The 57671-nt window shown below is 67.3% G+C and carries 40 protein-coding genes and 5 pseudogenes; 25 read left to right on the top strand and 20 right to left on the bottom strand.

The window, feature by feature from the left end; genetic code table 11:
- Nucleotides 1-454 precede the first annotated feature (454 nt).
- The gene (locus ACFOYX_RS29715; RefSeq protein ID WP_322443551.1) at nt 455-4459 is read left to right on the top strand and encodes a CHAT domain-containing tetratricopeptide repeat protein; all 4005 of its coding nucleotides are present in this window, start codon (nt 455-457) and stop codon (nt 4457-4459) included.
- 577 nt (nt 4460-5036) lie between these two features.
- Here ACFOYX_RS29715 and ACFOYX_RS29710 read toward each other — a convergent pair.
- The 5 genes and pseudogenes from ACFOYX_RS29710 to ACFOYX_RS29690 form a co-directional block, all read right to left on the bottom strand.
- Complete coding sequence (locus tag ACFOYX_RS29710) at nt 5037-5498, bottom strand: Pycsar system effector family protein (RefSeq protein WP_322443552.1); 462 nt, start codon at nt 5496-5498, stop codon at nt 5037-5039.
- A gap of 120 nt (nt 5499-5618) precedes the next feature.
- Complete coding sequence (locus ACFOYX_RS29705; RefSeq protein WP_322443553.1) at nt 5619-7247, bottom strand: CATRA conflict system CASPASE/TPR repeat-associated protein; 1629 nt, start codon at nt 7245-7247, stop codon at nt 5619-5621.
- Nucleotides 7248-7257: 10 nt separating this feature from the next.
- The gene (locus ACFOYX_RS29700) at nt 7258-7611 is read right to left on the bottom strand and encodes a CATRA system-associated protein (RefSeq protein WP_322443554.1); all 354 of its coding nucleotides are present in this window, start codon (nt 7609-7611) and stop codon (nt 7258-7260) included.
- A 35-nt stretch (nt 7612-7646) separates the two neighbouring features.
- A complete protein-coding gene (locus tag ACFOYX_RS29695) occupies nt 7647-10619 on the bottom strand; it encodes a CHAT domain-containing protein (RefSeq protein ID WP_322443555.1) in 2973 nt (990 codons plus the stop codon).
- Between the two features lie 171 nt (nt 10620-10790).
- Nucleotides 10791-11084, bottom strand: a pseudogene (locus tag ACFOYX_RS29690) (hypothetical protein); the annotation flags it as partial.
- A gap of 2 nt (nt 11085-11086) precedes the next feature.
- Between ACFOYX_RS29690 and ACFOYX_RS29685 the strand changes: the two are divergent.
- Nucleotides 11087-11425: pseudogene (locus ACFOYX_RS29685) on the top strand (transposase); the annotation flags it as partial.
- A gap of 72 nt (nt 11426-11497) precedes the next feature.
- Here the strand turns inward: ACFOYX_RS29685 and ACFOYX_RS29680 are convergent.
- Both ACFOYX_RS29680 and ACFOYX_RS29675 read right to left on the bottom strand, forming a co-directional pair.
- Nucleotides 11498-11959 carry a hypothetical protein gene (locus ACFOYX_RS29680; protein WP_322443556.1) on the bottom strand — a complete coding sequence of 154 codons (462 nt, stop codon included), beginning with the start codon at nt 11957-11959 and terminating at the stop codon, nt 11498-11500.
- 155 nt (nt 11960-12114) lie between these two features.
- Nucleotides 12115-12444, bottom strand: a complete 330-nt coding sequence (locus ACFOYX_RS29675) for a hypothetical protein (protein ID WP_322443557.1) — start codon at nt 12442-12444, stop codon at nt 12115-12117.
- 1086 nt (nt 12445-13530) lie between these two features.
- Here ACFOYX_RS29675 and ACFOYX_RS29670 point away from each other — a divergent pair.
- The 3 genes from ACFOYX_RS29670 to ACFOYX_RS29660 all read left to right on the top strand — a co-directional run bounded on the left by ACFOYX_RS29670 (nt 13531) and on the right by ACFOYX_RS29660 (nt 19255).
- Nucleotides 13531-14328 (top strand): aminotransferase class IV, encoded by a 798-nt coding sequence (locus ACFOYX_RS29670; protein WP_322443559.1) that lies wholly within the window; start codon nt 13531-13533, stop codon nt 14326-14328.
- Nucleotides 14329-14882: 554 nt separating this feature from the next.
- A complete protein-coding gene (locus ACFOYX_RS29665; protein ID WP_322443560.1) occupies nt 14883-16328 on the top strand; it encodes an AAA family ATPase in 1446 nt (481 codons plus the stop codon).
- Complete coding sequence (locus ACFOYX_RS29660) at nt 16325-19255, top strand: hypothetical protein (RefSeq protein ID WP_322443561.1); 2931 nt, start codon at nt 16325-16327, stop codon at nt 19253-19255. The genes ACFOYX_RS29665 and ACFOYX_RS29660 overlap by 4 nt, the downstream gene beginning before the upstream one ends.
- 1423 nt (nt 19256-20678) lie before the next feature.
- Here ACFOYX_RS29660 and ACFOYX_RS29655 read toward each other — a convergent pair.
- Nucleotides 20679-21386, bottom strand: a complete 708-nt coding sequence (locus ACFOYX_RS29655; RefSeq protein WP_322443562.1) for a hypothetical protein — start codon at nt 21384-21386, stop codon at nt 20679-20681.
- A 351-nt stretch (nt 21387-21737) separates the two neighbouring features.
- Here ACFOYX_RS29655 and ACFOYX_RS29650 point away from each other — a divergent pair, with 351 nt between their 5' ends.
- Nucleotides 21738-22379 (top strand): GNAT family N-acetyltransferase, encoded by a 642-nt coding sequence (locus ACFOYX_RS29650; RefSeq protein ID WP_322475133.1) that lies wholly within the window; start codon nt 21738-21740, stop codon nt 22377-22379.
- 1252 nt (nt 22380-23631) lie between these two features.
- Here the strand turns inward: ACFOYX_RS29650 and ACFOYX_RS29645 are convergent.
- From ACFOYX_RS29645 to ACFOYX_RS29630, 4 genes are all read right to left on the bottom strand, one after another.
- Complete coding sequence (locus ACFOYX_RS29645; protein WP_322443701.1) at nt 23632-26265, bottom strand: glycosyl hydrolase; 2634 nt, start codon at nt 26263-26265, stop codon at nt 23632-23634.
- 867 nt (nt 26266-27132) lie between these two features.
- Entirely contained in the window at nt 27133-30279 is a 3147-nt protein-coding gene (locus tag ACFOYX_RS29640; RefSeq protein ID WP_322443702.1) for a hypothetical protein, read from the bottom strand.
- A gap of 180 nt (nt 30280-30459) precedes the next feature.
- Nucleotides 30460-32832: a glycosyl hydrolase gene (locus ACFOYX_RS29635; protein ID WP_322443703.1), complete on the bottom strand. Its 2373-nt coding sequence runs from the start codon at nt 32830-32832 to the stop codon at nt 30460-30462.
- A gap of 580 nt (nt 32833-33412) precedes the next feature.
- The gene (locus ACFOYX_RS29630; protein WP_322443704.1) at nt 33413-34471 is read right to left on the bottom strand and encodes a hypothetical protein; all 1059 of its coding nucleotides are present in this window, start codon (nt 34469-34471) and stop codon (nt 33413-33415) included.
- Between the two features lie 482 nt (nt 34472-34953).
- On the opposite strand from ACFOYX_RS29630, the gene ACFOYX_RS29625 reads away from it, so the two are divergent.
- Genes ACFOYX_RS29625 through ACFOYX_RS29615 form a run of 3 tightly spaced genes read left to right on the top strand, consistent with a single transcriptional unit; the run spans nt 34954 to nt 35854 of the window.
- Nucleotides 34954-35334 (top strand): hypothetical protein, encoded by a 381-nt coding sequence (locus tag ACFOYX_RS29625; protein WP_322443705.1) that lies wholly within the window; start codon nt 34954-34956, stop codon nt 35332-35334.
- A 34-nt stretch (nt 35335-35368) separates the two neighbouring features.
- A complete protein-coding gene (locus ACFOYX_RS29620; protein WP_322443706.1) occupies nt 35369-35587 on the top strand; it encodes a hypothetical protein in 219 nt (72 codons plus the stop codon).
- Nucleotides 35588-35614: 27 nt separating this feature from the next.
- Complete coding sequence (locus tag ACFOYX_RS29615; protein ID WP_322443707.1) at nt 35615-35854, top strand: hypothetical protein; 240 nt, start codon at nt 35615-35617, stop codon at nt 35852-35854.
- Between the two features lie 151 nt (nt 35855-36005).
- On the opposite strand, the gene ACFOYX_RS29610 is transcribed toward ACFOYX_RS29615, so the two are convergent.
- Nucleotides 36006-36173 carry a hypothetical protein gene (locus ACFOYX_RS29610; RefSeq protein ID WP_322443708.1) on the bottom strand — a complete coding sequence of 56 codons (168 nt, stop codon included), beginning with the start codon at nt 36171-36173 and terminating at the stop codon, nt 36006-36008.
- Nucleotides 36174-36741: 568 nt separating this feature from the next.
- On the opposite strand from ACFOYX_RS29610, the gene ACFOYX_RS29605 reads away from it, so the two are divergent.
- Nucleotides 36742-37083 (top strand): VOC family protein, encoded by a 342-nt coding sequence (locus ACFOYX_RS29605; RefSeq protein WP_322443709.1) that lies wholly within the window; start codon nt 36742-36744, stop codon nt 37081-37083.
- A gap of 390 nt (nt 37084-37473) precedes the next feature.
- Here the strand turns inward: ACFOYX_RS29605 and ACFOYX_RS29600 are convergent, their stop codons facing one another.
- Nucleotides 37474-38010, bottom strand: coding sequence for a hypothetical protein (locus ACFOYX_RS29600; RefSeq protein ID WP_322443711.1), 537 nt, complete (start codon nt 38008-38010; stop codon nt 37474-37476).
- A gap of 367 nt (nt 38011-38377) precedes the next feature.
- Here ACFOYX_RS29600 and ACFOYX_RS29595 point away from each other — a divergent pair, with 367 nt between their 5' ends.
- Complete coding sequence (locus ACFOYX_RS29595; RefSeq protein ID WP_322443712.1) at nt 38378-38521, top strand: hypothetical protein; 144 nt, start codon at nt 38378-38380, stop codon at nt 38519-38521.
- 103 nt (nt 38522-38624) lie between these two features.
- A pseudogene (locus tag ACFOYX_RS29590) lies at nt 38625-39074 on the top strand (Tn3 family transposase); the annotation flags it as partial.
- A 169-nt stretch (nt 39075-39243) separates the two neighbouring features.
- On the opposite strand, the gene ACFOYX_RS29585 reads toward ACFOYX_RS29590, so the two are convergent.
- Nucleotides 39244-39618 carry a hypothetical protein gene (locus ACFOYX_RS29585; RefSeq protein WP_322443713.1) on the bottom strand — a complete coding sequence of 125 codons (375 nt, stop codon included), beginning with the start codon at nt 39616-39618 and terminating at the stop codon, nt 39244-39246.
- A gap of 592 nt (nt 39619-40210) precedes the next feature.
- On the opposite strand from ACFOYX_RS29585, the gene ACFOYX_RS29580 reads away from it, so the two are divergent.
- The 5 genes and pseudogenes from ACFOYX_RS29580 (at nt 40211) to ACFOYX_RS29560 (ending at nt 45160) form a co-directional block, all read left to right on the top strand.
- Complete coding sequence (locus tag ACFOYX_RS29580; RefSeq protein WP_322443714.1) at nt 40211-41428, top strand: low temperature requirement protein A; 1218 nt, start codon at nt 40211-40213, stop codon at nt 41426-41428.
- A 250-nt stretch (nt 41429-41678) separates the two neighbouring features.
- Nucleotides 41679-41876, top strand: coding sequence for a hypothetical protein (locus tag ACFOYX_RS29575; protein ID WP_322443715.1), 198 nt, complete (start codon nt 41679-41681; stop codon nt 41874-41876).
- Nucleotides 41877-42096: 220 nt separating this feature from the next.
- Nucleotides 42097-42855 (top strand): transposase family protein, encoded by a 759-nt coding sequence (locus ACFOYX_RS29570; RefSeq protein ID WP_322443716.1) that lies wholly within the window; start codon nt 42097-42099, stop codon nt 42853-42855.
- 101 nt (nt 42856-42956) lie between these two features.
- Nucleotides 42957-44218: pseudogene (locus ACFOYX_RS29565) on the top strand (IS256 family transposase).
- 480 nt (nt 44219-44698) lie between these two features.
- Nucleotides 44699-45160, top strand: a complete 462-nt coding sequence (locus ACFOYX_RS29560; RefSeq protein ID WP_322443717.1) for a YcxB family protein — start codon at nt 44699-44701, stop codon at nt 45158-45160.
- 214 nt (nt 45161-45374) lie between these two features.
- Here ACFOYX_RS29560 and ACFOYX_RS29555 read toward each other — a convergent pair whose 3' ends face one another.
- Complete coding sequence (locus tag ACFOYX_RS29555) at nt 45375-47060, bottom strand: MFS transporter (protein WP_322443718.1); 1686 nt, start codon at nt 47058-47060, stop codon at nt 45375-45377.
- A 410-nt stretch (nt 47061-47470) separates the two neighbouring features.
- On the opposite strand from ACFOYX_RS29555, the pseudogene ACFOYX_RS29550 reads away from it, so the two are divergent.
- The 5 genes and pseudogenes from ACFOYX_RS29550 to ACFOYX_RS29530 all read left to right on the top strand — a co-directional run.
- Nucleotides 47471-47722 (top strand): annotated as a pseudogene (locus ACFOYX_RS29550) (transposase); the annotation flags it as partial.
- Between the two features lie 296 nt (nt 47723-48018).
- The gene (locus tag ACFOYX_RS29545; RefSeq protein WP_322443720.1) at nt 48019-48372 is read left to right on the top strand and encodes a transposase; all 354 of its coding nucleotides are present in this window, start codon (nt 48019-48021) and stop codon (nt 48370-48372) included.
- 61 nt (nt 48373-48433) lie between these two features.
- The gene (locus tag ACFOYX_RS29540) at nt 48434-48745 is read left to right on the top strand and encodes a transposase (RefSeq protein WP_322443721.1); all 312 of its coding nucleotides are present in this window, start codon (nt 48434-48436) and stop codon (nt 48743-48745) included.
- Nucleotides 48742-49668 (top strand): IS3 family transposase, encoded by a 927-nt coding sequence (locus tag ACFOYX_RS29535; protein ID WP_322443722.1) that lies wholly within the window; start codon nt 48742-48744, stop codon nt 49666-49668. Before ACFOYX_RS29540 ends, ACFOYX_RS29535 begins: the two co-directional genes overlap by 4 nt.
- A 71-nt stretch (nt 49669-49739) precedes the next feature.
- Entirely contained in the window at nt 49740-50366 is a 627-nt protein-coding gene (locus tag ACFOYX_RS29530; protein WP_322443723.1) for a hypothetical protein, read from the top strand.
- 481 nt (nt 50367-50847) lie between these two features.
- On the opposite strand, the gene ACFOYX_RS29525 is transcribed toward ACFOYX_RS29530, so the two are convergent.
- On the bottom strand, nt 50848-52839 hold the full coding sequence (locus ACFOYX_RS29525) for an AAA family ATPase (protein ID WP_322443724.1): 1992 nt from the start codon (nt 52837-52839) through the stop codon (nt 50848-50850).
- A 113-nt stretch (nt 52840-52952) separates the two neighbouring features.
- Here ACFOYX_RS29525 and ACFOYX_RS29520 point away from each other — a divergent pair, with 113 nt between their 5' ends.
- Nucleotides 52953-53879: a hypothetical protein gene (locus ACFOYX_RS29520; protein ID WP_322443725.1), complete on the top strand. Its 927-nt coding sequence runs from the start codon at nt 52953-52955 to the stop codon at nt 53877-53879.
- 439 nt (nt 53880-54318) lie between these two features.
- Nucleotides 54319-54471: a hypothetical protein gene (locus ACFOYX_RS29515; RefSeq protein ID WP_322475135.1), complete on the top strand. Its 153-nt coding sequence runs from the start codon at nt 54319-54321 to the stop codon at nt 54469-54471.
- Between the two features lie 194 nt (nt 54472-54665).
- Here the strand turns inward: ACFOYX_RS29515 and ACFOYX_RS29510 are convergent, their stop codons facing one another.
- On the bottom strand, nt 54666-55802 hold the full coding sequence (locus tag ACFOYX_RS29510; RefSeq protein WP_322443726.1) for a site-specific integrase: 1137 nt from the start codon (nt 55800-55802) through the stop codon (nt 54666-54668).
- Nucleotides 55803-55864: 62 nt separating this feature from the next.
- Nucleotides 55865-56173: a helix-turn-helix domain-containing protein gene (locus tag ACFOYX_RS29505; RefSeq protein WP_322443727.1), complete on the bottom strand. Its 309-nt coding sequence runs from the start codon at nt 56171-56173 to the stop codon at nt 55865-55867.
- 30 nt (nt 56174-56203) lie between these two features.
- On the opposite strand from ACFOYX_RS29505, the gene ACFOYX_RS29500 reads away from it, so the two are divergent.
- Nucleotides 56204-56407, top strand: a complete 204-nt coding sequence (locus ACFOYX_RS29500; protein WP_322443728.1) for a hypothetical protein — start codon at nt 56204-56206, stop codon at nt 56405-56407.
- Nucleotides 56408-56921: 514 nt separating this feature from the next.
- Here the strand turns inward: ACFOYX_RS29500 and ACFOYX_RS29495 are convergent.
- Nucleotides 56922-57467, bottom strand: coding sequence for a DNA cytosine methyltransferase (locus ACFOYX_RS29495; RefSeq protein ID WP_322443730.1), 546 nt, complete (start codon nt 57465-57467; stop codon nt 56922-56924).
- Nucleotides 57468-57671 lie beyond the last annotated feature (204 nt).

The raw sequence follows: 57671 nt of genomic DNA, 5'->3' as shown, positions 1-57671 counted from the left end.
CGCCTGTGGACAGCCCCTTCCCCTCACGGGCATAGCAGCGACGGAACACCGCGCGGCGCCACAGCCGTCTTGATCAGGCCTGCGCCTTGTTCGCGACGTGGAACTCCAGCCGCGCGCTTGGTAGGTGGAGCGCGGCGTGGCCGTCGAGGATCTTTCCCACCCGGGTCCTGGAACGGGAGGATCCAGGGCGATTCCGTGCCGGCTCGGAGGACGCCGTAGATCCAGTAACGCCCCGGTAGCTACAGGGTGTTCGGCCGCCACTGAACTCGGGCTAGATCACGGGACGGAACGCGGGCCGAGGCAAGAGTCTGCGATGACTGTTGCGACGTCTACCCATCTGATTTCCGCACCTCTGTTACCGGGGACCGCCGGAGAAACCACAGAGGTGGCCGACCACGATGGCGGCTGTGCGCCCCCCATTCGCCTCCCTTTGGGGGGTGGGCATCATGGAGCGGTGGATGCCGGCCTGCGCGACGATCTTGTGAGGGCGTCGCTGGTGATGGCGACCGGCGACGATGCCGGGCAGCGACGCGCGGCACTGGAGTGGTTCACCGCGGCCCGTCCTGCCTTGATGGAGCTGGTCAAGGCTGGCGCACCGGATTCAGCGGAGCTGTTGAATTGGATGATTCCCTTTCTGGTGGTGCTAAGGGACTGGCCGGCGCTTGCTGAGCAGAGCGAACGAGGCCGCCGCATTGCCGTACTCGCCGATGATTTCCTGATCTTCACGCAGAATCTTGGCATAGCCATGCAGCACCTTGAGCGTGACGCGGCGGCGGAGCGGTTGTTTCGCGAGGTCGTCGACGGGGCCGAGCGCATCGGTGAGGAGGGCTTGCGCGCCCGGGCCCTCGCCCACCTCGGTCAGCTGCGGCGACAAGCGCGCGTCCATGACGAAGCGGCGGATCTGTATCACCGGTCGGCCCTCGCCTATCGCGCGTGCGGTGACCGGGCCGGCGAAGCGCGTGCTCTCGGCGACGTCTCGCAGATGGTCAGCGCGATGGGGCACCACGAGGCAGCGATCCGGTACGCCGAGCAGTCGCGGGAGCTGTTCCGGGGCGCTGGCGATCTCGAGGGTGAGGCACGTGCCGTCCGGGCGCTCGCTGGAGCGCGCATGGTCCAAGACCGCGTCGACGCCGCCCTGGAGCTCTTAGACGAGGGGGTCGCCCTGTTCGACGCCGTGCCGTCGCCGTCCGCCGCTGCCGAAGCGGCCTTCGCCGCGAGTGATTTCTTGGCACGGAGGTGCGGTGATCTTCCCGGTGCCATCCGCTACGCGGAGCTGGCCGAGGCACGCCTTCCAGAGGACCCGCAGGTTGTTGCGTGGCGGACGCGACTGGAGACGGAGGCGGACCTTTGCCAACTGTGCGCGGCTCCCAGCAGGGCTGCAGGTGAGCGGCTGGTGGCGGCGCGGCCGTTGCTCCGTACCGAACTCGCCCTTGATCTTGCTCTTCAGCTTCGCCGCGACTGCTCTGCTCGGGAACGCCGCCGGTTGGACGTGTTGGTGGCGCATCCGGACTCGGCCCTGGCCGCACGGCTAGAGGCGCAGTGGCGGTTATTGCAGGATCTGTCGGCTGGGACCGAGCTGCCGGACCGGTTGCGTGGTCTGCTCCGCCAGTCGCTGCTGGACGACGGGGAGCAGAGCGGGAGGTTGCTAGAGTCAATGGTCGCGGCAGTGCCCGCGGATCGATATCCCGCCGTACACGGCTTGCTGCTCTTCCAGCGGGCGCTGGCGGTCGAGGCCGGCGCGGAAGGCCGCCGGCGCGAAGCCATCGATCTGGCTTCCGCGGCGGCGGATCTGCTGGAACGGGCGGGCGCGGAAGAACTGTCCGCCGCTGCACTGGCGATGGTGGGAAGTTGGTGGCGTCGGCTGGGCGGCCCCGATCCGCGCGGTGAGGCCGACGAAGCGATCCGAGCGCTGCGGCGTGTTCTGCGGACCTACCGCCGCCGGACTCATCCCGCCGAATGGGCGAGCACGATGTTGTCGCTCGGCAACGCCTACCTTGAGTACCCTGTGGACCGGCGCGCGTCCGCACTCCGGGCGCAGGACCGGATCACCGCGGCGCTGACGGTCCTGACCCTCGAGCACGACCCGCAGGCCCATGCGACCGCGCTGATGGATCTAGGCCTCGCCTGGTCGGCGGAGGAGCTGGCAGAGATTCCCGGTAGCCTCGCCCGCGCAGAGGAGAACCTGGCTCGGGCGCTACCGCTGCTGCGGGACCCCGGCACGGTGGCCGCGTGCCACACGAATCTCAGCCTCGTCCTCCGCGCCCACATCGAGGGCGATCGAGACGCAAACCTCGACCGGGCGTTGCACCACGCCCGCGCCGCCCAGGCCTACTACGACGCCGAAGGAGGCCCGGCGGACCGCGCGGACGCCGCGAATGCCGTCGGCACTGTCCTCGCGATGCGAGCCACCGCGGAAGGCAGACCCGCTCCGGCCGAGGCGATCGAAAGCTTTCGCGGCGCTCTGGCGCTCGTGCCGGTCGACCGAGCGCCGCTGACCCACGCCGGCATCGCAGGGAACCTGGCCAACGCTCTGGAGTCATGGATGACGCAGGACGCCGCGCACCTCGCCGAGGCGCTGCGCCTTTACGAGACGGCGGTGCGGCTGTTCCGGCGCCACGGCGCCGGCCGCGAGGAAAGCAAGGCCAGTCGCAATTTCGCGTACGCGCTGAGTCGGCTACCCGACCCGGACCACGACCGCATCGTCGCGCTCCTTGACCGAAGCCTCGCCGGTCGGCCGGTCGCCGAGGTCCCCGGGCAGTGGGTGGAGTCGGCCGTCGACCTCGCGGAGGCCCTGACCGCACGCGGTCGAGCCAGCGATGCGCAATTGGCAACGGAACTGCTCGAACGCTGTCGTCAACTGGTGACCGTGGGCAGGGCCTCCCACCAAGCCGGCAGGGTTTACGCGACCCTCGGGCATCGGTGCGGGGCCGCGGAGGACTGGCTGCGGGCGGCACAGTTCTTCCGCGAGGCCGTTGCAGAGGTTGAAAACAGCTACGGCACAGTCGTGGCCGGTTCCGGCCGCGAGGCGGAACTGTCCCGCGCGGCCGGCCTGCACCAGGACACCGCGTACGCCCTCGCCCGGTGTGGCCGGTTCGAGGAGGCAGTGACGGTGCTCGAAGACGGCAGGGCACGCGAACTCGGCCGGTTGCTCGACCGCGACCGCAGCGACATCGACCGGCTGCGCGCACGGGCCTCACGACAGGCAGAGGAGTACGAGGCCGCCGTCACTCTGCTCGCGGACGCGGAGCGCCAGCAACGCATCCTGATGCCCGAGGACGAGGCCCAGCGCTGGCAGGTACGCGGCATGCTGGCCGATGCGCAGGCCCGGCTGAGAGCGGTACTGGAGGCGATCCGGGCGCTACCCGGCTTTGCGGACTTCGCAAAGCGACCGGTTGACGCGCCGTTTCGCGCATCGGCGCCCGAGGCGCCGCTCTGCTACCTGCTCACCGCCCGGCTCGGCAGCGCCGCCCTGCTCGTCACCGCCTCCCGTGAAATCATCCCCCGCTTCGCCCCGCTGACCGTCAACGTCCTCTTCGATACGTTGGTCTCCGCCGAGGCCGCCTACGACGACGCGGTGCTCGATCTAATCGGGAGCAGCTTCCTCGGTACGGTCGGCGAGTTGCTGGCCGAGCAGGGCGCGCCAGCCGTGGTCCTAGTGCCGACGGGACTGCTCGGCGCCCTGCCATTGCACGCCGCGCGCTACCGCAGAGCCGGCCGGACCCGTCACCTCATCGACGACGCCGACGTCTCGTACACGCCGTCCGCTCGGGCACTGCTCGCCGCGCAAGACGTGGCGCCGTCCGAGCGGCCCCGGCTGCTCACGGCGTGCCCCGAGGACGCGTTACCCCATACCGTGCAAGAGGTCACTGCGGTGCAGAGGCTCTTCACCGGTCCGGTGCACAACCTCTTCGGAGCGGAGGCCACCCGGGAGGCGGTCCTCGCCGGGGTCCGCGACGCCACCCACGTTCATCTCGCCTGCCACGGCAGCTACGACCCGGTGCAGCCATTGCGGTCGTGCCTGTACCTCGCGGGACTCGACCAGCTGAGCGCACTCGACCTTTTCGACCACGGTCTCCTGCGCGATGTGCAACTGGTCGTCGCCTCCGCCTGCGAGAGCGCGGTCACCGACATCGCTCGCACCCCGGATGAGGCGTTCGGACTTCCGGGGCTGCTCGGCTACTGCGGAGCGGCGACTGTGGTCGGCTCGCTGTGGAACGTGAACGACAAGTTCGCGGCCCTGCTGATCAGCCGCTTCTACTCACACTACCGGGACGGCGACACTCCCGCCCGGGCTCTGGCCAGGGCCCAGCGATGGCTGCGCGACGCCGGTCCCACGGACCTAACAAAGTTCGCGGCCGAGACCGGAGTGTCTTCCGGGCCGCGCCTTGTGGCCGCGCTGCCTCAGATGTGGGCCGCCTTCGTGGTGGTCGGGAGTTCCGGCAGGCCAGTGGAGTCCTGACGCTGCCCGAAGGCGGCCTATGCGATTCTCGGTGCCCGGCGTGGGCGTGCATGCCCACGCCGCCGCTCGGTCAGGATGCGCAGAGGTGTGCCGCGGGGTGCAATGCGTACGGCATCTCGTCTGCGCCGCCCCGTGCACGGCCTGGGCAACTCTCGCAGCCACCGCGTCCATAGGGCGCCGACGACGTGGCGGTATCCGGCCAGTTGAAAGGCGGAGGACGGTTGAACCACCTTGTCGGTGAGCGCCCGCCCCGGTTTTGCCGTGGAACAGACTGACAGGAACGCCGGCTCTCCGTCGGCTCGCAGCCCCACGACGTCCCGGACGGTTAGCATCGGCTAGCCGGGCTCGCCAAGGACGAAACCGCCCTTCGGCGGTCGTGTAGGCAAAGTGACAGCGTGGCAGGCGCAATGGGCGCTCCGATACCGGCGGAAGCGCGGCGAGCACGCCTGCCGGGATGACCTGTCACGGCGGCAACACCGCCGACGGGGCACCCGCGACCCTCCTGGCCGTGCCCAGCAGCGCATCTGGTCCCGGCGTTGCCAGCTCGGCCGGTACCCAATCCTGGACGTTCGCGCTGTCAGGGGCCGAACAACCTGAGCACCGCAGCCACGGCCAGCAGAACCAGCGCCAGCATCAGCGTGGTGATCGCGGTGTTCACCGCGCGATACTTCCGGCTCGCTACGGTCGCATTGCCCCAGATTTGTCCGGACAATTCCATGAGCATGGCCGGGCGATCTGCGATCAGCTCTGTAAAGGCTCGGGCGTACGCGTCGGTGTCGCGTGGGAAGCGGTGCGTGATGCCGCGGTAGTAGAGCAGGCTCAACGGCGCCGGCCCGACGGACAGGCGCGGACGCAGTGCGGCTCCCGCGCTGACGGCGGCCACCACCACTGCGGCTGCGGTAGCCGATGCCACGACGGCGAAGGCAACGCCCGGCTTCTTCGCCTGGCTGACGAGGGCGTAAAGCAGTCCCGCAACCACCCCGGTAGACGCCAGAGTGGCGGCCGCCTTGGTTTCCGCATGCTTGACCCACTCGACCACGAGCATCAGGGTGCGCCAGGCGTCGTCCGCCGCCGGAGGTTCAGGCGGTGGCGGCGGTGAAGAGACAGGCCGTCGTTGACCGGGCGAGCGTCGTAGAAGTGCCATCGGATCCCCTTACTCTCACGGTCGTGCCGAGCCGATCCACACCCAGGCCAACCCGGTGTACTCCTTCAATTCGACGAGATGGCGCTCGAACCGCTCGGGTGCGAGCCGCACCCAACCGGGGCGAATCACGAACCGGTGCAGCGTGTCCGACACCATGGCGACCAGATCTACCCCGGGATTGCCGTTGACGGCTTCGCGCAGCGGGGAACTGTTGAGCAGGCGGGAGATCTCGAGTATGGCTTCGCCGGAAAAACCCAGGTCGCCTATGCCGGCAAGGCCGACCGAGGTGGCCACCCGGAGGCGGATCCGGTCCTGGTAGCGCGCGTTGTCGTCGGCCAGTTCGCGGTCGAAGCCGTCTAGGAGTCGCGGCAGAGCTTTGTGCAGCTGAATCTGCGACGGCAGGAACACGTTCATGCCGTCGCCGGTGTGCTGACGATCGGTGTCGGTCAGGCGGAGGCCGAGGCCCCACAGTACGCGGCGGCACGTCTCGGCGAGCCGTTTCTGCGCGTCCGCCTGGGCCGGCCCGGAGCGGCCGCTGTACCCGACGATGTCCACGCCGAAGCCCAACCGCAGCTCGAGCCTTGGGCCGTCCTTGTCGTCATCGGTGGCCGGGTCAGCTGGTGGGGCGTCCATGACAGAAGGCACCGCGTTGCCACGCACGGGTCCGGGGTCGACGAGTACGCCGCGTACGGCCTTAACCTGCTCCAATACCGTCTCCAGGTAGGAGATGTCGTCCGGAAGTTGCCGGCACAGCCATTCGCCGAGGGACCGGTCGCCTCCGAACGGACGGTCGTACGCCGAGTGCATATTGTCCAGCGCGATGTCGACCGTGCGGAGCATCGCCCGCAAGGCGGACAGTGTGCTGATCAACCGCAGCTCGTCGGCGCGTGGCACGGTGCCCCGGTCCGGGCCGGATGCCGGGTTCAGCCGGGCGGTGATCTCAGCCTCGAGTTGGCGCAACGGGCGGCCGTCGCCGCGCACCCGGTCCTGGTAGCGCAGCTTGCTGGCGTGCAGCAAGTACCGGCCCAGGGACGGAAGCACAGAGGTGCCGTCGCTCCACGTGAAGCCGCTGAGCGCATCGTCGTCCTGCCCAGTGGCGAGCACGACGAACCGGCGGTGGGAGCCGTTGCCGGCCGCGGAGGTCTCCCAGACAGCCAGACCGTGCGGGGTGCGGTGCCCGTCGGTCCACCAGTCGGGTCTGTCGGCCGGATCTGCCGGCAGGGCGGCACGGACCGCATCGGTGAGCGTCGCGAGTTCTGAACTGGGGGTCGGTGCCTTCGCCTGGAAGATCACCGCGAGCCCGAGGAAGGCACTGGTGCCGTCCGACGCCAGCCTCCGCCACCACCGATCGAAATCGATCCATCCTGGAGCGCCGCCTTCGCCGCCGCGCGGACCGGCGAAGGCGACTGAAAGGTTCAGGACGTCGTGTTCGCGGCGCACGATGGCCTGATAATTGACGCCCGGATCCTGCCGGCCCGCCAGCGCCTGGTCCGCGCCGACCTCCAACACTGTGTCGGGCAGCTCCGCGGGCACGCGCGGAATCGGCTCGGTCATCACCCGCCGACACCGGCGCCAGATGTGATCCAGCTGGCGCCGGGCCGCACCGGCGTTCGGGCCGTCCAGCGGCGCGAACAGGTGCGCCACGAACTCCTGTTCAACGAGCGTTGGAGACACGCTCACCGTCCGGCCGGTCGTCCGCCGTCACGTCTGTCCGCAGCGCGATGCCGTCGAGGGCGTGCACGAGCCGGTTCTGGCGATCCCGAACCGGCTCGCTCGGCTGGCTCGCCGGTTTTGTCCCGATGCCGCGCAGCCGGACGGGACCGTGCACTTCGAGATCAGCTGTCGCCGCTCGCAGCCCGGCCGGATCACCGGCCGCGAACGCCTCTTCCATGGACCGCAGGATGTCCTCGACACGCTCCCATCGTTCAGGGGCGAGTCGCCAGTCCGCCACGTCTCGCAGGACGTTGAGTGCGTCGGTGACAGTCTCCGGATCCCACCGAGTGTCCATAGTTGCTCACTGTATCCGGCCACGACAGCTGGGGATCATCCGAAGCGGGCGGAATGGTCGGCGCCCAGGTGCAGGTGGGCCGCCCAGGCCGTGGGCCGCTCCGGGTATCTGTCATAAAGCTCCGAGACGGTCGCCTGCAGCGCCCGGGCCGGGGTCGTGTCCCGCATGTGCGCATACGCACGGTCGGCGGCGCGGACCGCAACGGCGTCCGGCATCGGCCAGAACGTCGCTATGACGTCCGAGAATCCGGCCCACTGCAGTGCCGAGGCGAGATGGATGTTCTCGTCGGGGAGGCCAGGGCCGCCTCGAGCGGTCGAGCAGGCAGATAGGTAGGCGAGCGCCCTTGTTCGCGTCGTCGCGTTCCGGAGAGCGAAGAGGTCACGGACGCGCAGTGGGCCGTCGTGCAGCGAGAGATGACTGTCCGACGGGCGGGCCAGATCCGTGGTCGCGTGGCAGGCGAAGTGCGCCCAGTCCGCTTCGGCGAGCAGGTCGAGAACCCGGCGCCGGGTCGCTTCGTCCGCGGCGACCGCGACGGTGGCGTCGCCGAGGTGCCGGGCGACGATGTCGGCCTCCCGTCGCGCCCCTGGCAATGCGAGATCATCGTCGCTCTGCGGGACGGCCACGGTCAGCGGACTGCGCACCAGGCGCGGGGCGCCGGGCTCGAGGCTGCGTAGCGTCGTGGCGTACGAGCTGATCACCTGATGTACGGCGGACCTGGACGTGCCCTCCCCAGCGCGGTGGTGCCCGGCAGCGTGCACGGGGAGGAAGGACAGCGGGCCGGTCGGCATCCACCAGAGCCGCACCGGCACACCAATCTGCGCGCACCGGGCGAGCACAGGTCCGGTTACGGCGTCCCAGAGCCAGGCCAGCGTCTCCAGCAGACCCTCGTCGGTGATCTCAGCCAGGTCCGACGCGTGCCGGGTCACGTCACCCACGGTGAGACCCGGCAGCGGAACGAGGCAGGTGGTGGCCGTGGACGTCAGGACCAACGCGTCACACCGCTGCGGGGCAACGTTGACGATCACCACCGTCCGGTCACCGAGCCCCGCGCGCAGCGCCGCCACCCGCGGCGCACGCAGGAAATCACTCAGCTGGTCAGTAGCGCGGATCTCAGCGAGGACGGCGTCGCGCTCTAGCACGATGCTTTGCCGGCTCCAGGCAGTGGCGGAGCCTTCACGCTCGCCCGATTCCAGCAGCCTGTGTAGCGCGTCGAGACGATCCGCCAGTTCGGGCACGCGCCGGCGCACGTGGTCGGTGCCGGCTGTGGCACCCAGCGCTTGGGCGACCATGACGCCGCGGCCGCGTTCCAGCACCTCGACCGCGGTGTCCAGGTCCCCCAGCTCAATCGCGCAGGCAGCTGCGGTCGTGGCGAGGGCCGGGAACCGCCCGAGCAGGCGTTCTTGGTCGTCCCGGCGCAGGCCGAGCCAGGCGACCAGGTCCAGCAGGTCGATCGCCCGGGTAAACCCGTCAAGTGCCTCGCGGCTGTCGCCCGCACGTAACCGCAGGTGCCCGAGGGCCTGCGCGGCGAGGGCACGCGACTGGGCTGGCGCCGCTCGGGTGGAAACCAGCCGTTCGTACGCGCGGGCGGCTTCCTCCTGTGCGTCGCGTTCTCCGGTGCGCTGGTGCCCCAGTTCGTGGGCCCGGCCGAGGTTCAGCAGCGCCTCAGCGAGCTCCGGGTCCTCGGGTCCCGCCGCGCCAACCGCCTCGCTCAGCACGGCGATCGCACGGGACAGCCCAGCCGCCGCAGGTGTCAACGTCGCCGCGCTGAGCAGCACCGAACCCAGGTTCGCGAGGTGCATGAGGCGCTCCGGACGACCCAGCACGGTCGTGCCAGCGGCGGTTCTCAGCAGCTCGGCCGCCTCGTCCAACACGTCCGGGTCTGCCGTGCTGACTCCCCTGCGGTGCAGCGCGTTGGCAAGATCCGCCTGATGACGAGAATGCTCCGGATCGTCGGGTGCGGACTGCGCGACCACGTCCCGCAGCAGCCGCACAGACTCATCGAGCGCTGCAGTGTCCGCGAGCGCGTCGTAGCGGTTCCGCAGGGCGATCGCCAGATTTCCCCGGTACGCCGGAACGTCCGGATGGTCGTCGGGGAGCAGCCAGGCCGCCTCCCGCCGGGCCCCGATTGCCTCGTCGAGCGCGGCCACGTCGCCTGTCCGGGTGAACAACACCCGGCAGGCGGTGGCAAACCAGCTGAGCCAGAGCGGCCTGTCCGGGTCGTTCGACGGCACGTCCCGCAGGCAGGAGTGCAGCCGGTGGACCGCCTCGAGCAGCGGCTTCTGATCGCCGGTCACCTGCGCCAGGGCGGTGAGCACACGGCCGAGCGCTGCGAGGCAGCCCGGCACGGCCGGGTGGTCGGGCGGCACGAGTGCGACGGCTGCCCGCGCCGCTTCGAGCGCCTCGGTGAGGTGCTTTCGCCCGCCGGTGTGGTCCCATGCGTACATCAGAGTGTTGGCCAGATTGCTGAGGATCTGTGCTGCGGCGTCCGGCCTGCCTGGGACGGCGTCGGCAGCGGCGCGATGCGCCGCAACAGCGCCCGGCAGCAGGTCTAGCCGGCTCGTGTGTTCCATCGTGCGCAGCAGGCCGAGGCCCAGGTTGGCCTGGGCCTCGAAATAGCCGGGCGCATCCGCGCCGAGGTCGCCGGCGGCCGATCGCAGCAGCTGCAGCGCCTCCTCGAGCACGCCGCGGCGTCCCATCCGTTCGCTCACCCGAAGCAGGCACATTCCGAGATGGGAGCGCCATATGGGGGGAGCCGAACCGGCCGCGCGGTCGAGCGCCTTCCGGTACGCGTGCTCGGCCGCCCGCATCGGCGCCGGATCGCCGGTCGCCTCGAAGAGCCAGTACCACGCCGTCCCCACCGTGGCGACGTGGGCGGGGGGAGCGGCGCCGAGATCGACTAGGGCGGCCAGCGCATGTACGGCCCGGCGGAGGCCGTCCACGTCGCCTTCCTGACGGGCTTGCTGGACCAGCTGACGAGTCAGCACATACGAGGCTTCGGAATCCCTCACGGTTCATGTCTCGAAATAGACGAAGGCCGCCCGAGCGCCGGCTGATCCCCGAACTTGTGCCCGAACCTCCGACTCAGCCCGCCCGCGGCCACCAAGGTGGAGTCATTCACCCGTACCTCGGGCAGGCGCAGAGTCGCTCGTTGCCCCAAGGCAGAGGGCCGCCTCCAAAGATCACCCGCAGAGCCGACGCGATCCACAGTCGTAGATTACGGTGTGCACTCCCAACTTCGGGAGTGTGGATCTAACGGCACCTCTTTGCTGCCGGCAGGTTGACAAGAGAGGTGCCGTTAGCGAGACAGCCCCGGGCCGATCGGGCAGGCCGAAGATGGCTTCCTGGGCCGCACGGGCGAGGGTGGCCTGGGTGGAGGCGGGTAGGCCGAGCCTGTTCCAGTGGAAGATCACGTGCAAGGCGATTACTGCCCGCAGGCCACGTGTTAGGGCGCCCGTGTCCCTTTGGCGGTGTAGGGCTGGTGACCCGTCTCGGAGTGGGCCGCCCCCGCACCTGCCCCGACCTGGTCCTGGCCGACAAGGCCTACACCAGCCGCGGTAACCGTGCCTACCTGCGCAAGCGTGGCATCAAGGCGTGCATCCCCAGCAAGAAGGACCAGGACGCCCACCGCAAAGCCAAGGGCAGCCGCGGTGGACGCCCGCCGACGTTCGACCGAGATCTCTACCGGATGCGACATGCCGTCGAGAACGGCATCAACAGGCTCAAGCGCCACGGCGGCGTGGCCACCCGCTACGACAAGTTGGCCGTCAGGTTCCAGGCCATCCTGAGCATCACCATCATCTGCGAATGGCTCTGACCGGGCTTATGAAACACGCCTTAGTTGCCCGGGCACGGCCAGGGATAGATGGTGGCTCCCGCCATCGCGGCCTCAAACGACTGTAAGCCCGCCATCCTCGTACGCGCTGCGCGCGGGAGGTGGAGCCTCCAACAGCTCAACCCAAGACTGCTCACCCAACCCGATCTCGATCCGAAGCCGGATAGGGGTGTCGTGGTAGTCCTTCCGCCACGCGGCATCGCCACCCGAATACCAGCTCGGTGCTGTCGACCGCTCGAGGGTGAACAGCCACGAGTCCGTCACAGCCCGGCCTTCCTGCGTGGCGGTCCGCCCTCCCCGGTCCGCACCGTCGGTTCCGGGACGCAGCCGGAACGGTCCCCACACCTGCCGCTGCCATTCCTCCTCTGAGTAGCCGCGGTGGGTGCCGGGGAAGACGCGGCCTTTATCGTTGCGGACCTCCACGCGAATCCACTCGTACCGCTCCACCTCGCGCGGCCCGAGCAGCTTCACGCTCAACAGTCCCGTGTCGGGGCTGAACCGCAGATCGGCGGTCACGTCCAAGACGGGCCGCATCTCCCGGTGCCGACGCCGTGCCTCAGCGTGGGCTTGGTCCCTTCGAGTGCCGGCGGAGGTGCGCCACGCCAACGTGGCGACGGCCGCCCCCACGGCAGCGAACGGCACCCCCACCAGGGCGGCAACGTCTGCGGCGTTCACTTTTCGCCCGTCCACTGCTTGGCGGACGGCCGAGACAGCGCCACACCAATCCCAACAGCGAGCGGCACCACCAGCAGTGCCACAGTCGGGTTAGACAGCGACACCAAGCCCAGCAGAATCGCTAGCAGATATCCGAGCAGCACGGCCGGACCCCAACGGCGTTGCAGACCGAGGGCGGCCACGAGACATGCGGCACCGACCGTTCCGAGAAACAGAACCGCAGCCAACCGGTCCGAGCCGGCGGCGGCGTTGAGGGCTGCGCCCACCACCATCGTCGCGCCGACGATCCAGTACAGGCCGACGGGGATGAGGACGCTGTTGGGCATCGGCCCGTGGTATCGAGCACTATTCACGGGCGCATGGTCGCCGACGACGCCACCACGAACACGGGTCGTGTCAGGTAGGCGACAACACTTCGTGATCGTTCTCCCGCGTCAAGGCCCCTTGACCTGCTTAGACCGTGAAGATGGCTGATCAGCGCCGCAGATCGGCCTCGCCGACCGCCAGGAGCCACTCGATCAGCAACTCCAGAGCGCCCTGACCGACGGCGAGCAGAGCGCGGAGGGGCTTCTTCGGGGACGCCGAAGAGGTCACCAGCCTGAAGGGGCTGGTCAGGGCGCTGCCCGTGGGATCGGTGTCTTAGATGACGGAACCGCCGCGGACTCCAGCACGCCCACCCGTAACGCTGCACACCGATTTGCAGCACATCCACAGACGTGGCCTTAAGCGAACTGAAACGCCGGTCGGCGCCAGCCATCCCAAAGCAGCAACCTGTGACCACTTCGACCTCTACTGGGAGGTCATGCCGCACCGCTCGACCGCATCGCCACAGGTCAAAGCGCTCGTCTCTGTCCGGCGCCGGTGAGCACTTCGGGCGCGGTGACCTCTTCGCCAACCTGCCCCCAATCTGCTCCCAGTTGCAAGGCAAGGTCAACCATCGGCTCCTTACTGCCGTGACCTGCGCACACTCCCCCAGCAGGCAACATAGAGACTTGTCGACCGCTGTGCAGAACCGCGGAGCGCTCCGCGGTGAAACAGGACGCCCCACCGACTCTGACCTGCGGCAACGTGGAGCCGCCGGCAGGGGTGGGTGCAGTTGAGCGCCGTTCGATGCCGTTGGACGCAGTTCAAGGCCGTTCAGGGCACCCCGCTGCTCCCAACCTGCTCCCCCAACCCGGCTCGCACCGGCTCGCCGACCGCCGGCCGTCGACCGCTCGTAAGCTGCCGGCCCAGTGCTTTGGCTGGCACCAGCGCTGGCCCCCAACAGCCGCATCGGTTGATCGGGAAGTACGCTCACGATCGCCGCGCATTGTCAGCGGCAGATGTGGATACTTGATCAGCGTGAGCGCCGGGCGCCGGATGCGCCGCTCCGCCGTCGGCGTGGCGAGAGCATCGGCTGGCAGTATGGCCCGGTGACGCATGTGGAGATCAACGGCGGCCCGGCGGATGTCGGTGCGGTGTATCGGGCAGCAACCTGGAACTACGGCCATTTCACGTCTATGCAGGTACGTCGCCGTGCAGTGGCCGGCCTGGCCCTTCATCTTCGCCGCCTGCGCGGGGGTTCGGCCGCGCTCTTTCCCGATGCCACGTCGCCCTCGGACGACGAGATCAGGGCGTTCATCGACCACGCGCTGCGGAATGAGCAGGACGCCTCCGTGCGGGTCACTGTTCTTCCGAGTCTGACGAACGGTGCCAGTACGGACGTCATGGTGTCCGTTTCCGAGCCGGCCCGGGAGGCTCCACGCCCACCGCTGCGGGTTCGAACCATTCGGTACGAGCGGGAGTTGCCCCATCTCAAGCACATGGCGACGATGGGTCTGACCTATCACTACCTGCAGGCTCGCCGCGCCGGATTCGACGACGTGCTTTTCGCCGGGCAGGACGGCTTCCTGCGTGAGGGCTCGGTGTGGAATATCGCCTTCTGGGACGGCGACCGGGCCATCTGGCCTGAAGCCCCGATGCTGGCCGGCATCACCATGCAGGTGCTTCGGCTGGGCATGCGAAGGCTTGGCATTCCTGACGAGACGCGGCGCTTGACGCGGGAATCACTGAACGGCATGAGAGCCGCCGCCGCAACCAACTCGCACTGCCCAGCGCAGCCGATCGCCGCCGTGGACGAGACAGCCTTCCCCGGCGACGAAGCACTTGCCACCCTGCTGCAGCGCGCCTGGCAGGAGGCTCTCTGGGAGCCGGTCCGCACAGCTCATTAGGAGCCGTTGTCCCAGGTGTGGAGACGCGCCGTCATCGACATGAGCGGACGCTGCCCTACCGCCTCCGAGGGACAACCCTGACGGCTTCGAGCCCGCCGAAGCGGTCTCCCAGCAAGGAGCCCTGGTCAGGACGTTGCCCGTGGGATCGATGTCCCAGATGACGGACCCTCAGCGGACCTCAGCCCGCCGACCCGCAACGCTCTACATCGATTTGCAGCGCACCTGCAGAAGCGGCGTTAGCCGCCGTCGGCGCCGGCCGGCGCCAGCCATCCTGGGAGCAGCCCTACATGACCACTTCGCCCTTTACTGGGAGGTCACACCGCACCGCTTGACCGCCTCACCGCAGGTCAAAGCCATCGTTCCTGTCTGGTGTCGGTGAGCACTTCGGGCGCGGGGACCTCGTCGCAGATGGGCCGGTCATCGCCGAGAGTGCGTGGGCGACATCGTGGAGGTCGGGTTTGATGTAGTGGTGGCAACGGCTTGGCGCAGCAGGCCCGCCCGCGCGGCAGATACACTCCGTGCTTGGCCGTTCTGTCCGTGCGGAGGGGTGGTTGATGACGACCTCGAAGGTCGCTCTGCACGGCGGCGGAGCTTCCAAGGTCAGTGGGATCTACGAAGATCACTGGACCATGTACGTGTTGATCGACCTGCTGATTGGCCTGGCCGAGTCGATCACGCTGGAGCCGCCGGGCACGGCCGGAGTCGGCTTCGAGTTCTTCGTCGACCGGGCAGGCACGCGCGAGTGGCACCAGGTGAAGTACCAAAACTCTCAACTGGGCAAGTGGACTCTGGCCGCGCTACAGGGCGAGGACGTGCTCAAAAACTTCCGCAGCAAGCTCGCAGGCGACGAGCGCTCCACCTGCGTCTTCGTGTCGGCGCACGCCGCGCACCCGCTGGGCAAGCTATGTGACCACGCCACTGAGAGCACCTCGCTCGCGTACTTCATCGCGCACTTCCTGTCGAGCAAGGAGCTGACGGACGCGTTCAACGACCTGCAGCACAAGCACTGGAACGTCACCGACCAGGAAGCGTGGACCTGGCTTCGCAGCCGCATCAGGACGCGAACCCTCGACGCCTGGACCCTGGAGGAGCGGCTACGCGAGCGCGCCGGCGCCTTCCTCCACGGCGACCCGAAAGACGCGGTGGCCGCTCTCCTCGGCGTTGTCCGCGGAGCTCTGTACCGGCCGCTTGACCGGGATGAGCTGATCCGGCGCCTGGCTGAGGACGGCACCACCCTGCGCGGGACGGGCGCCTCGGCCACTGAGGTACACGCGGCAACGGAGCGCTTTCGCACCGGGGTTGAGGAGAGTCTTGTCAACGCCTCGTTCCTTGCTCGCGAGGAGGTCCCACGAATAACCCGGTGTTTGAGATCCTCCCATTCTGCGCTGGTCACCGGCGGGAAGGGCTGTGGCAAGAGCGCTGTGCTTGCTGGGGTCGTGCGCGAGCTCCTGCTCTCTGACGTCGAGGTCCTCACCATCGACGTGACCCGGCTTGTGCGCGAAACGTCCAGCGCCGAGGTCGGGCGGACCTTGGGGTTGGCGACTCCTCCGGCGGCGGCGCTCGCCGCGGTGGCACGGAACAAGCCGGCTGTCCTGGCGATCGACTCATTGGACTCCGTCGGCGTCAATCGCGACAAGCCAATCGAACTGTTCCGCGCGGTGAGCGAGGTGATGCGCGAGGCCACCGCGTATCCCAATATGGCCGTCCTGGTTTCGTGCCGCACCGAGGATCTGGACACCGACACCAGGCTCCGCAGCCTGGTGCGGGAGCCTGATCCCGCCGCCCAGTTCGACGTAGCCCTTCTGTCGCGGGAACAGGCTGCGGGCGCGCTCGTCACCGCTGGACACGACCTGTCGAAGTTCGACGAGGATCAGATCACCATCCTGCGCAATCCGGGGAACCTTCGGATCCTTACCAAGGTGCCTCCAGCGGAGCTCTTTGACTTCGCCACCGAGCAGGAGCTCATCAACGGATACCTCGATTGGGCGGTGCGAACGTGACCGTCAAGTGGACCGCGTTGAAGCTGATTGCGGAGCGGGCCAAAGAGACCGGGGCTCGCGGGGTAGACGTGCGGGAAATCGAGGCGTTGTCGGCAGTCGTGGAGGATCTCGTACGGGACGGGGTGCTGATCCAGGACCGGCGGGAGATTAGGTTCTCGCACGAGGCATTGTTCGATCAGGTCATCGCGCGGTCGTGGGCCGAGTCAGATCTGCCGCTGGTGTCGGTACTTTTGGCTACCGACCAGGACCTCTCACACCGCTCGCTTGTGCGGCAGGTGCTCACGTACCAGCGGGGCACGGACCATGCGGCGTACGAGCGTTCTATCAGCGGCATCCTCGGCAGCCCGGACATCCGATATCACCTCAAGGACGTCGCGCTGTCAGTACTGGCGTCAGACCAGGCGCCGTCGCAGGCGCTCTGGGAGATTGTCAGCGCCGATCCAGTCGTGGAGGTACTCACGACGCCTGCCTGGTTCGCATATGCAGAATCCACTGGAGCGGTGTTGCGATGGGCCGTCGGTGGCCAGCCCGACCTAGCGGCGACCATGCTCGACGCTGCCCTCGACTGGGACAGCGACCGGGTCGCAGAAATCCTGACTGCCCTCCTCCCCATGCATGCATGGCGAGACAAGCTGCGCCTGCTCATCGACCGGGGACCCACAGGTTCATCGCCGACCTTCTGCCGACTCGTCGCGGCGGCGCTGACCCGTGGCCTGTTCGACGATGACGGCGTGATGGTGGACGGCTTGTTCCTCTACTCCCTGACCGAAGGCGAGGGCAACGCCGAGGGAAGGCTCGCAGTGCTGGACGCATTCGTCGCTCGATGGCTTCTGCTCTCCCACGAACGCGGGTCAACACTCGAAGCCGTCACCGGCCGCCACCATGCGATCGTGGGGTTTCTTCGTGCGATGGCATCACGCGAACCCGCCGCGTTCGTGTCGGTCGTTCTTCCCCACGTGACGGCATACCTGGCGTCGGCCGAAATCTCCTGGCCGCCTCTCGTTGCGAACAAGGTCGAGGACCCAGCGCACGCGCTGCTTGGTGCCCTCACCGACGCCCTGACAACTCTCGACTTCCTGCCGTTTGAGGCCGGCCTACTCTCGTTGCCAGACTCCGCGATCGCCCGCTTCCTGCTTTACCGAGCCTGGGCCGGCAACGCGGACCGGTACGCGGGCCGGGCCCTCGAGTTCCTCGTGGCCGACCCAACTCGTTACCGCTGCGGATATCTCGACAGCCAATATTGGGTCACGCGTGATCTAATCGCGGCGATCCATCCTCACCTGGCGCCCGCGCAGAGGCTCGCCCTCGAGCAATCGATCCTCGGCTTCTACCCCGACTGGGAACGGACGGCACGCGGACGTGCAGCCCAAGGATCAGCCCAGTTCGTTCTGCTCGACGGCCTGAACGCAACCCTCATGTCGCCGGACACCCTCCGGCGTCGCTCCGAACTCCAGCGGAAGTTCGGCGATCGGCCCTCGCCTCCGCAGGGCGTCGAGTTCGGCTTCGTTCCGTCGCCGATCGCGCCGGCCTCCGCTGCACGGATGACTAACGATCAGTGGCTCGGCGCCATGCGGCGGTACCACTCTGACGATAGGGAAGGGTGGCTAAAAGGTGGCCCTCACGAGCTGTCCACCGTGTTGCAGGAGGAGGCACGAAAAGATCCCGGTCGCTTCCTCAACCTGGTGCGCGAGATGCCAGGCGACGTGCACGAGGCGTATCCGTCCGCGATCCTGATCGGCGCCGGTGACTCCGTGAGCGCTACCGAGGCCGAAGCCTTGTACTCGGCGCTGCGACGACTCCACGAGCTACCCAGTCGCCCAGGCGGTCGCTGGATCGGAAAGCCGCTCGCTCGCTTGGCCGACCTGGAAATCCCGGACGACGTGCTGGAGATGGTGCGTTGGTATGCCACCGAGGACGCTGACCCTGAGGAGGACTCGTGGCTGTCCCGGGACAAGCACGGCGCTCCCTATGACGGAGACCCACTCACGGCCGGCATCAACAGCGTCCGAGGCGCTGCGGCTGAGACAATCAGTGCTCTTCTCTGGCCTCGTCCCGAACGCTTGCCGTTCTTCGCGGACACACTGCGAAGCATATCTAGCGATCGGCTCGGAGCTGTACGAGCGTGCGCCGCCATCGCGGTACTCACCGTGGCGAAACACGACGAGAACTTCGCACGGGCGCTCCTGGGCGTGCTCGTGCGAGGCGCTCACCCTAGTGTGCTGGCCACGCCGTACGTCGAGCAGTGCATCGCGAGGTTCAAGGCGCAGCCGGGGCCACGCCTGTGGTCCTTGGTGCGCCGGATGTCCCAGTCGCGGGTCCCGGGCGCTCGCGAGGCGGGGGGTCGCCTTGCCGCCCAGATGGCCTTGGAGTCGGGATCGGCGGCTCTACTGAACGGAACGGTCAGGCGCTGGCCAGAGTCACGGAAAGGCGTGGCGCAAGTCGCCGCAGCTCTTCTTGAGTCGGATGACCTTCGCGTACGAGGACGGTGCGCGGAGTGGTTGGGCCAGCTCTTCCACGACGAGGACCCGACGGTGCGTCATGCAGCTGCTGAATGGGTCCATTCCTTCACCGAGGCAGACCCAGCCAGCCGAACCCTCCTGGCGGCGTTCCTGGCGAGCCCTGCCTACCTCGACGACCCGTGGCCCCTTCTCAAGGCCTTGGACGATTCAGACCACATCGGGTCAGCTGTCGTCATCGACGCGATCCGCCTTCTGATGACCCACGAGCCGCGCCCCGGTCCTCGCCGAGTCACACGCCATGCCCACCAGGGACTTGTATCCGACATGGCAATTCGCGCCTACGCCTCCGCCAATACTCCCAGCGTGCGTACGGCGGCCTTGGATTTGATCGACGACCTGTTGTCCCAGCGAGACCCTCACATCCGCCGCCTGCTGACCCGCCACGAGGCGGCTCCCGGCCTCAGTTGACCTGCCGAAGCCAAAATGTTCAGCACATAGAGAACCTGGGAGCTCGCATGAACCGGTGGACCGCTTCGACGCTGCTGTCCGATTGCACTGGTGCCCTCAGCCTCTGGGGTTGACCCGAAGACGCGAAGGGCTGTGGTGATGTGGTGCCAGAGGCTGGAGTGAGGTCCGGAGATGCCGACGCGTGTCGATCATCGCAGTCAGTCACCGGCCTACGTGCTCTACGTATCCGCCAACATCGGCATGAGCGAAGGTGACCCTTCGAACAAGCGGAACGCACCCGTGTTGACACGTTCGGACGCGCCGAAGAGGTCTCCAGCCTGAAGGGCTAGGTCAGAGCACTGCACGTGGGATCGGTGTCTCGAATGACGGAACAGCGGCGGACTCCAGCAAGCTCACCCGCAACGCTCCACATCGATCTGCAGCACGCCCACCGACGCGACCTTAGGCGAACCGGGACGCCGGCCGACGCCAGCCATGCCGGGAACAACAACGCCTGACCACTTCGACCTCTACTGGGAGGTCACACCGCACCGCTCGACCACATCACCGCAGGTCAAAGCTCTCGTCCCTATCCGGCGGCGGTGAACACTTCGGGCGCGGTGACCCCTTCGCCAACCTGCGCCCAATCTGCTCCCACTTTCAAGGCCAGGCCCAGCCAACGGATCCTTACCGCCTTGACCTGCGCCCACTCCCCTATCAGGCAGCATAGAGCGCCGTCGACTGCTGCCCAGAACCGGGGAGCACTCCGCGGGAACCAGAACGCCGCACAGACTTGACCTGCGGCAACGTAGAGCCGCAGGCAAAGGTGCGTGCAGCTGAGCGCCGTTCAATGCTGTTGGACGCAGTTCAAGGCCGTTCAAGGCACCCCGCTGCTCCCAAGCTGCTCCCCGAACCACGCTCGCACCGGGCCGCCGACCGCCGACCTATCGTGAGCTGCTGGCCCAGTGCCTTGGCTGGCACCAGCACTGGCCCTGCAGCCGCGTCGGTCGATCGGGGAGCACGCTCACGAACTCCGCGCCTTGTAAGCGCCAGATGAGAGCAGCGGACGGATGCGTAGCGTTGTCATGAAGGTCAGCGGCTGCTGCGGTGCGCTTGCCTGCCGGTTGGTTGACGGTCCAGTCCGACCGGCGAGCGGGCCAGCGCCGATCTGGACCCGTCGGCAGCGATGAGCGATGCGATAGCCCCGTGACTCCAATCCGCACTAATCTGCCGCCGTCCGTACGCGCCCTGACCATCGCCGTCCGTTACACGGGTGGCGGGTGCTCCGGGCGGCCGGGCCTGCCGAGAAATGCAAGTGTCGCCGTGATTGCTCTCAACCGGCTATTACGTAGCAGCGGTCACCCACGCAGGGCTTGGAGGTCGACCAGCAGGTACGACAGCAGCCCCATCCTCGGGTCGGAGGATGGGGCCGCTCCTTGTGCCATCAGTCCTCGAACGCTCCGGGTGACGCGTAGGCGACGCAGGACGAAGGCTTGCCGGTGATCAAGAGGTCCATCTCAGCAACGGCCTTGCCCGAGGGCGGAACCAGGTCGGGGAACGTGAAGCCGCCGCCGACGATCCTCTTCTCGGTGCTGTAGCAGACGACACCTACCCGAGGGCTCTTGAGGGGCTCGGTCTTCGGGTTGGTCACCTCGACCTTGGCCTCGAATCCTTCGCCGTATTCGGACTTGACCAGCTTAACCGGCCCGGTCTTGACCTCTGGGAAAGGCTCGGAGGAGAAGCTGCCCTTGTCCTCGACGAGCAGCGTCGCGTCGACCTTAGCGGCCTTTTTGCCCTTCGGCAGCTCCGCCTGTGTCTGGACCAGGAGCTTTTGTCCGGCACCAGAGAAGTACTCGACCTGCGACTCGCTGGCGAGCAGCTCGTCGTTGGCGTCCTTGATGTTGAACTGGACCGTTACCGTTTGCCCGACCTTGTCAGAGGTGTTCTGAACGATAGCGATGAGCGCCACGTAGATGTCGCTCTGGCCGAAGCCGGTTTCCATGAGCGAGCCAGCGGGCTTCTCCACGGTCGCCTCGGCGGTGTTGCTCGCCGCACCCGTGGAAGTGCCCTGCTCGACCTTGTCGGCCTCACCGCACGCGGCTAGGGACAGCATGGAACAGGCGACGAGGGTCGCGATGCGCAGGTTAGTCAAACTCGGTCCCCGATCAGGAGGTTGTTAGGCACGGAGAAGGTAGCGCACCTTACCGACACGTAGATCATCTGATCGGGCTGCGCTTGCGGCACCAACTACGTGTCCTCGTGATGCGTTCGGTGTAGTGACTTACTAAGCCGAGCTGCCGTTTGCGCGCTGTTACACCTCGCCGCAGTTAGCGTCCGCGACCTCCCAAAGAGACACACCTGCCCGACCTCCTCAACCCCCGTGTTGGAAACGGCACCCAGACCGATCGAGTCGAAGGTGAAAGCCGCCGGTCGGCGCTGGCGGACAGCCCACCGTCATCACCCCGGCGGTGCTGTGGCTGATCGACGAGCTGTGGTTAACGGCGTGGCCGCGCCGGACGACAGCTCCGGCCGGAGCCCCGGACGGCCTCGCCAGTTGCCTCCGCAGTCCCCCGGCGGCATGTTCGATCGATACCCGACGCACCAGCGGTTGCAGTGGCGGCAGAACGGTTTGGGTACGTCGGGCGCTGGCGGCGATGCGAGGATGGCAGCCGTGCTGACCATTGACTCATTGACCCAACTTGACCACGACGAGTGGGAAGGGCTGACCCGGAGCTTCCACGCCCACTGGGCCGGCCGGCCGGGTCGGCCCGCGACTGAGGTTGACGACGACGGCTACGAACGCACCTGGCAGCGGCTGGTCAACGAAGAGGAGGTCCGTGGCATCTGTGCACGGCTCGACGGCAAGATGGTTGGCATCGCGCATTACCTGTTCCACGCCAGCGTCTGGGGTACCGGGAGATGCTACCTGGCAGAACTGTTCGTAGACCCGCAGGCACGACGCCGAGGTATCGCCACGGCAATGATCGAGCGGGTGGCCAAGGATGGCGTTGAGCATGGTGCCCCGCGCCTGTACTGGAACACCGAGATCGACGCCGACGCTCGCGCTCTGTACGACAAGCTCGCCGTCTACAGGGGCTATATCGTGTACAACTACTCGTGGCCTGCCACCACCGCCGTAACGTAAAACAGACCACCCACCCGTTACGCAGACACCTCTGCTCAGCAAGTCCAGGATGCCCGCATAGGCATCATGTGCGTTCCATTGAAGCGTGGCTCGTGCCCACAGCATCGGGTAGTGCTGGGAACGGCGCGCCCTGGCAGCGATCCGTGACCCCTTCGGGTTCGCCGAAGAGCTCACCAACCAGAAAGCGCTGATCAGGGCGTTGCCCGTGGGATCGGTGTCTCAGATGACGGACCCGCAGTGAACTCCAGCATGCCCACCCGCAACGCTCCACATCGATCTGCAGCACACCCACCGACGTGGCCTTAGGCGAACCGAGACGCCGGCTGGCACCAGCCATCCCGGGAGCAGCAACGCCTGACCACTTCGACCTCTACTGGGAGGTCACACCGCACCGCCCGACCGCATCGCCACAGGTCAAAGCCCTCGTCTCTGTCCGGCGCCGATGAGCACTTCGGCAGGGAGACCACTTCGCCAACCTGCACCCAATCTGCGCCCAGTTGCAAGGCCGGGCCAACCAACGGCTCCTTACCGCCTTGACCTGCGCACACCGCCCCGCCAGCACACATGGATGATCGTCGACTGCTGCGCAGAACAGCAGAGCACTCCGCGGGAAACAGGACGCCACACCGACTCTGACCTGCGGAAACGTGAAGCCGCAGGCAGGGGTGGGTGCAGTTGAGAGCCGTTCGATGCCGTTGGACGCAGTTGAGGGCCGTTCAGGGCACCCTGCTGCTCCCGACCTGCTCCCCCGAACCGGGCTTGCACCGAGCCGCCGACCGCCGACGGATCGTGAGCTGCCGGCCCCAGCGCCTCGACTGGCACCAGCACTGGCTCCCGACAAAAAATCACTTCCCGACATCAGACCTATGGTGTATCCGATCCAGGATCTGTCGCCGTGCACGGTTCCAACGCAGGGCGACCGGCCTCCGAATCGACGTCCGCGACGCCCACCCGCTCGCGGGGCTAAATAGCACCGAGGAGCCGATCCCGCCGAACGGGTCGATCTCGTTCCTCATCACAGGAAGCATGGGACGTCCGGCCCCGACGGAACTCTGGCTGAGGTGGGACGGCCAGGATGAGCCGATGGCGGTTTCCGGTCCCATGACTTGGCGCGAAGGCCACCAGTGCGGCACCGCGGCTCAGATCGCCGCCGCACCCGGCCAGGGGGCACCGCACGCACCGCAGATCCAGATTGGCAGTGTCGGTCCGTGGGCCGGCCGGGTCCTCAGGACCCGGCCGGCCCGTCAGACGGTCAGAGCTGGGCTAGTTTGAACGCCCAGATGCCGCGGCCGTGGGTGGCCACGTAGACCGAGTTGTCGATCGGGTTGTACTCGACGTCCATGCCGACGGTCAGCGGCAGGCCGGCGCCGAGCCGCTGCCAGGTGGTGGCACCGGGCGCGCGGTAGAAGGTGGCCAGGTCGGTGGCGAGCACCAGCGCGCCGTTGGACAGTTCCTTGGTCGAGCTGGCCGGCACGTCCGGCAGGTTCGTCGAGACGTCCTTCCAGGTCGCACCCGCGTCGGTGGTCTCATAGACGTGACCGAACCCGGCGCCTGGGCCCTCGGTGAAGCGGCGTGAGAACCCGTTGATGGCGGCGAAGGCGTGCGACGGGTTGGCCGGGTCGACCCCGACGCCCTGCACGAACCGGTTCGGGAAGTCACCCGGCAGCGCCAGCTGGTGCCAGCTCGCCGGGTCGTTCACCTTGCCGACCGCGACGCCGCGGCCGAAGCCGACCTCGTTGCACGGCCCGCACCAGCCGACGTACGCCATGCCGCCGGAGACGGCGACCGACGTGGCGGTCCGGCCGGCGCCCAGGTCGAACACGTTCGTCCAGCCCTTGCCGTCCTTGATCGAGTAGCCCTTGGTGTTGACCCAGACATGCTGGCCGCCGGCCACCCAGACGTTCGCGTCGTGGTCGTCCGGCGCGAACGGCGCGATGAACCGGGCCAGCTCGTCGCCCGGCGAGGAGGTGTACGGCTGGATGTCTCGCGAGGTGGAGGTCGACGCGGTACCCGGGCCGGGGTTGGCGTTGCAGTTCTCGGTGACCCGCATGGCCAGGTTGGTGTATTCCTGGACTTGTCGGCAGCCGTTGGCCGGGTCGGCCTGCGCGTCGCCGCCGTCGCCGCCGAAGTGGGAGCCCATCACCGTGTCGCCCGGGCGCAGGATGGACGTGCCGTTGTCCTGAAGACCGCCGGAGACGATCGTGCCGGCCTTCTGCGGGTCCTTGCCCAAGGCCACCGAGTAGTACTGCAGCGCGTCGATGGTGCCGTCGTTGAGGCTCTGCCAGTCGGTGGCGTGACCGGCCTTGTCGGTCTGGCCGTTGATCGGCCGCCGGTAGACGCCGCCGTCGTTGCCGACGTAGACGAATCCGTTGCCGACCGCCACCGAGTGCTGGTCGGAGTGAGTGGTCTTGCTGCAGGTGTTCTGCGCGTCGGAGATGTTCCAGCAGGGGAAGTTGAAGTTCCAGTACGGACCGACGGTCTTCCAGTTGGCGCCGGCGTCGGTCGACTCGTAGACCTCCTCCAGGCCGGCCCAGACGTGATTCGGGTCGGCTGGGTCCACCGCGAGGAACTGGTTGTACCAGGCCTGGATGCCCGGGCCGTAGCCCTTGCCGCCAACCGACTGCTTCAGTGCCGAACCCGAGTTGCCGAGCTTGGCCGAGTCGGCAATCTTGTTCCACGGGCCGGCGGGGTTACCGGTGTGGGAGACGTAGACGCCGTCCAGGTAGCTGTTCACGTTGCCGGCCGGCTTGTTGAGCAGCCGTGGCGACTGGTTGATCGCGTACAGCTTGCCGCCGTCGGCGGAGAACGCGAACGTCACGTACCCGATGTCGTCGGCCGGCATGGCGCCGGTCGGGTTGACCTTCATCCAGCCGCCCGCAGTGTAGTCGGCGGTCTCGTAGAAGCCGTTGTACGTGTCGCCGGAGCGCCACGCCGCGGTGACGATCACGTGCTTCGGGTTGCGCGGGTCGGCCGCCACGTCGTTGACGATGTTTTTGTAGGCGGCGTCGGCGTCGCCGGCGTTCGCGCCGCCCGGCAGGTAGCTCGGGTTTGGCGTGAACTCCTGCTTCCAGGCGCCGGAGGTGCTGCCCATCGAGTGGGAGAACAGGCCACGGTTGGTGGCGACCCAGACCTTGCCGTCGAAGAATCGCAGCTTGTTGATGACCGTGCTCTCCGGCTCGGTCCCGCCGACGCGGTCGGTGGTTGCGAAGGTGCTGGTCTTCGGGTTGGCCAGCCGGTAGACGCCAGCACCGACGTACGAGGTGCCACCGGTGTTGCCTTCCCCCGTCGCGTACCAGAGCGAACCGTCGGCGGCAAGGACGACGTCGCCGCTGGACAGGGTGGGCAGGGCGTCGGTGATCGGCGTCCAGCTCCCGCCGCCGATCGAGGAACGCCACACGCCACCGTCGGCGCCGGCCGCGTACACGTAGCCGCTGTTGTCCGCCGCGAGTCCGGTGATCCGGCCGGTGACCAGGCCGGCGCCTCCGGACGAGTTGGATGCGTAGTCGCGGTAGCGTGGGTCGTCACCGTCGTACTTGATGTTGGTGACCTCGCGCCAGCTGCCCTTCGTTACAGGAAGCGCCTTCAGCTGGCTCAACGCGCTGGAATATGCACTCGGCGAAACGATGCCCGGGGCGTAGCGGGCCTGCGCGAACTGCTCGGCGATGACGCGGGCCTCGAAGGCCTCCTCGCCCGCTTCCTCAGACGACTCGCCGGCCGCCATCTCCATGAACTCTCTGGGGTGCCATGGCATGTTGGCGCCCGGCTCGTCGGCCAGGCCGAGGGCTTCCTGCACCTCGTGGTTGGTGGCGATGACGCCACCGAGCGCGGCGGTCAGCACCAGCGCGCTCGCGATTGTCGCCGGCTTGTGCCAGCGGGACTTGGACATACGAATCCGCCCGGATTCAAAGGGATCCCGGGCCGGGTGGCCCGGAGTGGAAGACAGGGCAAGGATGGCCGCCACTGCGCTTACAAATCGGACGACGACATCCATATTGGATCTTCATTCCCGCACCTCATGACGACAGGCTGCTTACTCGTGGCGGGGCGGCGTGAAGAGGATCAGGCGCGGGTTGGCGGGGCCCGAGTGGGCAGGGTGCCGCGCGGTGGCAGCGGTACGGCTGGCTGCCGGTAGTGAGTCGGGGCGACGGCCGTGTCGGGCGTGCTTCCGATGTCAACGGGCGCGGCACGGAAGAGATCGTCGGGTCCGTCACTGGCAACGACGCAGACGCGGTGGCCGCCACGGTTTCTACCGCAGAGGTCCGCACGCGCGTCGGACGCAGTGGCGGGGTGCACAAAGTGCGCCACGACGGCTCGAAGGTCGCCGGAGGGCGGGGCGGCGGGACGGTCCGACGTGGTAACCGGAGCGGAGACGGGACGTCCGTCCGGAGGCGGAGGAGGATCGGACGGCGTGCCGTGGATGGTCGACCGGTGCGCGGAGGTGACCACCGCGCCGGCCTCAGGGGTCTCCCCGGGAACAGGCGCGCCCAAACCGGCCAGGACGAACACTAGCGCGACGACGGCAGTCAGCCGGTCGAGCACGCGCATGGGCAAGCCTGTCAGTTTGAGGACGAGCCGCTCGGGCGGGCGGCACAAGGCCGCGGGCCGGAGACGGCTCCAAGGAATACGGGGAGGGTCCATCTGCCATGCCTTCCTCGCTTGTGCGCCGAGCCGAAGGAAGGAACGTTTGCCGTGAAGTGTCAGAGGAGTCCCGGCTGCGCCGAGACTCCTCTGACATCTTTTACTGACAGGGGTGTCAGGCCGCGCAGGTGATCGGCTGGGCACCCTTCGATTGGAGTACCTGGTTGAAGGCGGGCACGTCGGTCGCAACGATCTCGTCGAGCCGGTCGAGCTGCTTCTGAAGCTGGCCGGACAGCTCCGCCAGGACCTCGTAGCTCTGGTCCGTCGGCGGGCTCTGCGTGCTCTCGATGACGCCGCGTAACCCGGCGATCTTGTTGTTCAACTTGATCGGGAAGTTGAGCGGGTCCTGTCCGCTGCGAAGCCGGGTCTGGTACAGCTCGTTCTCTACAACGGACAGGCCGTCCTGGAGCCGGTGCCCGGCGGCCGTGACGGCGTCGTCGCCCGCCTGCTCGATCCGGTCGGCGATCTGGCCGGAGCAGTCACGAATCACGATGACGCCGTTGTTCGCCTCGCTGGTGCGGTCGACGGCTTCCTTCGCCAGTTTGAACTGTGCGACCAGGTCGGCGTCGCTGACCTGAGTGAGCCTGGAGTCCCGCAGGATTTCGAAACTTTGGTCCAGAGACTGCTCGTTCACGGTGAGCCGGACACCGTGCGTGCCGACTGGTGCTTGAGCGCCGGTCGAGTTCGCCGACCAGTAGATGAGACCGGGGAAGCTTGTCGAGCCCGGGTACCGAAGATTCCAGTTCTGGGTCCGGGTGCCCGCGGTAGTCGGCAGGCTGACGGTCTGGATCACCTCTCCCTGCACGTCGAGGAACGACATTGTGGCCGATGCGGCCGGTTGTTTGATCGTGTAACTGACCGTGGCGTTGCTGCTCACCCCGCGGACCGGGTTGTTCGGGTCCTTGAGGATCGCCAGGTTGTTCTCCTGGTCTGGCGCGGTGTTCGTCGGCGGGATCACCGCGGGTGGCGGGCTCACCGACGGCAGCGGCGTCACTGGTGGCACCGTTTGCTCGAAGTCGGCGATGTCGTTCGGCGTCGTCTTCGGGGTCAGCTGACGCAGCAGTGTGGCGCCGTCGTCGAGCACCCAGAAGCTGCGGCCGTGGGTGGCGATCACCAGGTCGCCGTTCTTCACCGTGAGGTCGGTCACGGGGATGTCCGGCAGGTTGAGCGACAGGGGCTGCCAGTTGTCGCCGTCATTGAACGACACGTACACGCCGTGCTCGGCCGCGGCGTAGAGCAGCCCCTTGCGCTCGGGGTCCTCCCGCACGGCGTAGATCCAGTCGTTGTCGGCGATGCCGTTCGTGATCTTCTCCCAGGAGGCTCCCCAGGAATGCGTCCGGTAGATGTACGGCCGGAAGTCGTCCAGCCGGTACCGGTGGGCGGACACGTACGCCGTGTTGTTGTTGTGGTGCCCGGCGTCGATCATGCTGACGGTGCTGTACTTCTCCAGCCCTGGAGGCGTGACATTGCGCCACGCCTCCGGCCGTGGCCCGGGCGCACCGCCCTGCCGGGTGACGTGCACCAGGCCATCGTCCGAGCCGGTCCAGATGACGTTGGGGTCACGGGTGGACGGCGCGATCGAGAAGACCGTCGCGAAGTACTCGACGCTGGTCTGGTCCTTGGTGATCGGTCCGCCGGAGTCGCCGAGGGTGTCCGGGTCGGCGTAGGTGAGGTCAGGGCTGATCCGCTGCCAACTCTGCCCGCCGTTGGTGCTCTTGTAGACGTACTGGGAACCCACGAACACCGCGTCCGGCTCCGCCGGGTTGGTCATGATCGGGTACGTCCACTGGAACCGCTCCTTGATGTCCTTGGCCGGCGAGCCCATGGGGTTGTCCGGCCAGACGTCGATGCGGCGCGAGCCGATCCCGCTGAGGCCGCTGCGGTCGAGGCGGGTGAGGTTACCGCCGTAATTGCCGGCGTAGAAAACGTTGGAGTCCCGGGGATCCACGGCGACGTAGCTGCTCTCACCGCCGCCCACGGTGAAGTTGTCGGTGCCTCCGGTGCTGGACACGCAGACGGTCGACCGGTCCTGCTGGGCGCCGCACACCTGGTAGGGGTCGTTGTTCGTCGTAGCGACGTGGTACATCTGGGCCGTCTGGTAGTCCTGGGCGGTCCAGTTGGCGCCGCCGTTGGTCGAGACGTTCGCGCCGCCGTCGTTGGCCTCGATCATCCTGCTGTTGTTGTTCGGGTCGATCCACAAATCGTGGTTGTCGCCGTGCGGTGTGGAGATCGTCCGCCAGGCCGCTCCGGCGTTGTCGGAGCGGTAGAAGGAGGTGTTGAGGACGTAAACCCGGTCACGGTTCACCGGGTCGGCGTAGATGCGGGTGTAGTAGAACGCTCGCTGGCGTAGGTTCGCGCTGTCGTCGACCAGCTGCCAGGTGGCGCCGGCGTCGTCGGACCGGAACATCCCGCCGTCGGCCGCCTCGATGACGGCATAGATCCGGTTGGAGTCGGCACCGGAGACGCTGACGCCGATCTTGCCCAGCGGACCGTCCGGCAAGCCCGGGTTGTTGGTCAGCTCGGCCCAGGTGCCTCCGCCGTCGGTAGACTTGAACAGGCCACTCGAATCCCCACCGCTGTTGAGCAGCCACGGCTTGCGGTAGGCGTGCCACAGCGCGGCGTACATCACCCGCGGGTTTGACGGGTCGATCGACAGGTCCACCGCGCCGGTGAGGTCGTCGCGGTAGAGGGTCCGCTGCCAGGTCTCGCCACCATCGGTGGAGCGGAACACGCCGCGCTCGGTATTGGGGCCGAACCCGTGGCCAAGCGCAGCGACGAACACCCGATCACAGTTGGTCGGATCCACCCGGACGCGGCCGATCATCTGGGTGTCGGAGAGGCCCATGTGTTTCCACGTCGCGCCGCCGTCGGTGCTCTTGTAGACACCGTCACCAGGCAGCACGTCGCCGCGGAATTCCACTTCGCCCATCCCGATGTAGACGATGTCGGGATTGGTGGGGCAGACTTCTATCGCGCCGACCGAGGCACTCGTGATCTGGCCATCCGTGACCGGCGACCAGTTCGCACCGCCGTCGGTGGTCTTCCACAAGCCACCACCCGTGGCGCCGAAGTAGTACTCGTTCGGGCGGGCGGTGCTGCCCGCCACGGCAATCGACCGGCCGCCCGTCGTCGGGCCGATGTTGCGCCACTGCAGCGACTCGTAGAGGCCGGGGTCGACGAGTTTCTTACCCGACGCGGCGGCCGGGCCGGTCGCGGTTCCGAGCCCGGCGACGGCCAGCAGTAGCGCGAGGAACGCGGTCATGGCTCGCCGTGTCCACCCGGGCCGCAGCTTTCCATCGGCGCGTAATAGTTCGGCTGGTTTTCCCGCTCGCTGATCTGCGAATTCAGTCATGAGGTAGTCCTTTAGGGTGTGACGCGGATGTCGATGGCGATGCTTTGCCCTGGTCGTGTGGTAGTCGCCGGGTGGTCGCACATCCGGACGTCAGTCATTCCGATCGAGCTGCAGCTTCCACATGCTGCGCCCGTAGGTCGCCGCGTAGAGCGTGTTAGTCGACGCCTGGTATTCGAGGTCGTTGACCGGAACCCGGGGCAGGCCCCGCCCGAGGTGGTACCACCGCACGTTTGGGTTTTGGCTGTTCGCCTTGGCCACGTTCGCGGTGAAGACGCCGAGGTCGGTGGCGACGAAAACCCGGTTGCGGTTGAGCGGGTCAATGACGATGTCCTGGGTGGGCGCCATCGACAGGTTGCCGCTGACATCGACCCAGTTGGCGCCGCCGTCCGTGGTTCGTAGGACGTGGGCGTCGTTGTCGGCGTTTCGCAGCCCGGAGTACGTCACGTACGCCACGTTCGCGTCCCTCGGGTCGATGGCCACCCGGGTGACCCAGCGATCCGGCAGGTCAGGGTCGGTGAAGCGGGTCCAGGTCCGGCCGAGGTCCTTGCTGCCCCACAGCCAACCATCGTCCGTGCCGGCGTAGATGACGTTCGGGTTCGACGGGGCCGCGGCCACCGTGGTGCTCGTGCCGAACGGGTACGACGGGTCGGTGCTCGAATCCGGGTTGCTGAGGCTCGGGCTGATCACCGACCAGGACCCTGTCTGTGCCCGGTTGGTCGACCGGTTGAGGATGTTGCCGCCGTAGTAGACGACCGCCGGGTTGTTCGGGTCCAGCTGGACCGGCGTCTGCCAGTTGCGGCGCTGCGAGACGGTCTGGTTGGTGAAACTCGAGCTGTTGTTCCCCGCGTTCACCGAGCGCGAGCAGTTGCCGAACTGCGAGCACGCGTACACGAAGTTGTGGTCGCTCGGGTCGATCAGCGTGTAGAGACCGTCGCCGCACCCGCCGTACGACCCCCAGTCTCCCGTGACGACGCCGGCCGAGTTCCACGAGCGGAGGCAGCCGTTGTCCTGGGCGCCCCCGACGATCCGCTCGGGGTCCTGTTCGCTGACGTCAGTGGTGTAGAACTGGGTCCAGGGCTCGTTCAACGCCTCGGTCCAGGTTCCGCTGGCGCCGTTTCCGACCGACCAGTAGAAACCGCCGTCGTTGCCCTCATAGGCTCGGTTCGGCGTTGTCGGGTCCCAGGCCATCGCATGGTGGTCGGCGTGAAGGTTGCCGACGTTAGCCCAGGTGGACCCGCCGTTCTGGGACAGTCGCAGGCTGACGCCGGCGATGAACACCCGGTCAGGGTTAGCCGGGTCGACCCAGGTCTTCGACGTCCACACCGTGTCGCCGCCCGGGCTGGCGTTCGTCATCGTGCGGAACGTCGCCCCGCCGTCGTCGGAACGGTAGAACCCACGGAAGCCGCGTTGCGTCTGTCCCCCACCGCTTGCGGTCTGGTTCCAGTTGCCGGTCGTGATGTAGACGCGGTTCGGGTCGCTCGGCGCGATCGCGACCGCCATCCGGGCCTGCGCTGTCGTCGTCTGGTTGTTAGTCGGCGCGAACCCGATCGTGTCGCCGGGGGTGAACGAGGTGATGCGGTCGTTCTCCAACCGGGTCCAGGTGGCGCCACCATCGGTGGAGAGATAGATGCCAGTGCCCGGTCCGGCGTAGCAGCGGCACAGCGACTCGCGGTGGTGGTCCCACATCGACACGAAGAGCTTGTCCGGGTTAGTCGGATCCATGGCGATGTCGGTAGCGCCCGTGAAATCGTTGAGGCCTTGCAGGACCCGGGTCCAGGTCGCGCCGTAGTCCGTCGACTTGTACAGCCCACGTACACCGCCAGGCGCGAACAGCGAGCCGCCGGCCGCGACGTACACGATGTTCGGGTTCTGCGGGTTGAAGCGGATCGCGCCGATGGTGCTGGACCCCTGCAGCCCGATGCGGGTCCAGGTGGCACCGTGGTCGGTCGACCGGTAGAGCCCGTCGCCGCCGTAGCTCAGGCTGCCGCCGCCGGGATTGACCTCGCCCGTCCCGACCCAGACGTCGCCGTTCGGCGCGACTGTCACCGCGCCGATCGAATGCGGAAAATCGTCCGGCCACGCATTGGTCATGTTGACGCCGGCGTCGTCGCTGCGCCAGACACCTGCAGTGGACACGCCCACGTAGACGCGGCCGGGCTGCGTCGGGTCAGGCGCGATATCGGTCACCCGGCCGCCGACGTTCGACGGTCCAACGAGGGACCAGTTCGGATCGGCGAGCCCGTGCAGCTCCGGTGGAATCGCCGCGGCCTGCTGCGCGGCCAGTTCGAGGTCGCCGGTCGTGATGACGTCGCCCGGTACCTGCCGGGAGTCGAGATAGACGTCGCGCAGCTCCGTTTCGTCCTCCTCCTCCCCCGCCTCCTCGCAATTTGTCCCGAAGTCCGGGTCGTCCGCGTCGCATGCGACGATGTTGTTCGGATCGTCCGCGTTGGCTGCGGCTGCCAACGTGGACGGTGCTGCAGCCCCGACGGCAGCTAGCACAACAGCCGCCACGAGGACCGCGATCCTTTGTCTCATCTCCCTCACCCCGCTCCTCCGTCTCGGAAATGCACCTCGCAGGCCCACGCGCAGTTCCCAATCGAGGGCCTAGTGGCCCAGCAGAGGCTGGGCCTGTTGGGGCATCGACCGCATTGATCAACTGCCGGGCGGGCCAATCGATCAAGCCAAATGAAACGTTACGCGCGGGGTGGTGACATCACCGTCACTCGATTTCCTGAGGTGCTCGGAAGTCTGACCGGCGACATCGGCCGTTCGACCGATGAGGCCTCCCCTGTACGGGGTAATCGTCAGCCGCGCGAGGGTTGGAAGGCGGTGTTGGATGACCGCGCGGTCGCCCCCCGAGGTCGAACGGGGTTGGGGCGCACGGGCCCCGTCAGCGGGGGCGCGACCGCCTCGGTGGCGACGATGGTCGGAGGGTGGGTGGCGTCGATGGAGGCCGGGCTATGGATTCGTTCGCTGCGCTCAACTCTGAAGAAGCGCGCCCCCGGAGCTGCCGCCGCTCGCTCCGGGGGTGACGCTGCCTTCGCTAATCGTCGGCGTTCAGATCGTCGTGCTGTGGACTAACCACCGACAACGCGCGGGAGGCTGCCTCAACTCGGGGCACGGCGTTCTGCGGGAGGTGTCGGTAGCTGGCGACGACGACGACTTCGGCCCGGCCGTGCACCATCATCCTCTGCACCTCCTGCCAGCTAGTCTGGTCGCGGTTGTCCCGGACCAGACCGACGAGCTGGTAGTCGTGGCTGCTGCACCAGTTCAAGCACATGCGCTCCCAGCGCCGCATGTCCGGCCCCTCAGGGAGGTAGATGACTGCTTTCAGCATGTCGATCTCCTGATCATCTCGATGGGACTGACGGTGATCAGGAGCGCAGCGCGGTGGTGGGGGCGCACGTTGGACCGAGCGTCCGGTGGCCCGCTCGTTTCTTGGCGGTGTAGCCCGTCCACAGGTTTCAGGACCAGGCCCGGCGTAGTCGAGGACCGCGCTCGCCCGAATGTGCGCGGTGAGCTCGCTTCCGGTCGTGGCGGTAGCGACGGTGACGGTGACGATCTGTCGCACCGAGGGCTGGGAAGCCTCCGAAGGCTGGCAACCCGGCCGAGAGGATCCGGTGACGCGGCGTGACTTCGAACGGGCCCCAGGCTCCGCATGGGACATGCCCGGCGACGCCCGCGCAGCAGGCGTTCCGTCGCCCGCCGCCGGCACCGCGATGGGCGCCCAGCCCGAGCCGCCATTGGAAGACGCTGGCAGTACCGCGACCGGCGCTACGAGGAGCTTGGCGTGCTGGTCGTCGTGGCGGCGTTGCGTCCCTGTTGCCCGCGACCTGACGACCTTCGGTGGCTTTGGCCGCTTGCCCTTTGGCGGCTTGGGCGGCTTGCCCTTCAACGGCTTGAGCATCGGTGCCCCGATACTCGGCGGCCTGGCCGACATTTCGTCCAGGTTCACACCCAGGTCCGTGCCTGTCTGGCCGCCGTGCCCCTTGCGACCCTGCGCGTCGGCGCGGCCGTCCTGCCCGGAGCGATCCACGGCCGCCCCGACGGCTGCCGACGACGGATCCGCATGCGCGCCCTCGGCATTAAGCAGCAGCCACAAGCCACACCCAGCGGCAGCGGCAGCGGCAGCGGACAGGACCAGGAGGGGGAGCCGTGTCATCCCGCCAGCCCGTCCCGGCCAATGCGGTCCATACGGGCGCGGAACCTCTGCAAGTTTGGCTCGGGCGGGCGACCAGTCACTGTCACTATTCCCCTTCGCTAGTCAGGCAGGCGGACCAGACAACGGGGCGGGTTTGGGAGCGGGGAATCCACTATTTACAACGGCGTCCGGGTTCCCGAGTACCGTTACGCCTTGTGCCGCAGGTCACAGACCTGCACTCGCAAATGTTCCGTTGCGCGCGCAACTGTCACGTTTACCTGCGACCAGTTCTGCCTGAGCCCAGTCCGGGATTGGGCGCTAACGGCGAGATGGCCACGAAGGATGGACGTGTGGGGCTCGAATACTCGGTTCGGCCGTCTGAAATGCGGTTCTGTGCGAGCTCGAGCCCTGCCCAACCGTCATGGTCGTCGGTATGAGCGTCGTTGCTGTACCTGCTGCTCCGCCAGATCCTGCAGATGTTGTCCCAGCTCGCCCGCGATGGCGGGGCCAAGGATGTGGAGATCCTGGTGCTCCGCCATCAGGTGGCGGTGCTGCGTCGTCAGGTGGCCCGGCCCGATCTCGAGCCGGCCGACCGGGTGGTGCTGGCGGTGTTGTCGCGGCTGCTGCCCCGCCCGCGCTGGTCGGTGTTCTTCGTGACCCCGGCAACGCTGTTGCGGTGGCATCCTGAACTGGTTGCCCGCGGTGGACGTACCCGCATGCCCGGCCAGGCCGGCCACCGGTCGACAAGCAGGTCCGCGAGTTGGTGCTGCGACTCGCGGCGGAGAACCCGTCGTGGGGGCACCGCCGGATCCAGGGTGAACTGATCGGCCTGGGCTACCCGGTCGCGGCAGCACGGTATTGAAGATCCTGCACAACGCTGGAGTCGACCCGGCACCCCGGCGGTCCGGACCGACCTGGCGGCAGTTCCTGACCGCCCAGGCCCACACGATCCTGGCCTGTGACTTCTTCACCGTCGACACCGTGTTGCTCAAGCGGATCTACGTGCTGTTCTTCGTCGAGATCGCCACCCGCCAAGTTCACGTGGTTGGGGTGACCGCGCATCCGACCGACGCCTAGGTGGCCCAGCAGGCACGGAATTTGCTGATGGACCTCGACCAACGCACAGCGGGGCTGCGGTTCCTGCTCCGCGATCGCGACAAGAAGTTCACGAACACCTTCGACGCCGTGTTCACCGCCGAAGGCATCGACGTGATCAAGACTCCGCCGCAGGCACCCCGGGCGAACGCGTTTGCCGAACGATGGGTGGGCACCGTACGCCGGGAGTGCACCGACCGGATGCTCATCGTCGGCAGGCGCCACCTCGCGGCCGTCCTTGCCGGGTAGACGGCCCCCACCGACCACATCGGTCGCTCGGCCAGCAGCCGTTCAACCGGCCGTCGGGAGTCACTGACTTGACCGCCGCCAGAGTCCGACGACGCCCGATCCTCGGCGGGTTGATCAACGAGTATTCGCAGGCAGCGTAGCCGAACGGGCTTTACGAGCCCCACAAGCTCATCGTCTTCCCCACGTCGGAGTGCGCCGCGGTTTCGGTCAGCGCGGCGACCTCCTCGGCGGTGATCACGTCGGCGCCGACCAGATCCCGGGCGACGTGCGCCACGTGCGCCACGAACCCGCCGTGGTTGGCCCAGGCGATCACCAACACCGCCCCTGAGCTGCAAGATCAGCTTGGAAAAGGCTCCTTGGTTAGGCAGCGCATGGGCCGGCAAGGAGACCGGGATCTGACGGCGCAAGGGAGTGCTGTGGAGGTTGGGGGCGATCATATTGGTAGCCGGAAGCGCATTGGGCTGCATCGTGGCTGCGATCGTCTTCCTTGAATAGCAGTGCGGTCACACAGCAGTCACCGATCGAACTCGTTCATCTCGGCAGTTCAGGATGCCAAGTGCCACGGAACGCCGAACACCGAGCGTGACGACTCGTCGTGTGCCTGCGCGCGCTGTCTGCGGCAAATGAGTACACACCGACGATCCGACGAGGTTTGCTACTTATGGGCTTCAAGGCCCGGCTGAGCGTCAGTGTTGGCTCCGCAAATTAGCGAAAGGCTCTCTGACCTGCGGTGTTTCGTCCGAAGCGGTACGACCGGCGTGTGACGGGCGCTGCCGCGTCAAGAGGTTCCCGAAGAAAATGTTGCAAGGATGCCGAGAATGGCTTGGCGGCTCCGTGTCAAAAGTGGATGCTGCCACCGTGGCCGTACAACGCCAAGGAAGCCCGGCATGACGAGTCAGCGGATGGACAACGTCCTCATCGTTGTCGACGACCTTGACGCTGTTATCTCGTTTTTCGTCGTCGAACTTGGCATGAAGCTGGAGGGCAAGGGGCCAATCGAGGGACGTTGGGCGGAGCGCGTCATCATTGGGATTGACGACGTCCGGCAGGACGTCGCGACGCTGCGGACCCCGGACGGTCACGGCCGCATCGATCTGGCATTGTTCCACACCCCGAAGGCGATCAGCGCCGAGCCGAAGGATGCCCCGGCAAACACCTGGCAACCAGCTGTTTGGCGAAGACCTGGGCCTAGTATTGCGTATGAGGTAGCTTTCCGGGCCGGAGGATAGTTGACTGACCTGACCCAGCCAAAGATCGAGGAAAAATTGTCGCTGGGTTCGCCGCCGACCGGGCGCCGGTGGTCGCCCCGACGCTGGTCCTCGGGATATACCGCCCGCCGATGGAGCACGAGCAGCCAGCACCCAATCCGTCGAGTCGGACAAAGTCCATAATTCAGCGGGCAATTCGGCATCAACGTACGCCCATAGCTCTACCGATCGTCGAGTCGAAGCGGTTTGTGTACAGCTATTGCTGCCCCAACCGCAATAACTGTTCACAAACACACCTGCCCCAAGTAAACAATCTCAAGGTGGGGTCGTCCGGGTCAGGTCGATGATTCGCGCCCGTGTCGGGCCGGGTGCCTCGGCCGGCTCTCAGCCGCAGGTGCTGGAACGGTAAGGTCACGGAGTCCAAGTGATTGGTTCGGGAGCCCCTGCTGGCGTATATTCCACCGCAGTCGGCTTTCCGTCCTTGGGTACCTCGAACTCAAGCCAACCACGAACGCAGGTCCCGACCTTGATTTCCTTCCGGTCGGGATACTCGGGCTTCATGCCGTTGCCGCCAGCGTGGCCAGTGCTCTTGATTGAAGCGTCCCCGAATTTCAATACCCAGTTTGAGTTGCCAATCGAGACAGCGGAGTATCCCTTGGGCAGTTTTTTGAGGCAGTATTTGAGGTCGATCGCGCCATAGACATAGGCACTGTCTGATGGCTTTCCGAATTGCGTGGCGTTGTGCTTGTAACCGTAGAACGTGATGGTCGAGGTGTTCTTGTCAAAGGGAATCGCATCGCCAAGCCTGTTCCCTGCGGGTGCCGAGGGCGGCGGGGTCGATGGGACCGCGCTGGCGCTTTGGCTCGGAGCGCTCGCCGCGCCGGACTCGGTGGCTCCTCCGCATCCCGCCACTGTCATGGCCACCGCGACCGCGATGGAGGGGATCATGGTCTGCCTCAAGTGCACCCTTTTTGCTCCTATGCTCAGCTTGACGATCTATGTACTGCCGATCGGCCGCGCCTCGACGCCCAGCCAAGGACGACCTTCGGGGACATCTACCGACGGCCGGGAGTCCTGTTATGGCGCAGCAGGCCCGAACCGACGCCGCCGGCGGATTGCGGCTAGCTAGGGAAGATAGCCCATCGACTATGTTCCCTGGGGGTCGAGGCAGGCGGTCAGGGTCTTGCGAGGCGGACCAGGAAGACCGTGGCGGCGATGAGGATTAACAGGGTCGGCCGCGTATGTCGCATGTAGAACCTCGCCGATGCTGGTCAAAGGCGGAGGGCCCGGAAGTATACAAGTTGTCCGCCATAGGTTGATCCTGTCACTGCCGGTATCGACGAACCATCCGCTCATCGGCACGTCCGGACGCCGGCGACCGGCGCCCGACCTCACCTTCGGTGACGAGCGCTTCGCGGCAGATGCGGATACCGGCGCGACCGCCAACGCGTCGCTGTGACGGCCACCCGGTGTGGGTGGCGCACCGGTTCAGGCGGATGGAGGGTCGGCCATGATTTGCGTCTGAGAGTGCGTTGACCTATCCGACTCATGGAGCGTGGCGCCACGGCCGCCCCACCCTGCTCGGCGACGCGATCGCCCACTACGGGCGGATCGCGAAGACCCTGCACATCCTGCGCCTGGCCGACGAGCCCGGCTACCGGCGGCAGATCAAGAGCCAGGCCAACCTCCAAGAAGGCCGCCACGCGTTGGCCCGGAAGATCTTCCACGGCCGGGCCGGGCAGCTCTACCAGCGCTACCAGGACGGCATGGAAGACCAGATCGGCGCACTCGGCCTGGTCCTCAACGCCCTCGTGCTGTTCACGACGCGCTACACGGACGCCGCGGTGAACCAGCTGCGCGCGGACGGCTTCGACGTCCGTGACGAGGACGTGGCCCGTCTCTCGCCGTTCGTGCGGCACCACATCAACATGCTGGGTCGCTACTCCTTCCGGCTGCCCGATCTGCCCGGCGGTATGAGGCCCCTGCGTGACCCAGACGCGGCCGATGAGTAGACCGGGAGGAAGGAGATAGCCGCCGGCCTTGATCCCGTACAGAAAGTTTGCGCCAACCGGCCGGTGGGACTATGTCCGGTCTCAGGACGTGCGTGACAGATCGGTACCAGGACCTGTGTGACACTCCACGCCGACGCAGCAGCTCCCTTCGCTGCCTTCGCGGCAGAGTTCAGCCTCGGGATCCGCAACGTTCGTAACGGCCGACCATGTCGCTGAGCCGGGCGGCCTGCTCGGCCGTGATCGTGCCTTCCTGCTCGGCGCCGACTAGCGAGTCGACGACGACCTCGTGTTCGGCGCCGTTGTTGATACGCCCGCGGGCCAGCACGTCGGCGAGCACGTTACGGCGGGTGAAGGGCAGGCTCTCGACGGCGACTAGCTCCCAAAACTGATCGACGTGCCGCCCCGTGGCCTCGTTCCAGTAGGTGAGGAACGCCGACTCCAGGTACCGCAGGCTGGCGACCGTCTGCGGCGGGCGCTTCATCAGCTCCTTTAGCTCTTCACCGAAATCCACCATGCTGCGATCCTGCCGCCGGTCGGCCAGCACTCGGGCTCCGATATCGATTGCGCGGGTGAGCTGCCCTGCCCGCTCCACGTACCTGGCGCTGGGTCCCGCCATCTCGTCTCCCGTCCAGCACCGGCCGGTCGCCGCCTGTCCCCACCTTATTCGTGATTCGTGCCGGTCTGTGGGCCAGCGCCGCGCCTGCCCAGCCGCCATCGAAGCCCGCGCCAGAGTCAGCCTGCAGCACAGTCTTCTAGCCGGACGTGTCACGAAGGTCATGAGACTGCTCTGTCACGGACGTCCTGAGACCCGGCACGGCCGGTGGGACTAGACAGGCCGGCGGCCGGCCGGCAGCAGGCACGTGGGCTTCGTCGCCTGCGCGACAAGGCGTGCCTGCAGGACCAGGCATGCCGGCGGCCAGGCAGACCCGGCACCGGCACTAGGCCAAACTAGGCACGGTTCGTAGGCACGGATGCAGGCATGCAGGTCGGCAGTCGGCCGGCAGCCGGGACGTCATGCGAGACCAGGCAACGAGATCAGATAGCGAGGGCAGATAGCGGCGATCCTTCGTGTTGAGCCCATCGGAACGGATCGCCGATCCTGCACCTTGTGTGTGGTGGGCGAAGAAGATGTGCCTATGAGGCTTATCTTGCGGTCCCGGCCGGTGCTGACCGAAGAGACGCACCGGGCGACCTCGTTCGAGATCTTCTTCGACCTGGTGTTCATCTTCGCCCTGACCCGGGTCATCGCGTTCATGGGGCATCCGCCGACACCACTCACCGTGGCGCAGGGGCTCATCATGCTGCTGCTGCTCTGGAACTCCTGGACGTCCTACACCTGGCTGGGTAACCAGGCCCGCGCCGACCTCGGCCTGATCAGTGCCGGCACGACCGTGGCGATGGGCGCGATCTTCGTGGCCGCCCTGGTCATACCCGACGCCTGGCGACGCGGCGCCGCAACGGTGGACGCGCCGCTGACCCTGGCTCTGGCCTACATCGTCCTCACGGCACTGCACCTCACCCTCTACTTCTTCGCGGCGATGGGGGACCGGCGGCTGCGCACCACACTGAGGCTTTACGGGAGCGTGACGGCTCTGGCCTGGATACCGCTGATCCTCGGCGCGGTGCTCGGCGGCACCGCGCAGACCCTGCTGTGGTCGGCGGCGATCGTCATCAACTTCGGCGGCGGCCTCTTGACCTCCGCCGTCAGCGGGTGGCAACTGCGCAGCCCCAGCCACTTCACCGAACGGCACGGCCTGGTATTGATCATCGCGCTCGGCGAGTCCCTGTTCTCGGTGGGAGCCGGTGCCGGAGCGGTGGTGACCCATTGGCCGGTCCGGGTGGCGGCGCTGCTCGCGTTCACCGCGACGGTGTGCCTGTGGTGGTGCTACTTCAAAAGTTCCGCGCTGGCTGCCGCCGAAGCACTGGGCAGGGCACCCACCGAACGGCGCAACCAAGTAGCCGTCAACGCGTACAGCCTGGCGCACTTCGCGCTGATCGCCGGGGTTATCTACCTTGCGCTGGGCATCGAGCAGGTCCTCGAGCACCTGGCCCACGACCAGCCCCGGCACGTCGCCGGAACGCCCCTGGACTGGACCTCCACCCTCGCGCTGTACGGCGGGGCGATCCTCTACCACACCGGCCGGGTGCTCTTCCTCCGATTCACCATCAGGTCCACCCCGCCAGCACAGCTCGTCGCCCTCGGCGTGGCGGTGCTGCTGTTACCCGTCGCCCGGATCCTGCCCGCCCTGGCCGCGCTCGGCCTGCTCACCGCCTTCCTCGTCGCCCTGGTCTGCTACGAGCGCCTCAGCAGAGGCGAACAAGGCCCGACCGCGGACGAAGCGGCAGACGTCTGAGCCGCGTTCAATGACTACCCGCAGCAACATCGTGAGTTGTGATCGAGGGTCTTGACCGAGGTTGGCCAGTGGCGTGACCTCACCGAAGCGCTGCGGCGCGAATCGGACCTCAGGCGCGGGAGGTAAGAGTCACTCGGGGGGCCGCATGTGTGATTCTCGTAGTCAGGTGTGGGATTGTGGATGCATGGTGTCGGGGTCGATCCACGGCCCCGGCGTTGTTCGGGAGTGTCTGCTTTGATCACGGTGCCCGGTGCATGAGACTGAGGCAGAGCTCCGCCTGGAAGTCAGCGAGCTCACTGAATTGCTGCGTGAGGACTCCGATTTCGCTGATCTCCGCAACTTGCTGGCGGCCCGTGGCCTGCATGCGTCGGAGGTCCTCCTCGCCGGGCTGATCGGAGGGGAGGACAACAGCCAGTACGGCGTGTTCATCACTGCCGACCCGCAGTGAGGTGATCTCAGCAAGGATCCGGGCGCGGTTCGGCATGACACGGGCATAGCGTCCATAGCGGACAGCGTGGGATAAGGACGTGGAGCCATCGGTAGACAGGTTCTTGCGACGGAATCAGTCTCCGAGAGGGCTCCACGTGATCACCTATTCTGCCAGGCTTGACGTGCCCAGGGAACTCGTGCGACACGTGGCGCGTCTGCTTCGCGCTGAGCGTCGGGCGGTGGGAACCCGCCCAAAATCCCGGGCGCTGACGTGCTTCTACCAGGCGCTTCTGGTGCTGGTGTGGTTCCGCAAGGGCGAGGACAAGACCACCCTCGGGAGCGGCTTCGGCGTGTCGAGGGCAACCGCTTACCGGTACGTCGCCGAGGCCGTACGCGTCCTGGCGGCGCAGACACCCACCCTGCACGACGCCCTGCAACGGGTCGCCGCCGACGGCTGGTCGAACGTGATCCTCGACGGGAAACTCTTCGACACCGACCGGCTGGCCGAGACGACCACCAGCGTGAAAGGCGAAACGATCGACGCTTGGTACTCCGGGAAACACCGCGACTTCGGTGCGAACATCCAAGCGATCATGCGCCCGCACGGGCTACCGATCTGGACCTCGCAGGCGATGCCCGGACACCTGCACGACCTGACCTGCGCCCAACAGTTGGACGTCACCGTCGCCCTCTACTGGGCCGCTTCGGCGCTGGATCTGCCGACCCTGGCCGACTCCGGCTACGAAGGCGCCGGCCAGGGCATCCACACCCCGTACAAGCAGCCCGCCGACGGCCGCCGCCTCGCCGCAGACAACCGCACCCACAACGCGATCCTTCGATCCATGCGATGCCTCGGAGAACGCGGCTTCGCGATCCTCACCGGCCGATGGCGGACCCTACGCCACACCACCGCCAGCCCACGGCAGATCGGCGACATCGTCCGCGCTGCTCTCCACCTCATCCACTTCGAATACCGATACCTACCGGATTCTTGTTGAGATCACGTCAGTGTCTCCTGTTCGAGATCGGGGGTCTGTGGATCTAACGGTGTTTCCGGCTTGACCTGCCGGGCGTTGTGCCTGGTGAGGAGGGTGCCGTGATGACCGCGACACTGGACGATCAGACCGGACGTAAGAAGCGGCCCGAGCCGTCGGCGGAGGCGAAAGCCGCCGCGGAGCTGGTGCGGGCGGCGAAGGAACAGGGCCTGTCGCTGACGGGCCCGGACGGGCTGCTGAAGCAGTTGACCAAGACGGTCCTGGAGACCGCGTTGAACGAGGAGATGACCGAGCACCTCGGCTATGCCAAACACGAACCCGACGGCGCCGGCTCGGGCAACGTCCGCAATGGCAGCCGGTCGAAGACGGTGCTGACTGACGCGTCGGGGCCGGTGCAGATCGACGTGCCTCGGGATCGGGCGGGCACGTTCGCCCCGCAGATCGTGCGCAAGCGGCAACGGCGTCTCTCAGGCGTCGACGAGGTGGTGTTGTCGCTGTATGCCAAAGGGTTGACCACGGGCGAGATGGCGCGTCGGTCAGTAAGGAGACGATCTCGCGGATCACCGACAAGGTGATCGAGGAGATGACTGACTGGTCGCACCGGCCCCTGGATGAGATTTACGCGGCGGTGTTCATCGACGCGATCGTGGTCAAGGTGCGTGACGGGCAGGTCGCGAACCGGCCGTTCTACGCCGCGATCGGGGTGACCCTCGACGGGGACAAGGACATTCTCGGGCTGTGGGCCGGCACCGGTGGTGAGGGCGCGAAGTTCTGGATGAGCGTGCTCACCGACCTGCGGAACCGGGGTGTGAAGGATGTGTTCTTCCTCGTCTGCGACGGCCTCAAAGGGCTGCCGGAGGTCGTCACGAACGTGTGGCCCCAGACCGTGGTGCAGACGTGCATCATCCATCTGATCCGCAACACGTTCCGGCTCACCTCCCGCAAGTACTGGGACGAGTTGAAACGCGACATCAAGCCGATCTACACCGCCGTCAACGCGGCGGCGGCCCGGGTCGCGTTCGACGACCTGGCCGACAAGTGGGGCGGGCGGTACCCGGCGGTGATCCGCCTGTGGGACAACGCCTGGGCGGAGTTCATCCCGTTCCTCGACTACGACCTCGAGATCCGCAAGGTCATCTGCTCCACGAACGCGATCGAATCCTTGAACGCCCGCTATCGGCGGGCGGTGAAGGCCCGCGGCCACTTCCCCAACGAGCAGGCCGCGTTGAAGTGTCTATACCTGGTGACCCGATCGTTGGACCCCACCGGCGCAGGCAGAACCCGATGGACGACGCGCTGGAAACCCGCGTTGAACGCCTTCGCCATCACCTTCAGCGACCGCTTCCCAGCCGCTGAAACCTACTAACCAAGATCGCCGGAAACACCGTTGGCGAGACAGCCCCGAGATCGGTCCGAGCAACCAACTGGTTCGATGGGAGCGAATCGAGGATGTTGACGTCTTGGCGAAAGACTCTTCGGCGGTTGATGTCGGCATCGCGATGAGGCGCGCTGGTGAGCTGGCGTGAGCTTGCTGGATCGGGCGGCACTGGCATGTGCGCACTGTTCTCGGCACGACCGGACGGCGCCTGGCTCAAGCGATCGTGACGCTCCACAGCGCACGGTCCGCGGCAGATCCGGTCATTGAGTCGCCGTAGTAGGGGCAGGAAGGCTGTCTGCTCCGCGGGTGCAACCCACATGTCGGATAGCTGTCTGACGTGGTGGACCATGGTGTTCACTCGGCAGGTTCCCGACGCTTGGGCGGCCATCGCTGCCACGCTTGGGCGACGGCGGCTTGCGGCGATGCCGTGCCATACTGCGGCACGTGCACGTGACCGGGGAAGTGCAGATGACGTACGGCCTGCTGCGGCGGATGAGCCAAGATGCACAGGGCCGCTGGCAACGGGTCATGCGGACGCTCCTGCTCGCCCTCGCGGCACTGGCTGTGCTGTTGGCCACGCTGCTCGCGACACTGACGGGGTTCAACGGTCGGCTGCTCTACCTCGTGCTGATGTTGTGTGCCGCGTTCGCCGTGACCGAACTCCTTCCGGTACTGAGTTGGTTGCTGCAGCGCAGCCTCTTCGTTGAGCCGTTCCGGTACGAGGTGAGCACGTCGGGCGTCGACATCCAGACCGCGAGCAGCCGGACACAGATCGACTGGTCCGGCATCACCCGGATTCGGCGGCGACGCCACACCTGGCTGCTGAAGTACGGCATGAGCCAAATTCCGGTGCCGCGGGCGGCGTTCTCGCCCGAGGATCAACGAATCGTGGACGACTTTATCGTTAGGCGCCTCGAGTTCGCCGGGTGACCGTCCCCGACGCGACCAGCCCGAGCAGCGCGACCGCCGATGGTGCAGCACGTCGGGAGCGTCCCCCCGCGCAGCAGCCGACCGCTCGGTTACGCCCAGTAACCCGTGCGGTACATGCGCAAGGCACGGATTGCGGCAGAAGAGTGAGGCGCGGTACATGGCAGCCCGATGATCCTGTTCTTCGAACTGACGGTGCGGCCGGCCTCGAGCGTAGTCAGGCGCGGGCGGCCGGTTCGGTGGGCTTCGTGGTAGGGCTGCTACTCGGTCCACCGTCGGCTGGCTCGGCCTGCGCTTCGTCGGCAGCGCGGGCGAGGGCTACCGCCCGCAGCCGACGGACGTCTCGGCTGGTCAGCATGCCGAGGACGGCGAGCACCACCAGCGTGGCGAGGATCAGCAGCGTGTCGCGGGTGCCGATCGCCGCAGCGACCGGTCCGACCGCGATCTGGCCGAGTGGGATGGCGACCCAGGATCCCAACATGTCGTAGGAGTAGACGCGGGCCAGTCGGTCGGCCGGGATGTGCTGCGCGATCGATGTGTCCCAGGCCACCGCGAACTGTTCGACGGCGAGGCCGACCGCCACTCCGGCCGGCAACAGCACGACGATGGTGGGCGCCAGGGCCAGCCCCAACAGCAGGAACGACTCGGCGAACATGCAGGCCACCCCGAGCAGCAGCAGCCGGCGAACCCGGATCCGCAGGGCGATCAACCCGCCGATGACCATGCCGGCGGTTTCTGCGGCCAACACCACGCCCCAGGCGCTACGGCCGATCGTCTCGTCAGCGACGGCCGGGCCGAGCACGTTCACGCCGCCGGCGAGGGCCGCGTTGAGGATCATGAAGCCAAGTACCACCACCCAGACCCAGGTCCGCGCGGTGAACTCGGTCCAGCCCACCCGGAGGTCGGCGATGATGCTCGTGCGGGTGCTCTTCGCCGGCGGGGCAGCGACCCGGACTCCGGTGAACGCCATAGCCGCCATAGCGAAGGTGAGCGCGTCAACGGCGAGGCCCCAGCCGGGCCCGACGGCGGCTACGAGGAGGCCGCCGAGCGCGGCACCGCCGATCATGCCCGCGTTTATGCCGAGCCGGATGAGCGCGTTGGCCTGCTGGATCAGCTCCGGCGGCACGGTCTGCGGCGTCGCGGCGGCCGAGGCTGGCTGGGACAGGGCGCTCACGATACCGTTGGCCGCACCGAGCGTCAGCAACAGCGGGATCGTCGCCGTTCCGGTAAGCACCAGGGCGGCCACCGCCGCCTGGGTCAGCGCGCCCAGCACATTGGAGCCGACAAGCACCAGCCAGCGCGGAATCCGGTCGGCCATCACCCCGCCGAAGAGCACGAACAGCACGGTCATCAGCGATCTCACGCCGACAACCAGGCCCAGGTCCCGCACCGAGCCGGTCAGATCGAGTACGGCGAAGGCGAGCGCGATGGGAGCGACAGCGTTGCCCAGCATATTGACCATCCGGCCAGCAGCCAGGTATCGGAACACGCCATACCGCAGCGGAGCCAGCACCAGTCCTCCAGCCGGAACAGGACAACGATCAACGTGGAGCAGTTCGAGGCCGCCGAGCCGTTCGGCCCCCAGGACGCCCTCGTGGCTGAGGTGTCCGAGCCCAGAGGGTCGAACTCTGCGGTGATTCACCCACGGGTGATGCAAGGGACACCCGTAATGATCGGCTTTCAGTGCGGTTGGATCGAGCCATTCTCCCAAGAGCAGAAGGGCGGTGCGGCAGACGACCACGGCTGGGCTGCGGAACCGAGCTCGTGGATATCCGACGATGCCGAGCGCATCACGTTCGGCTGAGATGCCATGGTCGCTTATCGCGGTGTAGACGCTATCCCTGCGGCTGCTCGTGATCGATGTCATCTGCTGCGCGTCGGCAGCCGACTTCGGCGCACTCATCTCGGCTACTTGTTTCATTGACCTGCGACCGTGGCCCGGCCAGGCTTCGGTCGAGGCGCCCGGGCTGTCGCTCTCATTTCGGCTGCCCACGCTGGTCGTGTGGCTCTCATCTGGCCTGCGCGGCCCGGGCGTCGCCCCAGGGCGGGGAGAGGCTCAAGAGGGGTTTGCTCGGCTCGAAGTAGCGTTGCCCTCCCGGCTCGACAACCCAGGTGGAACGAGCATCGGAGGACGCGTTGAGTGGCACGTCAGGACGTGTGGTCATCGGGATGGACCCGCACAAGCGCTCTGCCACGATCGAGGTCATGGCCGGCGACGAGACCATCGTCGGCGGCGGCCGGTTCGACACCGACCGCGACGGCTACACGGCGATGAGGAAGTACGCCAGCCAGTAGCCGAACCGGGTCTGGGCGATCGAGGGCTGCCAGGGCATCGGCCGGCACATCGCCAACCGGCTGCTCGCCGACGGCGAGCAGGTCGTCGACGTCCCACCGAAGCTGTCCGCCAGGGCGCGGGTGTTCGCCACCGGCCAGGGCCGCAAGACCGATGCCACCGACGCCCACTCCATCGCGCTGGTCGGCACCCGCATGACCGGGCTGCGCCCGCTGGTCAACGATGAGCAGCCGGCCCTGCTGCGGATTCTGGTCGACCGTCGCCGCTCCCTCGGCGAGGACCACACCCGGATGGTGTCCCAGCTGCATCAACTGCTCCTTGAGCTGATCCCGGGTGGGGCGAAGAAGAGTCTGTCCGCTGCCCAGGCCAAGGCACTGCTGGCCACGGTCAGACCCCGTGACGTCGTCGGCAAGGCCCGCCGTCGGGTCGCGGCGGAGCTGATCAGCGACCTTGAGCGGGTCTACCGGCGCTCCAAGGAGGCAGACAAGGAACTGAAGGACCTGGTCGCCTCCACCGGCACCAGCCTGATGGCCTACACGGCATCGGACCCTGCGGCGCCGCCCGGCTGTTGGTCGAGGTCGGTGACCACACCCGGTTCCCGAACCGGGCCCACTTCGCGTCCTGGAACGGCACCGCCCCCATCGACGCGTCATCCGGCGAGCAGGTACGACACCGGCTCTCCCGCGCCGGGAACCGGCAAATCAACCGGGTGCTGCACATCATGGCCACCGTTCAGCTACGCAACCCCACCGAAGGACGCGCCTCCTTCGACCGGAAGAAAGCCTCCGGCAAGACATCGATGCAAGCCATGCGCGCTCTGAAACGACGCCTGTCCGACATCGTCTACCGGCGGATGGTCGATGACGCCGTGACCGCCACGGCGGCGGATCCGGGAGGACAACAGGGAACGACTACAGACTAAGGTTCCCCCGGTAGCTCGGAGGCTTTCGATCATGCTCTGATGGAGCTGAAGGGAGTCATCCGTGGCAGCACCGAAGAAGTACCCCGATGAGCTGCGTGAACGTGCGGTGCGTTTGTATCGGGAGTCGGACCCGAAGCCCGTGATCCGCCAGCTGGCTCGCCAGCTTGGGGTGCATCACGAGGCGTTGCGCAACTGGATCCGCCAGGACGAAGCCGACCGGGGCCAACGTGACGACCGGCCGACCACCTCGGAGGTGGAGGAGTTGCGCCGGCTGCGGCGGGAGAACGCCGAGCTGAAGCGGGCCAACGAGATCCCGAAGGCCGCCTCGGCTTTTTTCGCCTCGGAACTCGACCCGACCCGGCGACGGTCGTGACGCTCGTCGACGAGCTGAAAGACCGCTTCGGGGTCGAGCCCATCCTCCGGGTCCTCAACGTGGCCGTGTCGACCTACTACGGCTGGCTCGCCCAGGCCGCGAACCCGTCACCACGGCGCCGCGAGGATGCGGAACTGGGCGTGGAGATCGCGGAGATCCATGATGTCTCGGGCGGCACCTACGGCAGTCCGCGAGTGCACGCCATGCTGCGTCGGCAGGGCCGCCACGTCGGTCGCAAGCGGGTGGAGCGGTTGATGCGCACCGCCGGCCTGCAAGGGGCGTTCCTGCGCAAGAAGTGGCGCATCCCGTCGACCAGGTCGAATCCGAAGGCGACACCGGCTCCGGATCTGGTCAATCGGCAGTTCACGGCTGCGGCGCCGAACCGGCTGTGGGTCGCCGATGCCACCCGGATTCCCTGCGGCGAGGGCGTGTTCTGGCTCGCCGCGGTGCGGGATGTGTTCTCCAACCGCATCGTGGGCTGGCGCTGCTCCGACCGCTGCGACACGGACCTGATCCTCGGCGCTCTGGAATACGGCATCTGGTCGCGTGACGTTCGCGACGGCCAACTGATCCACCACTCGGACAGGGGATCGAACTACACGTCGTTTCGCTTCGCGCAACGCTTGGCCGACAACGGCATCCTGCCCTCGATGGGGTCGGTCGGTGACTCGTTCGATAACGCCCTGATGGAGAACTTCTGGTCCACCCTGAAAATCGAACTGGTCTACCGCACCTCGTGGCGGACCCGCAACGAGGCCGAGAACGCGATCTTCGGCTACATCGACGGCTGGTACAACACCCGCCGCATCCAGAAAGACCTCGGCTGGCGCTCCCCAGACGAGTACGAAGCCGCCTGGCACACCCACCAGGCCCGACAGAACGAGCCCACTATCGTTCAGCCTGAGCCCACCGGCGCCAGGTAACCAACCCTCCGGGAAATCGGGGGAACCTCACCCGCCACCGTTACCACGGCTCCAGCGCCTGGCGTCGTGAGATGGACGCCTGGGTCGCGGGCAACGTCTTGGCAGGCGACGACGCATTACTTGATCGATACCTGGACGGGTTTATCACTGTGCCGGAGCAGCTGACCGGTCTGGTGGCCGCCCTTGCAGAACAAGCCGTCTCGCCGGAGCAGGCCCAGCGGCTGTTCACCGTCTGGCCCACGATCCTCGACCGTCTTCTCCCCGGAGCCCGGCACGTCCCAAGACCAGGTGACGACAGGTCTTACCGGCGCGACGAGGCAGACCTCGACAAGGCGCTGCTGCCCAAGCGGCCGGATGTGGCGCTCTGGCCAGGCCGGAAGTGGTTGCGCGGCCTGGGGCGGTGGATGGACGCGTACGCCCCGCGCCCCAGCCTCTGCGACCGACTCATCCTATGTCTGGGCTCCATGGGGCTGACTTTCACTCCCGCCGGGGTGCAGCTGATCATGCGAATACTCGGCGACGACGCGGCCCGGATCCTGCGCGACAGTCGATACATCGCTGCCTGGTTGCGTGTCGCCGTCCTAGAACAGCACGAGAACCTGGAGGCTCAGCGCCTGATCCTCCGGCAGCTCGTTGACAACCTGGCGGCGCAGGGGTCAACCGAGGCGACCCAAATTCAGCGCGAACTAGAGGCGTAGCTCGGGCAACCCTCAAGTCGTAACAGCTTCCGCGGGTCTTCGAGCGCTACGGCCGCGCCGGTGGCGACGAAGACGAGGCATTCGCCATGCGCTGACCACTTCGGTCTTCCCAAAGAGGTCAGCAAAGAAAAGCAACGAAGAGCAGGCCCGTGACCTGCACAAAGTGAAGGATTTAGGCTCACCACGGGGCTGTTCATCGCCGTCTGGTGCTCCCAACGTGCTCCCAACGTGCTCCCAGGCCAGCGCCAGGGCCGTCGGCGTAGGTGCAGGACTGCGAGCCGCAGAGCACGCCAGCGTTCCAAGGGCGGCGCCTGCGGACATGCCGAAAGGTTGCCTTGGCCGGCCCGTTCGTTTTACCAGGCCGGACGCAAATGACCGACCTCGCGCCGACACGCCGGCTAGTTCAGGCTCAGCCGCCTACCGGCCGAGCGTCCCATGACTCAGCTGCGACACATCATCGCCCCGCCCACAGTTGGCCGCCTCATGTCCGAGGCAGCCCCAAAGCGCGAAGCAAATCGGCCCACAATGCCGCTACCTCTGGCGGCGCTGGTACAGCGTCAGCAAAGGCAGCGCCTACCCTCGTTCCCTTCTGCGTGCCAACATCTCGCCGCACTTTGGTGAGCATGTGTGCGTCCAGGCGGCCCAGGAACACCTCGAGTTCACCGCCCTTCGACCCGTCGTCGCCGAAGTCGTCAGCAAGGGAGTAGACACCTTCGGCGGCCCACTCCGCTCGAACATCAGCCAACTTTTCTCCGGACTGCGGCACCACCCTACTCAGCTTCGCTAACTGCTTTGCCATATCGCTGCCAGGGCGCATTGCGGGGCCGTCAGCGACGATCACCCATGGCACCCCAAGCCGCTGAGCCAGCGACGCGAAAGCCCCATACCCCTTCTGCCCGTCAACGGACAAGAATGCGACGTTCCGCTCATCTGGCGTAGGTAGCGGCCCTTTGTCATCCACCACGGACCCGTCAAGCCAGCGCCCGATAGCGGCGAGGTCAGTGGGCCCCTCGAACAGCACCACCCCGGCCGCGAAGAGCAGGCTACGGACTTCAGCCGAGGCGAGCAGCCGTATCACGGCGGCGATGTCTGCCGGTGTATCCGCGGCAATCGAGTTCACGGCGCGGTCCCCGCTCTTGGACATACGAACAATGCTGCCCAGTTCGTCCGCCGTCTGCGACGGCACGAGATCAGGGTTGTGGGTCACGCAGAGTGCCTGGCCAGGACCGCTTCGGCGGGCACGGAGCATCGCCAACAGTCGTCGTTGCGCGGTCGGCGACAGGTGTACAGCTGGTTCGTCGAGGAACACGCACCGGCGTTCGTCCGCTAGCAGCGTGGCAAGCAGGAGAGCCTCGGCTGCGCCCGCCCCAGCGCGGTGCAGCGGAACATCGTGAGCTTCGCCGCCGACCTGGATCTGGATGGTCGGGACGAGCATCACCTCCGCGTATCCCTCCACATCCGGTACCACCTGTTCAGTGCAATCGACCTGCTCCCCGGTCAGCTGCTTAAAGGACTCCCGTACTCTGGCGAACCGGCGGCGGTCGCCCGCTGATCCGTTCTTCAACCGGTGCAGCTCTAAAGCCAGCAGCGAGCCGTCCCGCAAGCTGGGCACATCCGCCAGTTCCCCTGCCTTGAAGCACGTACGTATCGGTGCGCGGTGGTTGTTCGTGACCTGGAGGCGACGCGCCAACAGGCGCTCCAGTAGGTGCGCGAAGGGCACCCGGCCTTGCGGCTGAGACTGATAGTCAGCCTCCGCCAAGACAGCGGCAACGCTCGCCGGCTGCACAGTCGCATTCACCTGCTCGGCGACAAACTCGACGCGTCTGCCTTGCACGTAGTTCCACAGCTCGACCGGCACCTTGCCGTCGTTGACCTTCTCGACGATGTCGTTGGTTGAGGGACACAACTCGCCCACGTAGGGCGACTTGCTGGGGCCAGCGATGACAGGACCGTCCAGCAGGCGACCAACTTCGTTGCCGAGGAGCTGGACGTGCACCGGCCCATGCGGCAGTTCAAACTCCCATCCAACCGTCCACGGCCCCCGCTGCTGCTTGTCGAATATGACCACAAGGTCGCCGGCCATCATCGGCGACGCTGAGCTAGGCGTGAGCTTCGCGTCGACCGCCGCGGCGAGCGCCATCACGTCGGTGGCCTCAGGATGTAGGAGGTGAAGTGTCGCAGCCCGGTAGTAGGAATCGATCAACACGCGCTCGTCGGAGGCGTCGAACTTGACGCCCACACGGACCTCGAACGACTCCCCACCGTTGTGCCCAGCCGTCGTCCACTCGCTGTCAAGAGGCCGCGTCCCCGTGACGCTGGCGTGGACGGCGTCAACCATCAGGTTGAGGGCCTGCAGGAGAGTCGATTTACCGCTACCGTTCGCGCCCGTGACGATGGTCAGCGGCCTGTCGGTGCATACCTCTGCTGCAGCGAGGCCAAGGAAGTTGGTGGCCGAGATCCTGGTGATGCGCACGCGCGCATCATGCCAGCCACCCCCGACTACGCGAGGCGCTCGGTGGGCGGCACCCGGCACCGTGGCCCCAATGCGATAGAGACGGCTGGATGGTGCGGGCTATCCTCCGTCATATGGGCCAGCACCCCCGCCGGGTCAGGGTGAGCGCCGAGGTGATCGTCGAGGTCACGGACGAGGCAGCCCTCGAAAAGGCGGTCCTAGACGAAGTCGATGCCAGTGAGCTGTCCGTCGAGCCGGGCCAGAGCCTCGCCGACGTCCGCGCTGAGGTCCGACGGGACATCCAGGGCGACCCCATCGCTGCCGTCGATCGGATCGCCGACGCCGCCAGCATCATTGCCGATAGGCCGGGCGTGGAGTTCGTCAGCGCGCGCCAGACCGCCGTCGAGGTCGACAACGACGGCTTCAAACTCGCCACGGAGCCGGACTTCGCCAAGCTCTTCCCGCTGTGCCACTGCGGCAGGGATGACTGTGAGGCCTGCTCCGGCTTCCAGCTGACACCACGGACCGCAGCGGCGCTCTGGACAGTCGCGCAAATCCTCGCCGATCACGCCTACGACGACGTACAACTGCACGGCGATGAGCCGATTACGAACGAAGCCGAGTGGAGCGTCCTCGGCGACTACCCGCGCATCACCTGGCGGCAGGATGCGGTGTGGCGCAGGCAGGCCGCTCGTGCGTTCGACGACCTGACCGAGGATCTCGAGGCCGGCAAACGGCCCACCTGCCCGGGCGAGGAGATGGCCTTCCACCTGATGCTGCAGACCGCTCAGGCGGCACTCGCCGACGAGTGGGGCCCATCGGACGACCTGCTCGCGCGGCTGCCCGAGCACGCCGACGACTACGACTGGGACATGGCCTCCGAGGTGCTTCTGCAGGACGACGACATTCTGCACCTATTCGATGTGCGCTCGGATGGCATCGAAGACCCGGAAACCGAGCAAAACCGGTATATGGGAATAGGCGACTACCGGCCCGAGGCCTGGTTCCGCCCCTTCCTGAGCATGACGCCGCGTGACGGCCGCCGAAGCTTTCGACGATGAGCAGGGCGGACGCCACGTAACGCCCCGACTGCGGCACGAGCTTGGGGTTTCGGTTACCGGCAAGCATGAGCAGCGGTGACGTCGTACCACTCTGGCCTCCTCGACGCGTACGTGTTTCCCCGCGATGATCGGTGAAGGGTGTGCGGTGGGTCAGATCCACGGGGTCACCAACACCGACTGGGCTGCCCATAGCAGGGCCGGGCGCGGGCGATGACAGGGCATTCGCAGCGATCCACCCCGAGGCCGGCCGCGTCGGCGCCACCCTGCCCGACCTCGGCTGCGGCTTGGCCTGGGCCGCGTTGCACAGGACCCGGCCACGGGTCGCGTTGCGCTGTCCGGACTGCGGCATGGCGTGCATGCCAAGGTTTCCGCCCGCAGGCTGCGGTACTTCGCCCATGACCCCGGACGCCCCGCCGACTGCGCCTGACCGAATGAGTCTTTGGAGCATCACCTCCTCAAGCTGGAACTGGCCACTGCGGTGCGCGCCGCCGATTGGCACGCCGAGTTGGAGGTTCGCTCCCCGGACGGCATTGCTGCCGCGGCGGACCGGAAGCCGCACGGCGTGGTGCGAAGTAGGCTCCAGCGCCGGTAGGGCTGTGGCAGGTGGCAGTGGTGCCCCGCTGGCGTTTGCCTGGGCGGGCAGTTCGAGCAGGTGAGGCAGCGCCGACTGACCGTCTCGACGTGCATCACAGGCCGATTTGGCAAGGGGGCCGGCATCAACAGCCGTGCGACAGGCGGGGGATGAAGGCGCGTCTGCTGGCTCGGCCCCTCAACCGCGCTGGTCTATCAGGCAACCGGGCGCAGCCAGCGGACGGTCGTGTCGGGGCCGTTGGGGTGGGTGGCTTCCCAGCGGCGCTGTAGCGCATCAACCAGGTTGGTGATCATGGGTTCGGTGACGTGGCTGTAGATGCCTCTTACGCCGGCGAGGCGGTGTCCGAGGCGGCGGGCCTGGGCGATCTCGGGGATGCCGTCCTCGATGAGCCAGGTCTTGTGCGTGTGGCGGAGGTCGTGGAAGTGCATCCCCGGCAGGATCGGCGGAACCCCTTGTTTGGGGTCGCCTGCGACGGCGGGGGTCCAGGCGCGGCGGTTGAAGTTGGAGCGGCGTTGGTGGTAGCCGCGGGCGCCGGGGAAGACGGTGTCGTGGGGGTGGTCGGCGAGGTGGGTGGCGAGGAGGTTGGTGAGGAAGCGGGGTAGGCGGATGTGGCGGACGGAGTCGTTGGTTTTGGGTGGGCCGAGGTAGAGCTTGCCTTCGACTTCGTGGAGGGCGCCGACGTCGGGGTGGACGTAGATGCTGCCGAGGTTGAGGTCGAGGTTGTCTCGGTGCAGGCCGGCGAGTTCGCCCCATCGCATGCCGGTGTAGGCGGCGGTGAGGATCATCAGTCCGTCGGAGGGTCGGGCTTGGCGGGCGACGATGGCGGCGACCTGTTCGGCGGTGGCGTGGGGTCGTTCGGCGCGGATGCCTTTGGGGATGCGGATTCCTCGGCAGGGGTTGTAGGGCATCCGGCGGTCTTCGACCGCCTCTTGCAGGATCATCGACAGGACCACGATGACGTCGGTGACGGATCGGGGTGCCAGGCGTTTGCCGAGGGCGACGGCGAGGGTCTTGATGTGTTGGCGGCGGATGTCGACCAGGGGCATCGGGCCGAGGGTGGGCAGGATGTGCAGTCGTAGGTGGCTACGGTAGGCGGCCCAGGTGGCGGGTGACGCCTGGTGGGTCTGCTCCCAGGTTGGTACCCAGTCGCTGAGGGGGATGCGTCCGCCTCGCGGGTCGATGAAGGTGTCGCGGGCGACTTCCACGTCGATTTCCTTGGCGCGGATGGTGGCGTCGGCGCGGCGTTCGTGGGTGGAGTCGGTGGTGACGGTGCCGTCGGGCATGCGGAGGCGGACGCGGAACTTGGTGCCGCGCTTTTCCACCCAGGCCATGGGTTACTCCGATCGGTTCGGTTCGGGTGCGGCGGTGATTGGCGCGTGACTTCGGGGCGGGGTCAAGTCGGCGGCGGAGGGTGGGCTGTCCGCCTGGCCCGTCGCCGTGCGGTGGCGGGCTCGGCGGCGGCGGCAATGATGGCGTCGAGGTCGGCGGCGGAGAAGCGCAGGTGCTTGCCGAGGAAGGTGCGGGGGATCTGGCGGCGGCCGGCGCGGCGGCGTAGCCAGGATTCCGGGACGCGCAGCAGTGCCGCGGCCTCCGCCGGGGTGTAGAGGCGCGGGCCTTGATCGTCGGACTGATCGCCTGCACGGGCAGGTGGAGGTGCGGACGGCGGTAGGCGGCGCCGGGATCGCGAAGGATTCGAAGGCATCGAGGGCTCCCATGAGCGTTGGGTGACGCGGTGAGGGCTGAGGCGCTCTTCGCGGGCGGCCGCAAGAGGGCCGCCCTCGAAGAGGTCCGCGTGGTGTGGCTGTCAGCGGTGGCGGCAGAGAAGGAGACGCAGGGCGGTCGCCGCTTGGGCGGGGACGACACCGTTGCCGAGGACGCGCAACGCGCCGGTACGGGGAAGATCGAGCGTGGGGTCGGTGACCCAGTGGGCGGGTAAGCCCATGAGCCATTCCACGAACGGCGGCGCGAGCACGGGTTTGCCGTGCTGGCCGGGTTGGGTGGGCGCGGGAACCGGCCGGCCGATGAGAAGCTCCCAGCGTGCGATCGCCGGTGCGTAGATCCCCCAGGTCGCCTGATCGTGTGTTCCCAGGCTGCTGCTGGTGAGCTGGGCGACGGTGGTGCGTAGGTCGGGGCCGCCGTCGCCGTGGCGGCCGGGGCCTCGCGCGTCGGAGGCCCGGGGCGTCGGTAGGGCAGGCGCCGCGCATCGCACGGCCGCGGACGGCAGGGTGAGGTCCCCGTGGGAGCCCCGTTGGCCCGGGCAGCCTTTCTGCCCGTCCGTCGCTCGAGGAGTGGACAGGAGCACCTGTGACAGCGGTGGCCGGAAGCCGGCCCCTGCGCGGCGGCCGGGAGTGCCGGTGTCGCTGGCGCGTGGGGTCGGCAACAGGTCGTGGCGGGTGCCGTGGGGTTCGACGACGTCGGGTAGCCCGTACTGGTGTCCGGGTCCTTTGCCGTCACGGGCGCAGGGCGTCGGCAGTGTCCGCACCTTCTCCCCCGCCTCTGGTGGTGGCGAGCAGGAACAGCCGGTCACGGCGGTGGGCGGCGCCGATGTCGGATGCGCGTAGGCACGTCCAGCTCGTGTCGTACCCGAGCGCGGCCAGGTCGGCTTCGACGACGTCGAGTCCGCGCCGCAGGAGTGCGGCGACGTTCTCCACGAAGACGTACGGCGGTCGAAGATGGCGAACGGCGTCGGCGACGGCGTTCCACACGCTGGAGTGCCGCCCGCCAATCCCGGCCCGCTTGCCCGCGTTGGAGATGTCCTGACAGGGGAACCCTGCGGTGAGGACGTCGACGGGTTCGACGCGGGTCCAGTCGACAGCGCGGATGTCGCCGAGGTTCGGCACGCCGGGCCATCGGTGCTCGAGGACGGCGCGGGCGTGCCGGTCGACCTCGGCGTACCAGGTGAGGTGGCCGCCGAGCACCAGCTCCACGGCCATGTCGAGCCCGCCGTAGCCGGTGCAGAGCGATCCGATGCGTGGTCCGAGAGGCTGGCCAATCACGTCACCTCCCGCGCTTGTGCCGCGATGACGTCGGCGGCGGCGTCGGGGTGGAGGCACGTCCGCGGACCGCACTCCGGCTGACCCTCGGCGGGTGCCGGATTCGTTGCAGGGTTCTTCAGGTGCGGTGGACCTGCGGGTTTCAGTACGACATCGCTTGAGTTCGTCGGCGTGTGTCTGGTTATGAAGGTCCTTGAGCTTGTGGGT

It is taken from the genome of Micromonospora sp. GCM10011541 (genome assembly GCF_042650725.1).
In the GTDB taxonomy this organism is placed as follows: domain Bacteria; phylum Actinomycetota; class Actinomycetes; order Mycobacteriales; family Micromonosporaceae; genus Micromonospora; species Micromonospora sicca.
This window is presented reverse-complemented; position numbering and strand designations above follow the sequence as displayed.

Bases quoted from the DNA above. Each gene is read 5' to 3' on its own strand.
- ACFOYX_RS29700 (WP_322443554.1), bottom strand. From the start codon at position 7,611: ATGGACACTCGGTGGGATCCGGAGACTGTCACCGACGCACTCAACGTC.
- ACFOYX_RS29675 (WP_322443557.1), bottom strand. From the start codon at position 12,444: ATGCCCAACAGCGTCCTCATCCCCGTCGGCCTGTACTGGATCGTCGGC.
- ACFOYX_RS29665 (WP_322443560.1), top strand. From the start codon at position 14,883: ATGACGACCTCGAAGGTCGCTCTGCACGGCGGCGGAGCTTCCAAGGTC.
- ACFOYX_RS29645 (WP_322443701.1), bottom strand. From the start codon at position 26,265: ATGTCCAAGTCCCGCTGGCACAAGCCGGCGACAATCGCGAGCGCGCTG.
- ACFOYX_RS29640 (WP_322443702.1), bottom strand. From the start codon at position 30,279: ATGACCGCGTTCCTCGCGCTACTGCTGGCCGTCGCCGGGCTCGGAACC.
- ACFOYX_RS29615 (WP_322443707.1), top strand. From the start codon at position 35,615: ATGGACCTCGACCAACGCACAGCGGGGCTGCGGTTCCTGCTCCGCGAT.
- ACFOYX_RS29605 (WP_322443709.1), top strand. From the start codon at position 36,742: ATGACGAGTCAGCGGATGGACAACGTCCTCATCGTTGTCGACGACCTT.
- ACFOYX_RS29600 (WP_322443711.1), bottom strand. From the start codon at position 38,010: ATGATCCCCTCCATCGCGGTCGCGGTGGCCATGACAGTGGCGGGATGC.
- ACFOYX_RS29580 (WP_322443714.1), top strand. From the start codon at position 40,211: ATGAGGCTTATCTTGCGGTCCCGGCCGGTGCTGACCGAAGAGACGCAC.
- ACFOYX_RS29560 (WP_322443717.1), top strand. From the start codon at position 44,699: ATGACGTACGGCCTGCTGCGGCGGATGAGCCAAGATGCACAGGGCCGC.
- ACFOYX_RS29555 (WP_322443718.1), bottom strand. From the start codon at position 47,060: ATGAGTGCGCCGAAGTCGGCTGCCGACGCGCAGCAGATGACATCGATC.
- ACFOYX_RS29530 (WP_322443723.1), top strand. From the start codon at position 49,740: ATGGACGCCTGGGTCGCGGGCAACGTCTTGGCAGGCGACGACGCATTA.
- ACFOYX_RS29520 (WP_322443725.1), top strand. From the start codon at position 52,953: ATGGGCCAGCACCCCCGCCGGGTCAGGGTGAGCGCCGAGGTGATCGTC.
- ACFOYX_RS29510 (WP_322443726.1), bottom strand. From the start codon at position 55,802: ATGGCCTGGGTGGAAAAGCGCGGCACCAAGTTCCGCGTCCGCCTCCGC.
- ACFOYX_RS29505 (WP_322443727.1), bottom strand. From the start codon at position 56,173: ATGCCTTCGAATCCTTCGCGATCCCGGCGCCGCCTACCGCCGTCCGCA.